This window comes from Corynebacterium sp. AOP40-9SA-29, from assembly GCF_052377405.1.
Classification (GTDB): domain Bacteria; phylum Actinomycetota; class Actinomycetes; order Mycobacteriales; family Mycobacteriaceae; genus Corynebacterium.
The window spans coordinates 905,619-963,289 of record NZ_JBQSWR010000001.1 but is presented as its reverse complement, the minus strand read 5'-3'; the positions used below and the strand labels follow the sequence as shown (position 1 = coordinate 963,289).

The 57,671-nt window shown below is 68.7% G+C and carries 43 protein-coding genes, 1 tRNA gene and 2 pseudogenes (2 of these 46 cut by a window edge); 24 read left to right on the top strand and 22 right to left on the bottom strand.

The features are described 5' to 3' along the window. The 5 genes from ACT3SZ_RS04485 to gltB form a co-directional block, all read right to left on the bottom strand. Window positions 1-55: the start of a VOC family protein gene (locus ACT3SZ_RS04485; RefSeq protein WP_301442265.1), read on the bottom strand. The gene continues 764 nt to the left of window position 1, outside the view; 55 of the gene's 819 nt are visible here — the first part of the coding sequence; it begins with the start codon at window positions 53-55; the stop codon falls past the left edge of the window. Further along, complete coding sequence (locus tag ACT3SZ_RS04480; protein ID WP_444616993.1) at window positions 55-408, bottom strand: RNA-binding S4 domain-containing protein; 354 nt, start codon at window positions 406-408, stop codon at window positions 55-57. The genes ACT3SZ_RS04485 and ACT3SZ_RS04480 overlap by 1 nt, the downstream gene beginning before the upstream one ends. Window positions 409-728: 320 nt before the next feature. Further along, on the bottom strand, window positions 729-1,415 hold the full coding sequence (locus ACT3SZ_RS04475) for a LysE family translocator (protein WP_444616992.1): 687 nt from the start codon (window positions 1,413-1,415) through the stop codon (window positions 729-731). 57 nt (window positions 1,416-1,472) lie between these two features. After that, window positions 1,473-3,050: a glutamate synthase subunit beta gene (locus ACT3SZ_RS04470; RefSeq protein WP_444616991.1), complete on the bottom strand. Its 1,578-nt coding sequence runs from the start codon at window positions 3,048-3,050 to the stop codon at window positions 1,473-1,475. Continuing rightward, entirely contained in the window at window positions 3,050-7,642 is a 4,593-nt protein-coding gene (gltB, locus tag ACT3SZ_RS04465; protein WP_444617058.1) for a glutamate synthase large subunit, read from the bottom strand. The genes ACT3SZ_RS04470 and gltB overlap by 1 nt, the downstream gene beginning before the upstream one ends. A 441-nt stretch (window positions 7,643-8,083) precedes the next feature. Here gltB and ACT3SZ_RS04460 point away from each other — a divergent pair, with 441 nt between their 5' ends. Continuing rightward, complete coding sequence (locus ACT3SZ_RS04460) at window positions 8,084-8,851, top strand: hypothetical protein (protein ID WP_444616990.1); 768 nt, start codon at window positions 8,084-8,086, stop codon at window positions 8,849-8,851. Window positions 8,852-8,929: 78 nt separating this feature from the next. Beyond that, window positions 8,930-9,532, top strand: coding sequence for a L,D-transpeptidase (locus ACT3SZ_RS04455; RefSeq protein ID WP_444616989.1), 603 nt, complete (start codon window positions 8,930-8,932; stop codon window positions 9,530-9,532). A 25-nt stretch (window positions 9,533-9,557) separates the two neighbouring features. Here the strand turns inward: ACT3SZ_RS04455 and ACT3SZ_RS04450 are convergent, their stop codons facing one another. Then, window positions 9,558-11,066 carry a GntP family permease gene (locus ACT3SZ_RS04450; protein WP_444616988.1) on the bottom strand — a complete coding sequence of 503 codons (1,509 nt, stop codon included), beginning with the start codon at window positions 11,064-11,066 and terminating at the stop codon, window positions 9,558-9,560. 166 nt (window positions 11,067-11,232) lie between these two features. Further along, window positions 11,233-11,320 (bottom strand) — tRNA-Ser (locus tag ACT3SZ_RS04445). A 120-nt stretch (window positions 11,321-11,440) separates the two neighbouring features. Here ACT3SZ_RS04445 and ACT3SZ_RS04440 point away from each other — a divergent pair. Next, window positions 11,441-12,427: an NAD(P)H-quinone oxidoreductase gene (locus tag ACT3SZ_RS04440; RefSeq protein ID WP_444617056.1), complete on the top strand. Its 987-nt coding sequence runs from the start codon at window positions 11,441-11,443 to the stop codon at window positions 12,425-12,427. Here ACT3SZ_RS04440 and ACT3SZ_RS04435 read toward each other — a convergent pair. Continuing rightward, window positions 12,424-13,731, bottom strand: a complete 1,308-nt coding sequence (locus tag ACT3SZ_RS04435) for an aminotransferase class V-fold PLP-dependent enzyme (protein ID WP_444616987.1) — start codon at window positions 13,729-13,731, stop codon at window positions 12,424-12,426. The genes ACT3SZ_RS04440 and ACT3SZ_RS04435 overlap by 4 nt on opposite strands. 188 nt (window positions 13,732-13,919) lie before the next feature. Here ACT3SZ_RS04435 and wzm point away from each other — a divergent pair, with 188 nt between their 5' ends. The 11 genes from wzm (at window position 13,920) to ACT3SZ_RS04380 (ending at window position 32,495) form a co-directional block, all read left to right on the top strand. Further along, complete coding sequence (gene wzm / locus ACT3SZ_RS04430) at window positions 13,920-14,825, top strand: galactan export ABC transporter permease subunit Wzm/RfbD (RefSeq protein ID WP_444616986.1); 906 nt, start codon at window positions 13,920-13,922, stop codon at window positions 14,823-14,825. 12 nt (window positions 14,826-14,837) lie between these two features. Continuing rightward, complete coding sequence (gene wzt / locus ACT3SZ_RS04425; protein ID WP_444616985.1) at window positions 14,838-15,629, top strand: galactan export ABC transporter ATP-binding subunit Wzt/RfbE; 792 nt, start codon at window positions 14,838-14,840, stop codon at window positions 15,627-15,629. A gap of 172 nt (window positions 15,630-15,801) precedes the next feature. Further along, window positions 15,802-16,269 carry an NINE protein gene (locus ACT3SZ_RS04420; RefSeq protein ID WP_444616984.1) on the top strand — a complete coding sequence of 156 codons (468 nt, stop codon included), beginning with the start codon at window positions 15,802-15,804 and terminating at the stop codon, window positions 16,267-16,269. A gap of 377 nt (window positions 16,270-16,646) precedes the next feature. Further along, window positions 16,647-17,177: a hypothetical protein gene (locus ACT3SZ_RS04415; RefSeq protein WP_444616983.1), complete on the top strand. Its 531-nt coding sequence runs from the start codon at window positions 16,647-16,649 to the stop codon at window positions 17,175-17,177. 3 nt (window positions 17,178-17,180) lie between these two features. Beyond that, window positions 17,181-19,889, top strand: coding sequence for a vWA domain-containing protein (locus ACT3SZ_RS04410; protein ID WP_444616982.1), 2,709 nt, complete (start codon window positions 17,181-17,183; stop codon window positions 19,887-19,889). A 67-nt stretch (window positions 19,890-19,956) separates the two neighbouring features. Beyond that, complete coding sequence (locus ACT3SZ_RS04405) at window positions 19,957-23,616, top strand: tubulin-like doman-containing protein (protein WP_444616981.1); 3,660 nt, start codon at window positions 19,957-19,959, stop codon at window positions 23,614-23,616. Then, the gene (locus ACT3SZ_RS04400; RefSeq protein WP_444616980.1) at window positions 23,616-26,438 is read left to right on the top strand and encodes a hypothetical protein; all 2,823 of its coding nucleotides are present in this window, start codon (window positions 23,616-23,618) and stop codon (window positions 26,436-26,438) included. The genes ACT3SZ_RS04405 and ACT3SZ_RS04400 overlap by 1 nt, the downstream gene beginning before the upstream one ends. Window positions 26,439-26,448: 10 nt before the next feature. Further along, complete coding sequence (locus ACT3SZ_RS04395) at window positions 26,449-28,767, top strand: cell surface glycoprotein (protein WP_444616979.1); 2,319 nt, start codon at window positions 26,449-26,451, stop codon at window positions 28,765-28,767. 1 nt (window position 28,768) lies between these two features. Further along, window positions 28,769-30,391 carry a GAP1-N2 domain-containing protein gene (locus ACT3SZ_RS04390; RefSeq protein ID WP_444616978.1) on the top strand — a complete coding sequence of 541 codons (1,623 nt, stop codon included), beginning with the start codon at window positions 28,769-28,771 and terminating at the stop codon, window positions 30,389-30,391. Between the two features lie 11 nt (window positions 30,392-30,402). After that, window positions 30,403-31,425 carry a hypothetical protein gene (locus ACT3SZ_RS04385; RefSeq protein ID WP_444616977.1) on the top strand — a complete coding sequence of 341 codons (1,023 nt, stop codon included), beginning with the start codon at window positions 30,403-30,405 and terminating at the stop codon, window positions 31,423-31,425. Then, window positions 31,422-32,495, top strand: coding sequence for a TRAFAC clade GTPase domain-containing protein (locus tag ACT3SZ_RS04380; RefSeq protein WP_444616976.1), 1,074 nt, complete (start codon window positions 31,422-31,424; stop codon window positions 32,493-32,495). The genes ACT3SZ_RS04385 and ACT3SZ_RS04380 overlap by 4 nt, the downstream gene beginning before the upstream one ends. A 4-nt stretch (window positions 32,496-32,499) precedes the next feature. Here ACT3SZ_RS04380 and ACT3SZ_RS04375 read toward each other — a convergent pair whose 3' ends face one another. After that, the gene (locus ACT3SZ_RS04375) at window positions 32,500-33,942 is read right to left on the bottom strand and encodes a hypothetical protein (RefSeq protein WP_444616975.1); all 1,443 of its coding nucleotides are present in this window, start codon (window positions 33,940-33,942) and stop codon (window positions 32,500-32,502) included. 244 nt (window positions 33,943-34,186) lie between these two features. On the opposite strand from ACT3SZ_RS04375, the gene ACT3SZ_RS04370 reads away from it, so the two are divergent. Genes ACT3SZ_RS04370 through ACT3SZ_RS04360 form a run of 3 tightly spaced genes read left to right on the top strand, consistent with a single transcriptional unit; the run spans window position 34,187 to window position 36,989 of the window. After that, window positions 34,187-35,545 carry a hypothetical protein gene (locus tag ACT3SZ_RS04370; protein ID WP_444616974.1) on the top strand — a complete coding sequence of 453 codons (1,359 nt, stop codon included), beginning with the start codon at window positions 34,187-34,189 and terminating at the stop codon, window positions 35,543-35,545. A gap of 21 nt (window positions 35,546-35,566) precedes the next feature. Continuing rightward, window positions 35,567-36,166 carry a sigma-70 family RNA polymerase sigma factor gene (locus ACT3SZ_RS04365; protein WP_444616973.1) on the top strand — a complete coding sequence of 200 codons (600 nt, stop codon included), beginning with the start codon at window positions 35,567-35,569 and terminating at the stop codon, window positions 36,164-36,166. 1 nt (window position 36,167) lies between these two features. Further along, window positions 36,168-36,989 carry an anti-sigma factor domain-containing protein gene (locus tag ACT3SZ_RS04360; protein WP_444616972.1) on the top strand — a complete coding sequence of 274 codons (822 nt, stop codon included), beginning with the start codon at window positions 36,168-36,170 and terminating at the stop codon, window positions 36,987-36,989. A gap of 4 nt (window positions 36,990-36,993) precedes the next feature. Here ACT3SZ_RS04360 and ACT3SZ_RS04355 read toward each other — a convergent pair whose 3' ends face one another. Further along, a complete protein-coding gene (locus ACT3SZ_RS04355) occupies window positions 36,994-38,829 on the bottom strand; it encodes an amino acid transporter (RefSeq protein ID WP_444617054.1) in 1,836 nt (611 codons plus the stop codon). A 196-nt stretch (window positions 38,830-39,025) separates the two neighbouring features. Next, window positions 39,026-39,397: a histone-like nucleoid-structuring protein Lsr2 gene (locus ACT3SZ_RS04350; RefSeq protein ID WP_444616971.1), complete on the bottom strand. Its 372-nt coding sequence runs from the start codon at window positions 39,395-39,397 to the stop codon at window positions 39,026-39,028. 282 nt (window positions 39,398-39,679) lie between these two features. Between ACT3SZ_RS04350 and ACT3SZ_RS04345 the strand changes: the two genes are divergently transcribed. Together ACT3SZ_RS04345 and ACT3SZ_RS04340 are read left to right on the top strand one after the other, a co-directional pair. After that, on the top strand, window positions 39,680-40,207 hold the full coding sequence (locus tag ACT3SZ_RS04345; RefSeq protein WP_444616970.1) for a helix-turn-helix domain-containing protein: 528 nt from the start codon (window positions 39,680-39,682) through the stop codon (window positions 40,205-40,207). A gap of 335 nt (window positions 40,208-40,542) precedes the next feature. After that, window positions 40,543-41,055, top strand: coding sequence for a MarR family winged helix-turn-helix transcriptional regulator (locus ACT3SZ_RS04340; RefSeq protein ID WP_444616969.1), 513 nt, complete (start codon window positions 40,543-40,545; stop codon window positions 41,053-41,055). Here the strand turns inward: ACT3SZ_RS04340 and ACT3SZ_RS04335 are convergent. From ACT3SZ_RS04335 to ACT3SZ_RS04315, 5 genes and pseudogenes are all read right to left on the bottom strand, one after another. After that, window positions 41,027-41,875 (bottom strand): DUF1295 domain-containing protein, encoded by an 849-nt coding sequence (locus tag ACT3SZ_RS04335; RefSeq protein WP_444616967.1) that lies wholly within the window; start codon window positions 41,873-41,875, stop codon window positions 41,027-41,029. The genes ACT3SZ_RS04340 and ACT3SZ_RS04335 overlap by 29 nt on opposite strands. After that, window positions 41,818-43,248 (bottom strand): class I SAM-dependent methyltransferase, encoded by a 1,431-nt coding sequence (locus ACT3SZ_RS04330; protein WP_444616966.1) that lies wholly within the window; start codon window positions 43,246-43,248, stop codon window positions 41,818-41,820. Before ACT3SZ_RS04330 ends, ACT3SZ_RS04335 begins: the two co-directional genes overlap by 58 nt. Beyond that, complete coding sequence (locus ACT3SZ_RS04325) at window positions 43,245-44,552, bottom strand: class I SAM-dependent methyltransferase (RefSeq protein ID WP_444616965.1); 1,308 nt, start codon at window positions 44,550-44,552, stop codon at window positions 43,245-43,247. The genes ACT3SZ_RS04330 and ACT3SZ_RS04325 overlap by 4 nt, the downstream gene beginning before the upstream one ends. 3 nt (window positions 44,553-44,555) lie before the next feature. Then, window positions 44,556-45,269 (bottom strand): annotated as a pseudogene (locus ACT3SZ_RS04320) (DUF1365 domain-containing protein); the annotation flags it as partial. A gap of 87 nt (window positions 45,270-45,356) precedes the next feature. Then, window positions 45,357-46,646 (bottom strand): annotated as a pseudogene (locus tag ACT3SZ_RS04315) (NAD(P)/FAD-dependent oxidoreductase); the annotation flags it as partial. 117 nt (window positions 46,647-46,763) lie between these two features. Between ACT3SZ_RS04315 and glfT1 the strand changes: the two are divergent. Together glfT1 and ACT3SZ_RS04305 are read left to right on the top strand one after the other, a co-directional pair. Further along, window positions 46,764-47,699 carry a galactofuranosyltransferase GlfT1 gene (gene glfT1, locus ACT3SZ_RS04310; protein ID WP_444616964.1) on the top strand — a complete coding sequence of 312 codons (936 nt, stop codon included), beginning with the start codon at window positions 46,764-46,766 and terminating at the stop codon, window positions 47,697-47,699. 178 nt (window positions 47,700-47,877) lie between these two features. Then, window positions 47,878-48,321, top strand: a complete 444-nt coding sequence (locus ACT3SZ_RS04305; RefSeq protein ID WP_444616962.1) for a hypothetical protein — start codon at window positions 47,878-47,880, stop codon at window positions 48,319-48,321. Window positions 48,322-48,390: 69 nt separating this feature from the next. Here the strand turns inward: ACT3SZ_RS04305 and ACT3SZ_RS04300 are convergent, their stop codons facing one another. The 5 genes from ACT3SZ_RS04300 to ACT3SZ_RS04280 form a co-directional block, all read right to left on the bottom strand. Continuing rightward, on the bottom strand, window positions 48,391-48,846 hold the full coding sequence (locus ACT3SZ_RS04300) for a GtrA family protein (RefSeq protein WP_444616961.1): 456 nt from the start codon (window positions 48,844-48,846) through the stop codon (window positions 48,391-48,393). Next, window positions 48,843-49,490 carry a GtrA family protein gene (locus tag ACT3SZ_RS04295; RefSeq protein WP_444616960.1) on the bottom strand — a complete coding sequence of 216 codons (648 nt, stop codon included), beginning with the start codon at window positions 49,488-49,490 and terminating at the stop codon, window positions 48,843-48,845. The genes ACT3SZ_RS04300 and ACT3SZ_RS04295 overlap by 4 nt, the downstream gene beginning before the upstream one ends. A 113-nt stretch (window positions 49,491-49,603) precedes the next feature. Then, complete coding sequence (locus tag ACT3SZ_RS04290) at window positions 49,604-50,773, bottom strand: hypothetical protein (protein WP_444616959.1); 1,170 nt, start codon at window positions 50,771-50,773, stop codon at window positions 49,604-49,606. Between the two features lie 51 nt (window positions 50,774-50,824). Beyond that, window positions 50,825-51,466: an N-acetylglucosamine-6-phosphate deacetylase gene (locus ACT3SZ_RS04285; protein ID WP_444616958.1), complete on the bottom strand. Its 642-nt coding sequence runs from the start codon at window positions 51,464-51,466 to the stop codon at window positions 50,825-50,827. Beyond that, window positions 51,463-51,936, bottom strand: a complete 474-nt coding sequence (locus ACT3SZ_RS04280) for a hypothetical protein (protein WP_444616957.1) — start codon at window positions 51,934-51,936, stop codon at window positions 51,463-51,465. Before ACT3SZ_RS04280 ends, ACT3SZ_RS04285 begins: the two co-directional genes overlap by 4 nt. A 125-nt stretch (window positions 51,937-52,061) precedes the next feature. Between ACT3SZ_RS04280 and ACT3SZ_RS04275 the strand changes: the two genes are divergently transcribed. After that, complete coding sequence (locus ACT3SZ_RS04275; protein WP_444616956.1) at window positions 52,062-52,382, top strand: hypothetical protein; 321 nt, start codon at window positions 52,062-52,064, stop codon at window positions 52,380-52,382. Here ACT3SZ_RS04275 and ACT3SZ_RS04270 read toward each other — a convergent pair. After that, window positions 52,379-55,498, bottom strand: a complete 3,120-nt coding sequence (locus ACT3SZ_RS04270; RefSeq protein ID WP_444616955.1) for a hypothetical protein — start codon at window positions 55,496-55,498, stop codon at window positions 52,379-52,381. The genes ACT3SZ_RS04275 and ACT3SZ_RS04270 overlap by 4 nt on opposite strands. A 49-nt stretch (window positions 55,499-55,547) precedes the next feature. On the opposite strand from ACT3SZ_RS04270, the gene ACT3SZ_RS04265 reads away from it, so the two are divergent. Together ACT3SZ_RS04265 and ACT3SZ_RS04260 are read left to right on the top strand one after the other, a co-directional pair. Next, complete coding sequence (locus ACT3SZ_RS04265) at window positions 55,548-56,963, top strand: FAD-binding protein (RefSeq protein ID WP_444616954.1); 1,416 nt, start codon at window positions 55,548-55,550, stop codon at window positions 56,961-56,963. Between the two features lie 9 nt (window positions 56,964-56,972). Next, a protein-coding gene (locus ACT3SZ_RS04260) for a decaprenylphospho-beta-D-erythro-pentofuranosid-2-ulose 2-reductase (RefSeq protein ID WP_444616953.1) crosses the window boundary here: on the top strand, window positions 56,973-57,671 show its 5' portion. The gene runs 60 nt beyond the window's last position; 699 of the gene's 759 nt are visible here — the first part of the coding sequence; the start codon lies at window positions 56,973-56,975; its stop codon lies beyond the right edge, outside the window.

Sequence of the window (57,671 nt, the reverse complement as noted above, 5' to 3'; positions counted from 1 at the left end):
TGGTAGCCAGGTCGATCCAGATCGGCATTCCTGGCTCCGCTACGAGAGCGGGCATCAGAGGTTCCTCCACTTGTCGGGGTCGAAATCGTCATCGGCAGTTGCTTCGTCGAAGTAGTCGTCATCGTCACTGGCACCGTCTGCACCGTCACCCTGGGTGACGACGCGTGCGGCGGCGACCGGGGTGGCATCCTCGTCAAGGACAGCCACCTCATCCCCGGAACGCAGATGACGTCCGCGGCGGGTGTCGGCCTCGCCGTTGACCGTCACCCGACCAGCGGCGATGACCTCCTTGGCCGCGCCGCCGGAATCGACCAGGTTCGCCAGTTTGATGAACTGGCCGAGCCGGATGTCGTCACCGCGGACGGAGACGTCCTGCGCCGGTACCTTGTGCTCTTCTCGCTCAGGCATGCCGACCATCCTACGACTCCGCGCGGTGCGTGGGAAGTCCAGCCGGAATATCCTTTTCATACCGGAGCGGGACGGGGTGTGCGCTGGGACTTTCAGCGAGGTCACGGACGGTGCTCATGGTGGTTTCTGGCTGCGTGAGGTGTGGGAGGTGGGCGTGAGGTGTGGGAGGTGGGCGGGAAGTGGTGCGCTACGACCTGCCAACATTCCCTGTGGCGACCTCGCGGATCAAAATAGTCGCCCTCCCAGGAAGGGTTTCGGGCCGAATGGCTACCTGGAAGGGTGATCCGGCTGCATGTGACAGCCAGGAGCGCAGGGGACGGTTAGCGCAGCAGCGCCAGGGTCTCCACTACGCCTTCGCCGACCAGGATCACTCCGAGGAGGAGGAAGACCGCACCAGCGACGATGTCGATCCACGGACCAGCGGCTTGCAGGCGTCTCGACAGCGCGGGCACCGACACCATCACGGCGACGAGGACGAACCAGGCCACCCCGGTAACGAGCATCATCAGCAGGACGACCAGGCGCATCCCCCACCCTGTGTCCGGCGGCACGAAGCCGGCGAACACAGCGCCGAAGAACACCAGCGCCTTCGGGTTCGCCAGGTTCGTCATCAGTCCGAGCCGCCACGCGGTAGCGGTGGACACCTGCGTGGCCAGCGCGGTACCCGCACCAGTCCCATCGGAACCGCCACCGGCAGGCACGGCGGTCCCAGCGGAGCGTCGTTCGGCCAGACCACCACGCAGAGCCCCCTGCCCCATCCACAGCAGGAATCCGCCGCCGACGAGGAACAGGACCGTCAGCACCCAGGGGAAGGCGTCCACCAGGGCGGACAGGCCGACCATGCTGGCGAGGATCCACAGGGTGTTGCCGCTCATGATGCCGAGGGCGCAGGCCACGCCGTTACGTCGGACGGCACCGAGGCGCAGGATCTGCACGAGGTCGGGCCCGGGCGACGCGATGGCGAGCAGCCACGCAACGAGAATGCTGAGAAGTGCGCCGCCGGTCATGGGGAGTAAATCTACCCGGGGACGAAGACGGGACCGGCCCCGCCCCCGGGGTCCGGACTACACGCCCAGCGGCATGTCGGACGGCGCGACGGGGCGCGGCAGGGCGCTCTCGCCCATCAGCGCGCGGTCCACGGCGGCGGCGCAGGCGCGTCCTTCGGAGATCGCCCAGACGATCAGGGAGGCACCGCGTCCGGCGTCACCGGTGGCGAACACCGGTGCGTCGAACCCGGTGTCGCGCACGGCGGAGGACTCCGCCCACCAGGTGCGGTAGTTGTCGTCGCGCTTCAGGCGTCCGCGGCCGTCGACGGGCAGGCCGAGCTCGGAGATGATGCCCTTGGTGTCCACGGAGGTGAAGCCGACGGCGAGCAGGACGAGGTCGGCGTCCATGTCAACCTCGGTGCCGGGCAGGTTGACGGTGCCCTCGGCGGTGCGGTCGCAGGTGGCGGCGCGCAGGCCGGTGACCCGTCCGTCCTCGCCGGTGAGCTCCACGGTGTTGATGCGGTGCTCGCGCTTGCCCAGCGGGGTGCCGACCTCGCGCTCGGCGAGGCCGAGGGCCACGATCTCGTCGGCGGATTCGTCGCCGCTGATGTGGTACTCGCCCTCCTCGTGGGCGGACGCCACACGCCAGATCTTCGGCCACACCGGCCACGGGTTATCCTCGGCGCGGTAGGGGTCCGGGGCGGGGTGGTAGTCGAACTGCCGGACGGAGGCCGCGCCCTGGCGCAGCGCGGTACCGAAGCAGTCGGTGCCGGTGTCGCCGCCGCCGATGATCACGACGTGCTTGCCCTTGGCGTCGATCTCGGGGGTGTCGATGTCGCCGGCGACCACACGGTTGGCCATCGGGAGGTACTCCATGGCCTGGTGGACGCCGTCGAGGTTGCGTCCGGGCAGGGAGACGTCGCGCGGGACGGTGGCGCCGACGGCCATGACCACGGCGTCGAAGCCGGCGAGGTCGGTGGTGGACGGCGAGACACCGGTGCGGAACGTGGTGCCCTCGGCCTCCATCTGGACCAGACGGCGGTCGATCCAGCGGTTCTCGAGCTTGTAGTCCGGGACACCGTAGCGCAGCAGGCCGCCGATGCGGTCGTCGCGCTCGAAGACGGTCACGTCGTGGCCGGCGCGGGTGAGCTGCTGGGCGGCGGCCAGGCCGGCGGGCCCGGAGCCCACGACGGCGACAGACTGCCCGGTGGAGAAGCTGGCCTTGACCGGGCGCACCCAGCCCTCCTCGAAGGCGTGCTCCACGATCTGCAGTTCCACGGTCTTGATCGCGACGGGGTCACCGACGCCGGCACCGTCGCCGATGCCCTCGATGCCGAGCACGCAGGCGCCCTCACAGGGGGCGGGGCAGATGCGTCCGGTGAACTCGGGGAAGTTGTTGGTGGCGTGCAGGCGGTCGTACGCCTCCTTCCACCGGCCCTGGCGGACCAGGTCATTCCACTCGGGGATGATGTTGCCGAGGGGGCAGCCGTCGTGGCAGAAGGGGATGCCGCAGTCCATGCAGCGGGATGCCTGGGTCTGCACCTTCGAGTCGGCGAAGGGTTCGTAGACCTCCTTCCAGTCCATCAGGCGCAGCGGGACGGGGCGGTGAGCCGCCTCTTCGCGGGGAAACTTCATGAAACCGTGCGGATCAGCCATTACTTGACTCCCTCCATGATGGCGGCGGCGATGCCGTCCGCGTCCAGGCCTGCGTCGCGGGCCTGTTCGATGGTCTGCAGGACGCGGCGGTAGTCGCGCGGCATGACCTTGATCAGTGACCGGGGGTCCACGTCCACGGTGGATCCGGTGAGGCGCCGGTGGCGCTCGATGGTGTCGACGAGCCAGTCGAGCTCGTCCTCGGCGACGGCCTCCACGTCCACGAGACCCGGGTTGATGTGCTTCGACATGCCTTCCACGCCGGTGCCGTCGTCCATGAGGTAGGCGATGCCGCCGGACATGCCGGCGCCGAAGTTCTCGCCGATGGGGCCGAGGTTGATGACCCGGCCGCCGGTCATGTACTCGCAACCGTGGTTGCCCATGCCCTCGACCACGGCGGTGACGCCGGAGTTACGCACGCAGAAGCGTTCGCCGACGGCGCCGCGGATGAACATCTCACCGGAGACGCCGCCGAAGCCCAGGACGTTGCCGGCGATGATCTGGTGCTCTCCGACTGCGCCGTCGCGGCCGTTGGGACGGATCGCGATGGTGCCGCCGGAGAGACCCTTGGCGACGTAGTCGTTGGCGTCGCCGACGAGGGTCAGCGTCATGCCGCGGGGCACGAAGGCGCCGAAGGAGTTGCCGGCCGAGCCGGTGAACGTGAGGTTCACGGTGCTCTCGGGCAGTCCCTCGCGTCCGGCGACGCGGCTGATCAGCGAGCCGGTCATGGTGCCCACGGAGCGGTTGACGTTGGTGATCGGGTACGCCAGCTCGATGGTGGTGCCCTCACCGGCGGCGGCGCGTCGGATGGTCTCCTCGGCGTCCTCGCGGATGCGGTTGTCCAGGGCGCCGTCCAGGCTGTGGTCCTGCTGCTTGGTCTTGTACAGGTCCTGGTGCATGTACGGGCTGTCCGGGCGGGCGAAGATCGGCGAGAGGTCCAGCGACCCGGCGGTCTTGTGGCTCGGATCAACAGCGCCGGAGCGCAGGCACTCGGAGTGGCCCACGGCCTCCTCCAGGGTGCGGAAGCCGAGTTCGGCGAGGTACTCGCGGACCTCCTGGGCGATGAAGGTGAAGAAGTTGACCACGTGCTCGGCCTGGCCGGTGAACTTCTTGCGCAGGTCGGGGTTCTGGGTGGCCACGCCGACGGGGCAGGTGTCCAGGTGGCAGACGCGCATCATGATGCAGCCCTCGACGACCAGGGGTGCGGTGGCGAAACCGAACTCCTCGGCGCCCAGCAGGGCGGCGATGATGACGTCGCGTCCGGTCTTCATCTGGCCGTCGCACTGCACGGTGATGCGGTCACGCAGACCGTTCATCAGCAGGGTCTGCTGGGTCTCGGCCAGGCCGAGCTCCCACGGGCCGCCGGCGTGCTTCAGCGAGTTCAGGGGGGACGCACCGGTGCCGCCGTCGTGCCCGGAGATCAGGACGACGTCCGCGTGTGCCTTCGACACACCCGCGGCGACGGTGCCGACGCCCTGCTCGGCGACGAGCTTGACGTGGATGCGGGCGTCCGGGTTGGCGTTCTTCAGGTCGTGGATCAGCTGGGCGAGATCCTCGATGGAGTAGATGTCGTGGTGCGGCGGCGGGGAGATCAGGCCCACGCCCGGGGTCGTGACGCGCACCTCGGCGATCCAGGGGTACACCTTGTGCGGGGGCAGCTGGCCGCCCTCGCCGGGCTTCGCGCCCTGCGCCATCTTGATCTGGATGTCGGTGCAGTTGTTCAGGTAGTGGCTGGTCACGCCGAAACGGCCGGACGCCACCTGCTTGATCGCCGAGCGGCGCCAGGTGCCGTCCGCCTCGGGTTCGAAGCGTCCCGGGTCCTCGCCGCCCTCACCGGAGTTCGACATGCCCTTGAGGCGGTTCATGGCGATGGCCAGGGTCTCGTGCGCCTCGGCGGAGATCGAGCCGTAGCTCATCGCGCCGGTGGAGAAACGCTGGACGATGGCGGAGACCGGCTCGACCTCGTCGACGGGGATGGACGGGCGGTCGCTGTGCATCTCGAACAGGCCGCGCAGCGTGGCCAGGCGCTTGGCCTGGTTGTCGACCTTCTCGGAGTACTCCTTGAAGATGCGGTACGCCCCGGTACGGGTGGCGTGCTGCAGCTTGAACACGGTCTCCGGGTTGAACAGGTGGTACTCACCCTCGCGGCGCCACTTGTACTCGCCGCCGATCTCGAGCTCGCGGTGGGCGGCCTCCTCCGGACGCGGCAGGAAGGCGAAACGGTGACGCACGGCGACGTCGGCGGCGACCTCGTCGAGGCCGATGCCGGAGATCGGGCTGTTGCAGCCCTCGAAGTAGTCGTCGAGCAGGTTCTGGTGCAGGCCGGTGACGTCGGCGAGCTGCGCGCCGCGGTAGGATGCCACGGTGGCGATGCCCATCTTCGACATGATCTTCTGCACGCTGGCGGTCGCGCCCTCGATGAAGTTCCGGCAGCCCTCGTCGGCGCTCAGCGAGCCGAGCTGACCGCGCTTGAAGAGTTCGTCGATGGTCTCGAAGGCAAGGTAGGGGTTGATCGCGTCGGCGCCGAAGGTGATCAGCATCGCCAGGTGGTGGACCTCGCGGGCGTCACCGGACTCGATGATCAGCGAGGCCTGCGTGCGGGTGCGCTCGGCGACGAGGTGCTGGTGCACCGCGCTGGTGAGCAGCAGGGACGGGATGGGCGCCATGCGCTCGTCGGACTCGCGGTCGGAGAGGATGATCAGCGTCGCGCCGTCCTCAATGGCCCGCGAGGTCTCGCGGCGGATGCGTTCGATGGCCTGGCGCATGCCGCGGCCGCCGTGGGCGACCGGGTAGAGCCCGGAGATCACCGCGGAGCGGAAGTCGCCGAAACCCTCGTGGTCGCCGGCCTGGCGCAGGGTGGCCAGGGTGGAGTTCAGCAGGACCGGGGTCTCCAGGTGGATGCGGTGCGCGGCCTCGGGCACCTCGGTGGTGACGTCGACCTGGCGTCCCAGCTGGGTGAACATGCTGGTCACCATCTTCTCGCGGATGGAGTCCAGCGGCGGGTTCGTGACCTGCGCGAAACGCTGCGCGAAGAAGTCGAAGAGCATGCGGGGACGATCCGACAGCGCCGCGATGGGCGTATCGGTGCCCATGGAGCCGAGCTGCTCGCCGCCGGTGACGGCGAGCGGCTGGATCAGGACGTCGACGTCCTCCTCAGTCATGCCGAAGACGCGCTGGCGCAGGACGACGCGCTCGTGGCTCATCGCCTCGTACTCGACCGGGGGCAGGTCGGCGAAGCGCACGATGTTGTCGTCGACCCACTGACGGTAGGGCTTGTCGGCGAGGCGGGTCTTGATCTCGTCGTCGGGGATGATGCGTCCCTCGGCGGTGTCGACCAGGAACATGCGGCCGGGCTCCACGCGGCGACGCTGCACGATGTCCTCCGGGGGAACGGGCAGCAGGCCGGCCTCGGAACCGCCGATGACCAGGCCGTCCTTCGTGACCCAGATGCGTCCGGGACGCAGGCCGTTGCGGTCGAGCACGGAGCCGATGACGGTGCCGTCGGTGAAGACCAGCGCCGCCGGGCCGTCCCACGCCTCCATCAGCGAGGAGTGGTACTCGTAGAAGGCGCGCACGTCCGGGTCCACGGCGGGGTTACGCTCCCACGCCTGCGGGACCATCATCATCACCGCGTGCGGCAGTGAGCGTCCGGCGAGGTGGAGCAGTTCCAGGGCCTCGTCGAAACGTCCGGTATCCGAGCCGGAGGGGTCGCAGACCGGCAGGATGCGCTCGATGTCACCGAGGGCCTCCGAGCGGATCTGGGACTCGCGGGCGCGCATCCAGTTCTCGTTGCCGCGCACGGTGTTGATCTCGCCGTTGTGCGCGAGCAGCCGGTAGGGGTGCGCCAGCGGCCAGGAGGGGAAGGTGTTGGTGGAGAAGCGGGAGTGCACGACCGCCAGCGCCGACTCGACACGCTCATCCTGCAGGTCAGGGTAGAAGTCGCGCAGCTGCGGGGTGGTCAGCATGCCCTTGAACACGATGGTGCGCGAGGACAGCGACGGGAAGTAGACCGTGTCGGCACCGGGGCCCTCGCCGGGGCCCTTGGAACCGAGTTCGCGCTCGGCGCGCTTGCGCACGAACCACACGCGGCGGTCCAGGTCGATGCCCGAGAGCTCATTGCCCTCGGCGTCCTGCCCGGAGATGAACAGTTGGTAGAAGATCGGCTCGGCGTCGCGCGCCATCGCGCCCAGCGCGGAGTCGTCGACGGGGACCTCGCGCCAGGCCAGGAGGGTGAGGTCCTCCTCGGCGATGATGGACTCCACGGCGCGCATCGCGTCCAACGCGGCCATGCGGGCGGCGGGGAGGAAGGCGATGCCGGTGGCGTAGGCGCCGGGTGCGGGCAGGTCGATACCCTGCTCGGCCAGCACCTCGCGGTAGAAGCGGTCCGGGACCTGCATGAGGATGCCCGCGCCGTCGCCGGTGTTCTTCTCGGCACCGGCGGCACCACGGTGGTCGAGGTTGACCAGCGCCTGGATGCCCTTCTCGACGATGTCGTGGGTGGCGCGTCCGTGCATGTCGGCGACGAAGGCGACGCCACACGCGTCGTGTTCGTGGGCGGGGTTGTAGAGCCCCTGGGGCGCCGGGTAGTTCTTCAGCTGGTTGTTCACGGGGTGGTCATCCTCCGGTCGTCGGGTCGGGCAGTGCGTTTCGCCGGTGGCCTGGGGTGGTGGCCCTTCCTCGGTATGGGTGCGTTTGCCCTACTGATACGGACCTGCGCAGGCGACACAAAATTAGGCTTGGCTTAGAGCCGCTGGTGCACTCGGCGAAATGTGATGCAGTACACATTTTTTCGTCGTGCCGGTGTCCGTCTCGATCTGTGGTTGTCTTTGTATCTTATCCCCCGCAGGGCGGCATATCGATACAGCAGCGTATTCCCACTTGGCGCGGACCCTAATCTCACAATTCGGGATGTTTGTTACAGGCCAGTTACATCGCGATTTCTTCGCTGTATATGCCCGGCGGTCACCGCAACGTGCCTGAAACGCGCCGCCGGACCGGCCGCATGCGTACACTGTCGCGCCGTTACCATGGGAGAGGTGAAGGACCCCCTGAGAATTCCCCGCGTCCTAGAGACCCTCTCGCAGGCATGGGAGCGGCAACCCGACCTCACGCTGCCGCAGCTTTACGGCGTGCTGGAGTCCCGCGGCATCGGCTGGAACTCCTCCGACGAGGAGGTCAGCGACGTGCTGGACGCCCTGGTCGCCGAGCGCCCGTCCCGCCTCACCGCCGAGGCACCGGGCCGCTACCTCGTGGAGACCGAGAACCCGCACCACCGCATCACCCTCGACCCCTGGTGGGCGGCGGTGCGTCCGGCCCGTGCCGGGCGTACCGGCCGTGCGCAGGACGCTACGGCGCTGGACGGCTCGGCGCGGGATGCGCGCGACGCGCCACAGCCGACGGTGTGGCGCCACGGCGGCATTCGCCGCTGCGCGACCGGCCAACCGCTGAGCGTGCTGGACGCCGACGGCACCGTGCACCGCTTCGGCCTTGTCACCCGGATCAGCGTCCTGAGCCCGGCAGTCTCCTCCCCCACCGATGCCCCCAACCTGGACGGACTCACCCACGACCGGCTGGACGGGCACGTATACCTGCTGCGACTCGCCGGCGACGAGTTCGCCGGAACGACCGTGCTGGTCGACCGCTCGTTGTGGATCTTCGATGTCTCCCGGCGCGAAGTACACCGCGACAAGGTGCGCTGGTCACGACTGGTTTCCGCCACGGTGGGCGCGGAGCTGGTCGTGGAGCGCGTCGGCGGCGAACTGCTGCGCCTGCCGGCCGTGGAGCAGGTCACCGTGCTGGAGTAGCTGCGCCGCACTACGTAGGGGAGCTAAGGTTGACCGAACACGTTTCAGGTACAAACTATCTTTACGGAGGTGCGTCCGATGAAGAGAATCGGTCGAGTCCTGTCGTTGTTCGCCGGCACCGCTGCCCTGGCCTTCAGCTTCGCCGCCCCAGCGAACGCCGCGCCGGCATTCCAGATGCCGGACCTCCCCCAACTGCCGTCCTGGGCGTCCGACCTGCTGCCGGACGGATCGACGCCCGCTCCGGATCCCGCGCCTGTACCTGCGCCGGCACCTGCGCCGTCCCCCGCGCCGTCCCCTGCACCCGTGAACGCCCCGTGTGCCGTGGAGGCCAAGGCCTGCATCAGCCTGGGCGACCAGACCGCCTGGCTGCAGGACGGCGCGGGCACCATCACCCGTGGCCCCGTCGCGGCGAGCACCGGGCGCGCCGGCTTCGAGACTCCGGTCGGTACCACGCAGGTCACCCGCAAGGATGCCGACTGGTGGTCGACCCCCTACAACGCCCCGATGCCGTTCTCGGTGTTCTTCTCCGCCGGGTCGACGTACCCCAGTGACATCGGCATCGCCTTCCACGAGGGCGATCCGGGCGTGCTCTCCCACGGCTGCATCCACCTGCTGCACGACGACGCCGTCGCCTTCTTCAACTCCCTGCAGGTCGGCGATGTCGTGGACGTGGTCGCCTGACGCTGGCTCGTCTGCCTCCGTCCGTCTAGGCGATCAGGTAGATCACAGTTCCGAGTGCAGCGGCGACGCAGCCGATGAGGGTCTTGATGACCGTCCAGGTCTTGAACGTCTGCGGCACACTCATGCCCAGCAGTCGGCCGATGAGCCAGAAGCTGGCGTCGTTGACGTGGGACAGGACGGAGGACCCGCCGGCGAGCACGATGGTCAGCGCCGCGGTCTGCAGCGGACTCAGCCCGGCCGCCGCCACCGAGGCGCCCAGCAGGCCCGCGGCCGTGGTGATCGCCACCGTCGCCGTGCCGAGCGCGACGCGGACGATCGCGGCGACGACGAATACCGCGGCGACGAGCGGCAGGCCGGTGTCCTGCAGCGTCCCGGAGAGCGCGTCGCCGATGCCGCTGGCGAGCAGGACGCCGCCGAACATGCCGCCGGCACCGGTGATCAACATGACCGGGGCGATGGGTTTGAGGGCATTGTCGAGCATGTCCTCGATCACCTCGGGGGCATTGCCCCTGCGGACACCAATGACCCAGCAGGAGACGAGCACGGTGATCAGCAGGGCAATCGGCGTGGATCCGAGCAGGACCAGGCCGGCGGCCCAGGTGGCGTCCGGATTGATCGTGTCCGTGCGTCCCAACGTGGTGACCAGGGTGTTCATGAAGATCAGTACCAGGGGCAGGGCGAGCAGGCCGACCAGCACCCGGACGCGCGGCGGTTCGACATCGTCGACCTGCGGCCCGCCGGTCACGAGCTCGGGGACGGGCAGCTCGATCCGCTTGCCGATCCACATGCCGTAGAGGTAACCGGAGATGTACCAGGAGGGGATCGCGACGACGAGGCCGACGAGGACCACCAGGCCGACGTCCGCGCCGAGCAGCACCGTGGCCGCGACGACCCCCGGGTGCGGCGGCAGCAGGACGTGCATGGTGGACAGCGCCGCGGCGGCGGGGAGCACGTAGATCAGGACGCTGCCGCCGAGGCGGCGTGCAGTGGCCAGCAGGATCGGCAGCATCACCATGAAGGCGGCATCGAAGAAGATGGGGAACCCGAACATCAGCGAGGCGACACCCAGGGCGAAGGGGGCACGCTTCTCCCCCAGGCGGCCGATCATCGCCGAAGACAGGGCCGCGGCTCCGCCGCTGGTCTCGAAGAGCCGGGCGAACATCACGCCGAAGGCGAGCAGCAGCCCGACCTCGCCGAGGGTGCTGCCGAAGCCGTCGAGCAGGACGTCGAGCACCTCGGTCATGGTGATGCCGGTGGCCAGGGCGGTTCCGAGGCTCACCAGCACCAGCGCGATCACCGGGTGCAGCTTCATCTTCATGATGAGCAGGAGTAGGACGGCCACGGCAGCTGCGGCGATGGTCAGCAGCAGGCCGGAGCCGTAGTTCTCGGGTTTCGGGACCAGCGCGACGGCGAGGAGCCCGAGGGCGATGAGGACGAGGCCGATCCCGAAGGACGCTCCCGTCGTGGGGCCGGGTGTGGGGCCCGTCTTCTGCGAGGAGGACGGGCGCGGTGCCGACTGTTGCGTAGGGGGCATCGTGACTTCCGGTCGATATGTGATCACCGCCCGCCGAGGGGCTGGCGTGTGAGGGACCCCGCCGAACCTACACGAGTGTTTAGGTTGGTGTTACAAACCCCTTGCGTCCAGCGACAGCCACAGAGCAGCCCCCGCCGCGCCCCTCCCGCGGGCACCCCAATCACGTTGGCGGAGACGAGGGGATTTGAACCCCTGGACGATCGCTCGTCGCTGGTTTTCAAGACCAGTGCATTCGGCCGCTCTGCCACGTCTCCCTGACCGTGCGCACACGTAGTGCGTCCGGCGCGTCCTGATTCTAACCCACCGCGACCCTCCTGTCGGTGTCCGCCCCTCGTAGCCGCAGGATGACTAGGCTGGCGGCCATGAACGGGAACATGAAGGCCATCATCCAGACTGACCCCGACGACCCCCAGGCCCTGCACTGGCAGGACACCCACATCCCCACCCCGCAGGACGGCGAGGTGTTGCTGCAGGTCACCGCCGCCGGGCTGAACCGTGCCGATACCCTCCAGGCCAAGGGCAACTACCCGCCGCCGAAGGGGGTGTCGGAGATCATGGGGCTCGAGGCCGCGGGCATCATCGTCGACCCGAATGGCTGCGAGCGTCCGGACGGAACCCCCTACCGGGAGGGTGACGAGGTCGGCGCTTTACTCTCCGGCGGCGGATACGCGCAGTACACGGTCGTCCCGGTGGGCCAGCTCGTGCCGGTGCCGGACGGCTTCGGCCTCGCCGAGACCGCCAGCGTGATCGAGGCGGCCTGCACCGTCTGGTCGAACCTGATGATGACCGCGCGCCTGCACGAAGGCGATACCCTGCTCATCCACGGCGGTGGCGGCGGTATCGGCATCTTCGCCATCCAGATGGCACATGCCCTGGGTGTGCGAGTCGCAGTCACCGCGGGCAGTTCCGAGAAACTGGACGTGTGCCGTCGCTATGGCGCGGACGTGCTGATCAACTACCGCGAAGAAGACTTCGTCAAGGTCATCAAGGAACTTGGTGGCGCGGACGTGGTTCTCGACATCATCGGCGCGAAGTACCTGGACGGCAATATCTCCGCGCTGGCACCGGATGGTCACCTGGTGATCATCGGCATGCAGGGCGGGGTGAAGGGCGAGCTCAACATCGGCAAGCTGCTCGCCAAGCGCGGCAATATTTCCGCCACCGGGCTGCGCTACCGTGACCGCGAGGACAAGGCGCGCGTGGTGGCGGACACGGTGAAGAACGTCTGGCCGATGCTGGAGGACGGGCGGATCAGCCACCACGTGGACCGGGTCTTCTCGGTGCAGGACGCCGCCCACGCCCACCAGCAGCTCTTGGACGGCCGGATCACCGGCAAGGCGATCCTCGAGGTGACCGACTAGACGATCCCGCCGATCACCCGGACGAGGTGGTCGATGTCCATCTGCGTGTTGTGGGGGGCCAGGGCCACGCAGACCGCGCCGCCCATTTCCGCCACGCCCATCTGGTCGAACAGGGCGCTCTCCTCCAGACCGACGGTCTGTGCAACCACTCCGTTGCTGAGCAGCCGCTCACCCACCGTGGACGCCTCGATGCCCTGGACCAGGAAACTCACCCGCGGCAGGCGGTCGACCGGGCCGAAGTGGCGGCCACTGTCGTCCGGGACCGAGCCCCAGCTGTTGTGGTCGTGCTCGGTATCGACGTCGATCTCCCCGTCCACGCCCACCACATGCACGTTCTCCAGGTCCCGCAACCCGTCGACGAGGTAGCCGGCGAGCCGTCCGAGATAGTCCTCGGTGGACTGCAGGGACGTGCGCAGACGTTCGCGACGCGGGCCGGTGGCCTCCTCGTCCATTCCGGCGAGGTGGTCCACCGCGGCGGGGACGCCGCCGAACATGCCGGGGGCGTTGCCGTCCCGCTCAAGTTCGGCGACGCGGCGGGCGGTGAGCTCCTGCGCATCCGGCGCGGCGTGGCGTCCACGGCGCAGCTCCACCAGGTGCAGCTCCGCCAGCAGCGCGGGGTCACGGAAGACAAGGGCACCGACCTCCGGGCCGCCGAGCGGGGCGAGGTCGAGGGCGACGACGTCCGCGTCCCACTCGTCCATGTCGATCAGACGGTACGGCGCATAAGCACCCGCGTCCACGACGAGCCATGCCCGCGACTTCGCCCGCATGATGTCGGCGATCGCGCGCACATCGGTGACGGTACCCAGGTGGGCGTTCGCTGCCGGTACCGCGACGATGGAGGTGTCCAGGCTGATGAGGCTGGTGAACTGCCAGGCCGGCAGCGCGCCGGTGGTCAGGTCGGCCTCCGCCCACCGCACCGAAGCACCGTAGAGGTCCGCGGCGAGTTTCCACGGGGTGATATTGGACGGCTCGTCCACCCGGCTGAGCACGACCTCGCGGCCCATGCGCAGCTTCGCCGGCACGGCCGTGGCCAAGATACTGAGCAGGGTGGCGCGGCTAGGCCCCAGCACCACGCACTCGGGGGACGCGCCAACAAGGTCGGCGACGGCCTCGCGGGCCGCCGACACATACCGGTCGCCGCGCGGGCCACCGTCCTGCCCCTGCAACGGGGACGCACGGAACGCCCGTGAGACGGCCGAACTGACCTTCTCCGGCACCTGCGCGCGCCGTCCTGCATTGAGGTAGGTCCAGCCCTCCGACAGGGATTCGTAGAGGCCTCGCACCCTCGCGATGTCGAACACTTCCGACTGCCCCTTTCCGCATCTCGCCACACCGGCAAACCGAGAATATTCCTGCAGGTCATGATACTTGAGCGCAGTGAACCACCGCGCCGCCGCGTCAACGTCACCGATACTACATCGGCCCACGGACATGAGTGGTACCGGCGTTGATTACCGCACACCAGCCCGTTCCGGAGTACCGTAACCACGTGTCAGATTCAGAAAACCCCCGGCCGGTGGCCACCGCACCGCAGTACGAGCGCTTCGTCGCCGCCACAGCGGACGGTGAGGCACCCACCTCCCGTTCCCAGACATTCGGTGCTGCGTGGCAGGACCTGAAGAGCGGGTTCGGCCAGCGCGAGCTCTGGCTCGCCCTGGGTTGGCAGGACATCAAGCAGCGTTACCGGCGCAGCCTGCTGGGCCCGCTGTGGATCACCCTGGCGACCGGTGTGATGGCCCTGGCCCTCGGCCTGCTCTACTCGATGCTCTTCCAGATGGACCTCAAGGAGTTCCTCCCCCACGTCGCCGTGGGCCTGATCATGTGGGGATTCATCTCCGGGTGCATCATCGAGGGCTCGCAGGTCTTCATCGCCAACGAAGGACTGATCAAGCAGCTGCCCAGCGCGCTGAGCGTGCACGTCTACCGACTGGTCTGGAAGCAGTTCCTGATCCTGTGCCACAACCTGGTCATCTGGGTGATCCTGCTGGCGGTCTTCCAGATCCCCGTGGGCTGGGAGGTCCTGCTGGCCGTTCCGGGCCTGGCGTTGCTGGTCGCCAACGGCGTGTGGGTGTCGATGTTCTTCGGCATCATCGCCACCCGTTACCGCGACGTCGCCCCGCTGCTGGAATCGCTGGTACAGCTGCTCTTCTACATGACCCCGATCGTGTGGACGACCAAAACACTGCTCGAACAGGGCGGTGCCGTCGCCGAGCGCGCACGGATCGCCGAGATCAACCCCCTCTTCCACTACCTCAGCGTGGTCCGCGGACCGATGATCGACGAGCCGGTCGAGATGCACTCTTGGCTCATCGTCATCGGCCTCACCGTCCTCGGCACCCTGTTCGCCATGGTGTTCATGCGCCAGTGGCGCTCCCGCGTGAGCTACTGGGTTTAAAGGAGAACAATCATGGTTTCCATCGATACCTACGACGCCTGCGTCGACTTCCCCATCTTCGACGCCAAGTCCCGCTCCTTGAAGAAGGCCTTCCTCGGCGCGGCCGGCGGCGCGATCGGACGCAACTCCGACAACACCGTGGTCGTCGAGGCGCTGCGGGACGTGAACCTGCACCTCGAAGAGGGCGACCGCATCGGCCTGGTCGGCCACAACGGCGCCGGCAAGTCCACGCTGCTGCGCCTGCTATCGGGCATCTACGAGCCCACGCGCGGTTCCGCCGCGGTGAAGGGACGTGTGGCACCGGTCTTCGACCTGGGTGTGGGCATGGACCCGGAGATCAGCGGCTTCGAGAACATCATCATCCGTGGCCTCTTCCTCGGCGAAAGCCGGCGGTCCATGGAGAAGAAGATGGACGAGATCGCCGAGTTCACCGAACTCGGCGACTACCTGGCCATGCCGTTGCGCACCTACTCCACCGGCATGCGCGTGCGCGTGGCGCTGGGCGTGGTGACCTCGATCGAGCCGGAGATCCTGCTGCTGGACGAGGGCATCGGCGCGGTGGACGCCGCCTTCATGGAGAAGGCGCGGATCCGCCTGCAGGCCCTGGTGGAGAAGTCCGGCATCCTGGTGTTCGCCTCGCACTCCAATGAGTTCCTGGCGCAGCTGTGCGACTCCGCACTGTGGGTCGACCACGGCCAGATCCGGTCCTGCGGCCCGGTGGACGAGATCGTCGGCGAGTACGAAGGGCCGGGGGCGGCCGAGCACGTGCGCAACGTGCTGCGTGACCTGGGGCGGTTGGACTAGCGGCGCCTCCCGCGGGGCGGACCGCCAGGCGAGAGGCGGTCCATGCTCTTGCCAAGAGCAACCTGAATAGAAGAGGTTAAATAAACGCTTCTTATCTGGTAGGTTATCCTCTACTTGCCGACGTGGCCCCTGACACCACGTCGAGTAGCCAGTAGATCGAGGAGAGCCTTCAGTGACCAACCCCTTCAACACCCCCCAGGACAGCGGCAATCCCGGAAACCCGGCGCCGCAGGGCAACTCCTACGGTGCGGCGCAGTATCCGTCCCAGCCGCAGCAGTACCAGCAGCCCCACCAGCAGCAGTACCAGCAGCAGGCCGCCCAGCACTACCCGCAGGGGAACATGCCGCAGCACCCCGGCTACGGCGCCCCCATGTACACCGGCCCCCAGAAGTCGAAGCTCGCCGCTGCTCTGCTGGCGTTCTTCCTGGGCGCCCTGGGCATCCACAACTTCTACCTCGGTTACACCGGCAAGGCCGTGTGCCAGCTGGTTCTCACCATCTTCGGTTACCTCACGGCCATCTTCGCCATCGGTTTCCTGTTCATCTTCGCCGTCGGCATTTGGGCGTTCATCGAGTTCATCATGATCCTCATCGGCGGCGGGAAGTACGACCGCGACGCCCGCGGAATCCCGCTGAGCTAGCAGCGAATACCCGACCGGGCACCACCCCGCTCGCCGCCTCACCGTCAGCACTCCCAGAGCCCCGCTCCGCCACCCTCACCACGCCTCCACACCGGGCCTTTTCTGGCCCCACCCGGCCGGCATCCGCACAGGCACGGAATACCTGAATCAACCATGAGATGGTTCTGATACGGTCAGGGTATTAATTTTCTGGTCAGGTAACTACCTGTCCTCATGAGGTCCTCTCCAAGCCCCTGCCAGGGGACTGCACATCCGAAGCTCAGCCGTGGGCGTCGGACCGTCAGTCCCCGGCGCGAACCCGCCCTCATCTACCCACGCTCTTCGCGGTCCTTCAGCCGTCCACCACGTCGCCCTTCAGCATCAAGTAGGTCCTCCCCATGACAAGTCCCTTCGGCAGTAGCCGTGCCTCCGACGGCCCCACCTGGTCTTCACCCGGGGCGCCTTCTCCCGGGTCCCCGTTCGGATCCCCGTCACCCTCCCCCGGCTTCGCATCGTCTCCGGGCGGTTTCACCCCGGGCGGCGCGCCTACCGCCCCCGCCTCGTCGGACGCCCCGTCCTCCGGTCCGGTCTCGGGCCCCGTCACGGGCCCCTGGGCCTTCGTCGGAACGGCGACGGCAACGGCCTTCCTCGGCGTGATCTTCGCCGTGATCGCCGTGGTGACCGGTTCGCCCACCGACTTCGTCTTCCGGGTCTTCGCCCTTGTCGGCTGGGCGCTGGCGGGCATCGTGACTTTCATCCTGCTCGGCGTGCACACCGCGAAGGACACCCGCCGCCGCGCCGAGAACTTCTACGTGGAGACCTCCTCGCAGGCCGTCCTCTACAAGGTCGCCATCGGCGTGGCCTGCGTGGGCGTCATCGCCACCGCCATCGAAATCGCACTGTGGATCAGCAAGACCGTGGGAGCCTGACGAATGACCGACAACACCATCCTGCGCCCCCGGGGCCGCCGTGCCGTAACTGCCGTCGGTGCCGCGGCGCTGCTGTCCACGGCCACCATGTTCGGCCTTCCCGCCGCGACGGCCCAGCCCGGCGGGGAGACCGGCCTGTCGCAGACCGGCCAGGACAATATCGCCGACCTGGGTAGCTGCATCGCCGCCACAAAGTCTGCCGACATCCTGCTGATCATCGACCAGTCGGAGTCGCTGAAGGGCTTCGGCGGCGAGCCCCCGACAGATCCCCGCAACGTGAGGGTTGACGCCACCCGCGATCTGGTCAACCAGCTCGGCATCCACGCCGGCGACCTGAACGCCGACATTAACGTGAAGCTCGCCGGCTTCGGCGACGGCTACCACAACAACACCTCCGACTACGGCGGATGGGTGAACGTGCGCGACGGCGTCGACGAACTCGACGACCCCATCGACGGCTTCACCGACCGCAACGAGGACGGCTACACCTCCTACCGCGACGCCCTCAACGGTGCGCTCACCGAGTTCGCCTCCGCCCCCACCGGCGAGGACGGACAGGCCAGTGACTGCCAGTCCGTCCTCTTCTTCACCGACGGTGCCGTCACCGACAAGGAGCTGAGCGGCGAGGTCGCCGCCGAGGAGGTCTGCCTGCCAGGCAGCCCGCTGGCCTCACTGCGCAACTCTGGGGTGCGCTTCTTCAGCGTCGGCCTCATTCCGCAGAGCACCGCCAACCCGCGCGAGCTGCTCACCCGGATGGCCGAGGAAGACTGCGGCGGTGCCGCACCCAACGGCGCGTTCTTCGACGCCGGCACGGACCCCGCCGGCCTGCTGGCGTCCTTCCGCAACTTCATCCCCACCGCAAACAGCATCGACTCCACCCTGTCGATGAACGAGCCGCAGCCGTTCACCCTGGACAACTCCATCACCACCGTCCGCCTCTCCGCCCAGCCCACCACGTCCATCGGCGAGGGCATCATCCCGGTACTGACCTCCCCGGACGGTGACGAGCTGGAACTCACCGAGGGCGAGCACACCGTCGGCGGTGCCGAGGTGAACGTGACCACCACTGATGCCGTCGACGGCATGGTCGACGCCGACTTGACGCTCGCCGACGGCGAGAGCTGGGAGGGCGAGTGGTCCTTCGGTTACGACACCTCCGGCGCCGATGCTCCCGACACCGCCCGCTACAACGCCAAGGTCGTGCTCGAACCGGGCCTGACCGTGAGGGTTGACGAGCTCGACGACGGTATCCCGAGCGGCATGAAGTCAGACGAGGTCCTCACCGCCTCGCTCGTCGACCGCGACGGCGCGAGCGTGACCCTCGAGGGCGAGGCCATAATGACCGCCCACTTCATCGACCGGGACGGACGCAGCACCGACCTCGGGGAGCCGACGTCCGTCAGCGACGGCGACGCCGTCGAGTTCCCGCTCGACGCGATCACCGAACCCACCGCGGGTGACGTGGTCGTGCAGACCAACATCACCACCAAGGCCTCCGGCTCGGCACCGGGCACGGCACTGAGCCCGATCGTCGTGGGCTTCCCCGTCACGGTCACCCCGGTCAACATGCCGACCCTGGGGTCGGCCGACCTGACCATCGACTCGCGGGAGACCGAGGTCGGCGTGCCGGTCACCGGCCCCGGCAAGGTGTGGGTCGCCGACGCTTCCTACTCCGCCGGCGACGGCCCCACCGTGCTGCCCGAGGGTGTGGACCAGGTGTCGGTGTCCTCGCCGCACAACAGCGCCGACAACGCCCTGGAGCTCGCCGAAGGTGAGACCGCCGAGCTGCCGTTGACCGTGAGCACCGAGGACCTCGCCGACGGCCGGGTCTCGGTGACCCCCACGGTCAACCTGGTCTCCGCCGAGGGCGACTCCACCGCGGAGATCGATGTGGAACTCACCGGGTCGATGTCCGCCCCGGTCAATACAGCCGTGTTCATCGCGACGCTGATCGGCGTGCTGCTGGCAGCGATCCTCATCCCGCTGGGCGTGCTCTACCTGATGAAGTGGTTCACCGGGCGTATCCCGGGCTCGCCCGGCATCCACGCCCTGCGTATCCCGGTGAGTGTGGACAACGGACGCCTCGTGCGCGCGGACACCGGCGGCCCCTTCACCGTGGGCTTCGACGAGATCGTCTCCGGCGCCCCGCGGGTGACCTCCACCGGACGCGAGGTCAACCTCGCCGGAATCCAGGTCAGGGTAAAGCTCGGCGCGAACCCGTTGTCGGCACCGTACGCGGTGGTCGACGCCACCCCGTCGATCAGCGACGAGGGCCTGCAGGCCAAGGACTCCGCGCGCCTGCCGCTGGCCGTCCACAACCACTGGTTTGTGATCGGCACCCCGGGCGACCCCTCGCGCGGCGAGGTCGTACTCGCCGTCGACGACCGCGTCACCGACGGTCGGCTCGAAGATCTCGTCAGGAAGATCGAAGCGAATACCCCCGAACTGCTCAACCGAGTATCGACCACGCTGACGGACACCGGATCCGGTAGCGGGGACAACAGTTTCACCGCCAACGGAGCCTCCGACCCCTCGACTGCATCACCGTTCTCCCCGGAAGCAGGCAACACCACGTTCGGCGGTCCGCCCGCCGGATGGGGCGGCCCGACCAACGGAGGTAACCCCGGCTCCCAGCCTGGCGACCAGTCCGGTCCCGACTTCGGTGGCAACCCCTTCGGATCACACGGTCCCAGCCCATTCGGTCCCCGCTGACCTCCAGCGCATCAAGCTCCCCAGTAACACCCCTGCAAGACCCAAGAATCACTCCTAAGGAGACAGTGTGAAGAAGTTCCTCGTCGTCGGCTGCGGTGGCTCCGGAGCCAAGACCCAGGCCTACATGATCGACCAGCTCAAGGCGCACCTGCGGTCCTTCGACCCCACGCTGACCTCGCTGCCGAAGGCGTGGCAGTTCGTCAGCATCGACGTGCCGATCGACCCGGAAAAGGGGCCGGGCGGGCTCGGCAACGTCCCGGAGAACGGTGGACGTTACGTCGGCATCGGCTCCAAGCAGCAGTACCGCACCTTCGACTCGGGACTCTCTAAGTATCTGGGCCGCCGCGGCGCCCTGGGTGACATCGCCACCTGGGCACCGCGTGCACCGGAGACGAACACCACCCCGGTCTCCGACGGCGCCGGCCAGTTCCGCGCGGTGGGCCGCATGCTCACCCTGCAGTCGATCGCGAAAATGCGCGAGGAACTCAAGTCCGCGATGGACGTTCTCGAGGAAGCGTCGACCATTGCCGAACTCAACGACCTAAACCACCGCATCACCGGCCACCAGAGCAGTGCCGCGGACGCCTCCCCGGTGATCCTCGTGGTCTCCTCCATGGCCGGCGGTGCCGGTGCCTCGATGTTCCTGGACGTCTGCCGAATCCTGTCGACCCTGCCGAACGCTAAGCCGGAGCACACCGGTGTGTTCATGTACACCCCGGAGGTCTTCGAGAACCTCCCGTCGGACGCCATGGTCGGCGCCTGGCCGAATGCCCTGGCCATGTTCGGCGAGGCTGTGGCCACCCAGACCGGGGCCTCCACCAAGGCGGACGTGGACCTGTTCAAGGCGCTCGGTGTGGAAGCCGGTGCCTCGCGCAACACCTTCGCCCGCCTGTTCCCCATCGGCGGTCGTATGGGCGCCACCGGTGCCCGCTTCGGCGACGGCGACCCGAACACGATCTTCCGTGGCCTCGGCCGCTCGCTGGCAGCACTGATGTCCTCGGAGAAGTCCGCGGACAGCTTCGTGCAGTATTCCCTGGGCAACCCGCCGGCCAACCAGCCCGACCGCAACATCCTGGGCTGGGCCAACGCCGACCGCGTGCCGTGGAGCGCCATGCCCTGGGGTTCCATGGGGTACGCGCAGCTCAGCATGGGGCGCGACCGCTACGCGGAGTATTCCGCCCAGCGTCTAGCCCATACGTCGTTCGACCGCATCCTAAACGGCCACAAGGACCCGCTGAGCTCGGACACCGGTGAGGAGCAGTTGCAGAAGCGACTCAACGAGCGCTACCCGCGAATCCTCGACCGAGTGCACGTCTACAAGGAAATCCTGCAGGCCCAGCCTGGTCAGCAGTTCATCGCCAGCTGGGTCGGGCACTCCTTCGGAAACTACGCCCATAGCGCCGCTCAGCAGTCGGGGGAGACGCTTCGTCGTCGCCTGCCGGAGGCCGACGGCCGAAAGGCCTCTGAGTGGGGAAGCGACGTCCGCTTCCGTCTCACCGAAGCCGCCTTCACCGGGCCCGGCGGTATGCTCCACCAGGAACTGGATGCCTCGGCCTACGCTGCAGTGCACGACTTCGCCGACCGGTTCTGCGACCTGGTGATCGAGATGGCCGAGGAGGAACTCGCCACGGCGGGCCTGCCCTTCGTGGAGAAGGTGCTCGACAAGCTCGCCGACGACATCCGTCAGCGCCTCATCAACCCGATGGAGAACTACGTGGCCGCCACCCGGGGCAGGAGCCCCGCGGTGGTCACACCGCCGATCGACCAGCTGCTGCAGCCGCTCACCGGCAACGGCGCTGTCACCGGCTCCGGCCAGATCCTCGACAACATCGCCATGCAGTACCGTGGCCAGTTCACCGAGTACTTCGGCATTCGCGTGGCTGCATACCTCGCACCGGTCCTGGAGGACTTCCTCAACAACGCGCTGAGCCGGCTGACCCGTGAACTCAACGACGCCCACGCCGACCTCGAGTACGCCGCCAAGCAGAAGAAGGTCAACGTCAACCTCGCCGACGTGGCCACCAACGACCCGGTCGCCTGGCCCCGCAACGGCGACGAGATGATCAACGACCGCTTCCGCGGCTCTGCCAACGAGATCCTCATCAGCGACGTCGACAGCTTCCCCGCCGACTTCGAGGCCCATGTCCTGCAGGACGTACGTGTCGCTGAGCCGTCCGTCTTCGACGCGGCCGACGCCACGCGGCTCGCCTCCCAGTCGGTCGTGCTGGGCACGTGGGAGACCAACGGTTCGGAGAAGGCACCGAACAACACCCTCTCCGCCCCACCCCGCCACGGCGGCAACCGTGCCAGCGGCAACCGCGCCGGCTGGGTCAGCCGTCACCTGGTCTCCTCCCCGTCCGGTCACGAGGAGCGCGAGTCGCGCCACGGTTCCTTCACCGCGCGGATCCGCCCCGCCCAGCTGCTGGAGCGGTCCCGGCTGTGGATCCAGCGTCCCGACTACCACTTCTCGAAGTTCATCGGGACCGACCTGCGCAGTTACATGACGCAGGACGAGGCCACGAACGACGCCACCTTCGCCCGCCGCATCGCCCGCCTGCGCGAGGCCTTCAGCACGGCACTGGCGCAGGCCCGTCCCCTGGCCGCCGTGGACTCCACGATGGTCAGCCAGGTGCACGGCACCGACGAAAGCTACCGCTACACCTTCTCCGAGATCCCACTGAAGGCGAACTCCGCCACCGACCAGCTGGTCTCCGTACTCAACGAGACCACCAACCTGGACCCCTCCACCGAGAGCGTGCTGACCGGGGCACTGTCGACGGACACGAAGATCCGCCACATCGACGTCTTCGGCTCGTACCCGAACTACTCGCCGGTGGTCTACAGCTCGCTGTTCCCGCACGTGGCCAAGGAGTGGAGCACCGGACGCAACAACGCCGGATTCTGGAAGGACCGCCGCAGCCGCACGATCGCCGGCTCCGTCCCGCTGTCCGACGACGAGCGCAAGGCGATGGTCGCCGGCTGGATCGTGGGCACCGCGACCGGCCGGATCTACATCCAGGACGATGGCCTGCCGACCGCACGTGCTCACGTCTACGACGACGTCCGCTCCGAGTGGGTGCCCTTCCCGCACCCGCTGCTCACCCCGCCGAAGGAGATGCGCCACAAGATCGACTGGATGCCGGCAGTGATCGAGTCGGTCCTGTTGGCCTACGCCAACATCCAGACACGCAACGACAAGGGCCAGCCCGCCTGGTCGCTGCGCCCGTACCAGCTACTGCGCGGCCTGTACGACAACGCCACCGAAGGCCCCACGCCGGACGGCACGAACATCATCCACCCCGTCGTGGAACGCCTGAGCACTTTCCTGGGCTCCGGTGAGCGTCCCGACCAGGCCCCGCAGGGCGCCGATATCGAGGAGCGCCACGGCATCGTGACCCGCTACCTCACGTCCTACGCCACCAACGCCGACGCCTTCATCCCCGGCCAGGGCTCCGGACTGCCCGGTGCACAGACTCAGGAGAAGCCGTGGGCCACGGTGCGGGATCGCGCCTACGCCTCGAACATGCCGCTGTTCCACGACCTCGCCCCGGATGTAGTCGAGATGACTGCGAAACTGCGGCCCAGGCTCGACGAGGCGAAGCAGCGCGCCGAGGCACCCGCAGCGCCGTCCGGGATGCCCGGTGGTCTACCCGGCGGTCCGCCGGCCAGCCAGCCCGCCCCGACATCCGGCCCGACCTTCACAGGGTTCGGGGGTGACCTGTTCTGATGAGCACCGCCGACACCACACCGACCGTCATCTTCTTCGGCCACGGCAGCGTGGCCGACCAGGTGCGCCGCAACCTGACCGACCTGTCCTCGCTCGGCATGGTCAAGCCGTTCTACTGGGTGGATCCCCGACTGCCGGACTCGGCGGTAGTCGCTCCATCCGTGCGCATGGTCAGCGGGAGCGGCCAGCGCATCCTGTCCCTCGACCAGGCATTGCGCACGATCTCCGGGGCCATCCTCTTCCTCGCCCTCGATGTGGAGAGCGCCACGGGCACCTTGGACAACAGCGCCGGGCTCGACATGGGTGCCGTCGACCGGTGGACCAACGCGGTCGAATCGCGTCTGTCGACGGCTCCGGGCCGCGTGCGGGTGCTGCTGCCCCGCGTGCCGCGCGGCAACTGGAGCCCGACCAGCTACCAGTCGTGGCCGACCACCGTGGCCATCGCCCCGGAAGACTCCGAGAGCCCGCACACCCCGCTGGAGCCGGTGCTCAAGGCCGGTGACCCCACGGACATCGCCCGGGTCGCCGCTCCCACGCTGTGCGGTCTGACCGGCCTGTGGTCCAGCGCCACCGGCTGCGCGCTGACCGAGGACAACGGCGCACCGATCTCCACCGGCGGCGAGTACCGCGTACGCCTAGCACGCTCGTACCACCGCACCATCGATGCCTCCACGGTCGAGGACCAGCTGCGCCGCCAGGCGTCCGACGTCCGTGACCGGCTACCGCAGCCGATCACCCCGGACGGACGCCAGGTCAGCTACCTGGGGCAGGACGAGGGCGTGCCCGAGGCCCTGGCCCAGCGCCTGCTCGCCGAACACGGCCCGTCACTGACCACTCCCATGCAGCCGGAGGACAGCGGACAAGTTGTGCGCAAGAAGTGGTGGAAGGCATTGTTCTCCTTCCTCGGCGACTACTTCCGCATGGGTCTGGGCAGTCCGAAGAGCTGGGCGCAGAAGGCCGGGCAGGCCACGCTGCGCGCCGCGGAGAACCGGACCCAGACCTTCCTCTACGGTGAGGACTCCCCGGTCCGGGTGGTCTCGAACTCGGCGTCGTCCCCCGCGCAGTCGATGTCGCTGGACGACATGTCCGCCACCGCCGCCTGGTACCGCCGCCAGGCGCTGCAGTCCGGCGTGCGCGTCGGCGAGGTCCCCCAGCTCTCCGAGATGTGGGACTCCTACAAGGACATCTCGCTGACCCTGGTGGACGGCACCGAACGCCAGCAGGGCAACCTGCAGTCCCCGAAGGACGCCTGGGGCAACCGCGCCATCGTCCGCCAGGGCTGGCAGGCCGTCCCGGACGTCGACGACTCCTTCTACGGTTTCCACCCGCTGCTCGGCCAGCGCCTCGGCATCTCCGAGGAGGACGCCACCATCCGGCCCTTCGACGCGCGCAAGGCCGCCGCCTACGCGGAGGGCATCGCCTTCGTCGCCGGGCAGACCCGCGAGCCGGAGATCCGGCAGCTCCAAGCGGACTTTGCCGCGTGGAGGCAGACCGCATCCCGCAGCTTCGCCTGGCAAACCGGCGAAGGCCTGACCCTGCTGATCGACCAGTCCCGCCACAACGTCCACGACCAGCTGGAGAGGTACGACCGGCACAAGCAGAACCTGGACGACCTCGACCACCGAGACACCGCCGGAAAGAACTCGGCGTACACGAGGACCACTTTCGGCCTCCTGGGGCTCGAGTTCCTGCTTCTCCTGTTCATCGCCTACTCGACGACCATCCACTACAAGTCGGAGTGGCAGCTGAGCTTCTACTCCGGCTTCGACTGGTGCTGGGCGCTGGGCTGGTTCCTGCTGGGCTCCTTCGTACTGATGGTTATTCACATGGGGGCCTACGCTCGTGCCCGGCGCGGGGTGGAACGCTACCTCGAGAGCCTCCGGTTGTTCAGGGCGAACGTGCAGATCACCGGTACGAACGTGAATACGGCGATGGAAAACTACAACCGTCAGATCGCCGCCTACAGGCAGCTGTTGAGCTGGTCGACGGTGCTGGGCCGGGCGATCTCGCGCCCGCTGGGCCGCGATCTGTCCACCGGTGAGGGGCTGGCATCGCCGTCGGCCGGGCTGCCGCTGTCCACTCGCATCGGGCAAGCCGCTGTCCCCGACGAGAAGCTTGTCCCCCTGGTCAATTCCATCCGCGAGAAGCTCTTCCCCTCGCAGTGGGCGTCCAACGCCCTGGACTCCCTCATGGAGGACGCGGCCGCCAGCCTGTCGCACAACACCGGCGAGCAGACCCCGCCGGAGGGGCAGCTGCGCGGCCAGTCCGGTGCCGGCACCGGATCGCCGCTCGACCGGTTGACCGCCTGGTCGGTCGCCCCGCAGCTGGAGGACCGCGACCACACCCGCCAGCACTGGGCGCGGATCATCGGCTCCCCCGAGGCGTCGAAGAACTTCGGACGCGAACTGGCCGAGACGATCGACACGGTTCTCTACTTCGAGAACGGTGCGCCGATGTCCACCACCAAGGAGCAGTTCCTCAGCACCCTGCACACCGACAACCGGGTCGCCGGCAACTTCCTGCAGGACGTGGTGTCGACCGTCGCGCTAAACGACGGCGCCACGTCGATGGACCCAAACGTGTGCCACCTCGACCGCACGCGCAGCGACGCATCCCACACGTTGACCCGCTCTGCCACCCTGGTGCAGTTCGGACGCACCACCGCCCTGTCCAACCTCGGCGGCGAGCCCGAGTCCGACGCCGACGTGCCGGTCACCTCCACGGAGATGCCCGTGTTCGAGGCCGCCCCCTTCGAGACACCGACGTTCGAGGCACCGTCCTTCGATGCGCCCACCTTTGACGGCCCCAGGTTCGGGGAGTGACGAACAAGACATGACCTCCCACATCCAAGACCTGCCCCTCGACGTCTGCCGGCGGATCGCCACCCTCACCGACCCCACGCAGGACGCGGTCCGCGTCCTGCTGCCATCGGGAAAGGACGACCTGGCGAAAGACGTCCGCGGTCTCTTCGAGGGCCGCACCCCTGAGCCAGCCCCCGAGCCAGCCCCCGAGCCTGTACCAGTGCCCGAGCCCGAACCAGTGCCCGAACCTGAGCCCGAACCCGAGCCCGCGAAGTCCCCCGCCCCGTCCTCGAAAAACAAGAAGAAGGAACCGAAGGCGCCCATGTCTCTCGCCGACCAGATGAAGCTGCTCCTCGACGGCGACGCCGCCACGAACGCCGTGGACAAGTCCGACTTCGAGAGCGACCCGATCTTCACCCAGATCTTCCAGCGCTCCGACGAGACATTCGCCTACAGCACGCCGGAGGGCTACACCTCCCCCGGCCCGATCAAGGTCACCTACTCGGTGGAGGACCCCGCCCCACAGGACCCGCAAGCCTCTCAGGACCCGGACGTCACCGGCAAAGAGTCTGTGCTGGTCACCTGGCCGAAGCTGCCGAACCGCCCTAAGGAGACCACCCTCTACCGCGTCATCGCCGCCGACCACGAGACCGAGTGCGCCCCGGGCGCCGGCACCGAACTGGTCATCACCCACGGCACCGCCTTCCGCGACGAGCGCCCGAACTCCACCGGCCTGCGCCACTACATGGTCTGGGCCTACACCTGGGACGGCGGCCCCGCCGGGCTGCTCGAAGCCGCTGCCCGGTTCATCGGTGAGGACGTGGCGATCTACCCGCCGCGCGAGGTAAAGCTCGTCGAGTCCAACGGCACCGTCAACGGCTCCTGGGACGCCATGCCCGGACACGACGAGGTGCGCGTCTACCACGCCAAGCAGGGCTACGCCGGACGCCTCACCGACCCCGGCAACATGTTGGTCAGCGGTGTGGAGCAGTCCGGTTTCAGCTACCGCGTCAGCACTCGCGGGCTGAATTACGACTTCACTCTGGCCCCGGTCGTCTCCTTCCGCGGCCGCGCCCACACCGGCCCGGCAATCCCCGCGCAGAAGATACTGGTCAGTGCAGAGATCCAGAAGGTCTCCCTCATCACCGCCGGCTACCTGCCGGACCACAACAACGAGGATCAGATCATCCTGGAGTGGGAGGCCCCGCCGACCGGTCAGGTCCGGGTCTTCCTCACCGACTCCGCCCCGGACCCGGAGCTCCCCCTCGACCAGGTCGACCGCAGCTACCTCGACGACGACGACGCCTTGGGCTCCACCAAGTGGACCACCGACGACAACTCCGTGCCCGGCGAGCACGTGACCCGCACGCTGGTGTGGCCAGCCGATTGGCACGAGGTCCACATCACTCCGGTCAACATCGTGGAGCAGCGGGCGTGGGTCGGTGACAGCCGGGTGCTGCAGCGGGTGGAGAACATCACCGACCCGCAGCTGGTGGAACGGGTGTCAGGCCAGCTCATCACCTTCGACTGGCCGGCCGGCGCCACGCACATCAACGTGCGCACCACCCAGGACCAGCTGAGTCTGGAGGAGGATGCCTACCGCCGCCAGGGCGGGGTGCGCCTGAACCTGCTGAACACCGGCGACAAGGTCACGCTGACCCCCGCAGCGATCTGGGCGGGCAAGGACAAGGAAGCCGACACCCCCACGGAAATCACCTATCCGGGGCTGCGCGCGTACTCCTACGACCTAACCGATTCGCCGAAGGGCTTCCCGCAGCTGCAGATCTGGTCGGTCGGCAACCCGGACGCGAATGCCCCGCACTTCCGCCTGGTGCACAACTCGTCCAGGCTCCCGCTGCACATCGGCGACGGCTCCGCGGTGACGTGCGTGAAGGATGGTGCGTCGGCCGGGCCCGCCGGGCAGCCGCAGCCGACGACGGACCTCTACCAGTCCGCCCTGCCGTCAGGGTCACTTTCCGGTCCGGAGCAGGGGTCGCAGTCCACCCCGGGGTGGGGAGTGACCTCGGCATCGTCGCAGGATGCGACCTGGTGGATCGACTACACCACCATCGACGGCGGCTACCTGCGCCTCTTCGTCGACGAACCGGAGACCCCAACCACACCTACTTCCTCTGCCACCCCGGCACCGGCCGCCAGCCCGACCCCGCGCGCTGGTTTCAGCGCCGGCGCATTCGGCGGCAGCCTCGGCAACCCCAACGCTGCCGGTACCGGAGCCTCCACCGGCAGCACCCCGACGTCGTGGAATGCCGCGACCATCCCGGCCATCGTGGTGGAGTCCGTCGTCACCACCAAGCTCGCCTACCCGTCGCGTCGGAAGGTGCACCCCTGACATGTCCGGTTCCTTCACTTACGCTTCGTTCTCACCGTCCGACCAGCGTTCCGGCGGATGGGGCGTCGGCCACCGCACCGGGGAGCTAGCCCCCTTCCAGGTCGACGAGGTTATCCCGCTGATCCCCACTCACCTGTCCGACCCGGTCGCGCTGCCGACCTTCCCCGACCGCGAGGAGCTCGCCCGGCGGATCCGCAGGTTCGCCTGGCTGCCCGCCCCATGGGAGCCGGTGGAGTCCGCCGACACCGGCGTGTTCCTCGCCTCCGTTCCCGCCGGCCAGGACGCGACGGGACGACCGGGCAACGTCTTCACCTACGTCTTCGTCAGTGACCCCGGCCAACTGCCGCAGCGCGACGCGGTGAAGCTAATGTTCTCCGCGTCCGTCCCATCGCCCTATGGCAAGCGCAAGGTCGACGCCGCGGAGGGGCCCGGCAATGCCCAGATGACCGAGACCACCGTGCTGTCCGAGAAGGTCATCGAGGGTTTTCTCGACGGGAACTCCACCGCCGACGAGTTGTCCTGGCCTCAGGAGCTGGGCCGGGTCCGACCACATGCGGGCCCGGTTCCGCGCCGCGAGATCCTGAACTTCCTCGTCGCCCGGATCGCCGATGGCACCCCGGTGGTGCTGCTCACCGACGTCGCGGAAGGGCCCCTGTGGATCACTGCCCTGGCCGACCAGCTCCCACCGACGCTGCCCGCGGACCGTTCCTTCACCTGGTCGACCTACGAGAAGGCCGCCACGGTCACCGATACCCTCGCCGCCGGAGTGTCCTTCGCCGTGGTGCCGTCCACCGAGGCCGAGAAGATGCAGGACGCCCCGGGCGTTCTCGTCGTGAACACCGCAGCGGTGCTACCCGTCGTGCCGGACCCCTCGGCGAAGCAGGACACCACGACAACCACACCGTCGGCCACGTCCAGCTGGCGCGGAGCGACCTGGGCACCGGTGACGGCGCCGGTAGCCGCATCACAGGAGCCACAGGCACCAGAGGAGCTGGAGGAGCCGGAGACCACGTCGCACACCGCGAACCCCTTCGACACCGGTGCCATAGCGGAACCCGTACAGCCGACCCAGCCCCAGGCTTCCCCGGCTGCCCAGGCCGCGCCGGCAGCACCGGCACAAGCACGGCCTACCCCCGAGGGCACGTTGCCGGCCATCGCCTTCACTTCCGACATCGACACCGAGTTCATCATGGAGGCGTCATTGCAGGAGTGGGCCGACGCCTGTTTCGAACCCGAGTCTCGCCACGGAATCACCCGGCAGATCTCCCAGTACCTGCTTCTCGACCCTGCCGACGATCTCGGCTGGACCACGCGGATTCGCATGCTCGCGCTGGCGTCCTACGGGCACTTCCCTCAACTGCGGCGAGCCGGCAGGGACCGCAATGAGGACGCACTCTGCGCCATCGACGATGCCGACCGGACGCGGCTGGTGAAGGACACTGTCGCCTACACCGTCCGCCACGGATCCGACCACCAGTTCCCCGGCACCGGCCAGCCGGACCTGGACTCACTGATCAATCCCAGCGTCCGCAGGCTCGTCGAGGCCGTGTATCGCGGTCGACAACGTTCACTGGCGAAGGCACAGCCCGACCACTTCCCGCTCAACGGCAACCCCCGACGATAAGGACACCATCCATGCACACCATTTCACTCAACGACGGCGAGTCCCACGCCGTCGACGACGGTGGCCTGCTGAAGGTCCAGGTCTTTCCCGTGGGGGGAAGCCCGTCTGACCTACGCATCAGCGTCACCGGCGAGGACGTCCGGGCAACCACCCCGAACAACACCCTGGCCATCGTCACCGCCGTGCCTGCCTCGGCGACGATCACCATCGCCCCCACCACCGGCGGCGACTTCGGCATCGACCAGGCCGTGCGGCTCACCGTCACCGGCACCGACCGCACCACCGTGGAGTTCCCCGTGGTGCGCGTCGGCGGGGTCCCGGAGAAGAAGCTCGGACGCATCGACCACACCGGCTCCTCCTACAACCTCACGGCCTACGGCTCCTCCGTGTCCACCGACCTGCCGCGGGCGGTGATGGCGGTGTCCTCCGCCGTGCGCACCCACCTGACCTCAACCTCCGGTGCCTCCGGCGTCTCCTCGCTGCGGGTCTTCGCCGACACCGGGGCGACCCTGTCGGCCGCCACCGAGCAGGACACCCTCACCGCCGCGGTCACCGCGGTGCGTGGCCTGGCCACCACCTTCTCTCTCGACACCGTGGAACTGTTCACCGGTGCCGGACGCCGCGGCGAGGTCTCCGTCCCCGAGCTCGACGACCTGGTACTGCAAGCCGCGGCTGCGGACGTCACCCGCGTCGGCGCGTCCGTCCTGCCCGGGACCCCGGCGGCTGGGCAGGGAGGGACCGCCCCCGGAACCCTGACCGTGCACCTCACCTCCACCCCGGTGACCGGCATGGTCGCCGATACTGTCGCTGGCGGTGCCGAGCGTTCTACCTCCCTGATCCTCGTCCTCGGCGACGGGTCCGTGGAGGAGGCGTCCCTGTTCTCCTCCTCCCCCGACCTCACCGCCGCCACCGGCGTGCTGCCGGTCGACGCCCGCCTCGCCGCCGGCCTACTCGCCGGCGACCCGGGGGCCTTCAACCACGGCGCCGCCATCGTCGCCTCCATCCTCGACTCCGTGAAGGAGGTCTCCGCGTGACATCCGCCCACCAGGCCCCCAACCAAGCCCCCAACCAGGCCGGCTCGCTCTCCCGCGACCCGTACACCTTCGAGCCCCTCCACCCGGGCGCCTCCGTCTCCGGACACCAGGACCTGCCGTCCGACTGGGACCACGCGCACGTGCACTGCGTGGCCATGGCCGGTGCCCGGGCATCCGGCAAGAGCCTGTACACCGCGGTGCTGATCAAGCAGCTCGAGGAGATCGCCAGCCGCTACAACTGCGTGGTCGAGGCGGCGGACGGCTCTACCCGGGAACGCTTCCACACCTACTATGAGACCCCGCTCTACCGGGAGATGAAGCACATGCCGGCCACCCCGCCGGCGTCCAGCTCGGACGCGTACCAGCGCGACCCGCTGATCTTTTCCCTTGGCCGGTGGACGGATGCCCAGGGCACGTTGCGTCCCCACTACCTGGTCTTCCGCGATGTCGCCGGCGAGGACCTGGAGACCCTGCCGTCCGACCCGTCGGAACTGTCGTTCTTCCGCCACGCCGACCTGATCATCTTCCTGTTCGACCCGCTACGTGTCCCCGCGATCCGCACCTACCTGCAGGGCATCATCCCGCCGCAGAAACTCACCGGCGGTGCCCCGGAGGACGTGCTGCGCAACCTCATCCGCCTGCTGGACGGCAGCCGCCCGAAACTGGCAGTCACGATCTCGAAGTTCGACACGCTGCAGCAGCTCGCCCACACCGGCGACAACGAGTGGGCGCGCATCATGGGCAACGATGGTGCGGCGTTCCGCCGAGACACCGGCTGGGACTACGACGTCAACGACCAACGGCTGCTCCACCTGGAGATCGAGAGCCTGCTGCGCTACATGTCGGCGGACAAACTGGTCAACCTCATTGGCCAGGATTACGGCTGGACGTACGATGCCGGCACACAGTCCTCCGGCCACGTGCGCCCGGATCTGTGGCAGTACTGCGCGGTCTCCGCGCTCGGCGAGTCACCGAATGGCGAAAAGCTGAACCGCCGCGGCATCGCCCCCTACCGGGTGCTGGACCCGGTGCTCTCCGTGCTCACCCCGCACGGTGTGTTCACCAACTAGCCGACTACTGCCCGGAATTCTGCCGGCACTCCCACTCTCGGCCGTCGTTGCCGATCGACTGGAAGATGTCTGCGGCCTCCCCGTAGTAGCGCTGGGAGCCGTCCTGTGCACCGGCGTGGGCGAAGAGGTTGGCCAGCGCGACCTTCGCCTCGGCGTAGGCTTCGCGCTCATCGACCCCGCTGACCTCGTCCTCGGTGAGCCGCTCATCCATGTCCAGTAGGAGCTGTGTTGCGGTGCGGGGGTCCTTGGCCAGAAAGTGCGCGTAGGACAGGCGGATCGTGGACCAGATGACCCCGCTGGTCAGCCCGTAGCGCCGCGAGAGGTTCAGCGACTGCTCGTAGACGTCGTACATGTCGGCCAACCGGCCCGCCTTCTCCAGGCACGCGCCCTTCTCCAGGAAGGCCATGATCTCGCCATTGTGGTCGTTCTTGCGTTGGTAGAGCTCCGCGAGCTGCGAGGCGTACCCGCTGCGCGCCTCCGGGTCGTGCCCGGTGACCTCGGCGGGGAGGTTGAGGTGCAGGCGGATGATGAGGATCCTGTCGTCCAGTGGCACCGAGCTCGGGAGCTCGCGGTTCACCCGCGACAGCACGGCCTCGAAGAACCTGTTGCGGTCCTGGCGTGCACGGATGGAGTCCCCGAGGGCCTCCATGACCGACTGCTGCAGGCGGTACACGCCCACGGCGCGGGTGATCACCTCGGGCCGCAAGTGCGGGGACTCCAACGACGGCGAACCAGTGATGACGTCCATCAGCTCCCCCAACCGGTGCCGCAGGGCAGACAGGTCGCCGGTACCGCGGGAAGCCTCCAGGCTGTGCCGGCATTCGGCGAGCAGTTCGTCCCACCGGGCATCGTTGTCCTCGATGAACGGCTCGGCGGCGAGCTCGCGGACACGGTCGTCCCAGGTCATCGAGGCCGTGACGGTCTGGGGCAGGACGAACTCGGGCTCGGGCTCCGGCTCGGGTACTGGTTCCGGCTCCGGCTCGGGCCGGCGGATGCGTTCCAGGAGGTCCCCGGCCACCGGCGTGGCATCGATCTCGCCCTCGGCCATGCGCACGCTGAGCGCCAGGTTCTCCGCGTCCTCCTTCCGCCCCTGGAGCAGGGCGGCCTCGGCGAGGTGCAGCCGGGCGGTCGCGAGCATCACCGGGTCGCCCGCCGACAGTGACAGGGCGGCGAGCAGGGAGGCCGCGGCCTCGAGCTCCTCACCGAGCTGGCACGCCTGCGCGGCGACGCAGCGGGCAAAGGCGAGGTCCCGCACACTGCGCAGCCTCGGGTCGTCGACGGAGAGCTCACCAACGCGCAGCGACACCGTGTCCAGTTCCGCGGTCTGGGCCAGGAAGGCCGCAGCGTGGCCGGCGGAGGTCAGCGCGTCCCAGTTCTCGTCGGCCAGGTCCCGGAGCTGGTCGAGGTCCTTCATGACGGTCAACGTGTCCAGCGATGCTGCGACCATGGTGGGCTCCTGTGGTGACGAAGAAAAAGATGAAGGGTAACGACTGCAAACACTGTGTCGTCGCCCATCATTCTAAGGAACACCCGGTGGACGGGTCGCGCAACACCCCGGTTGACGGCGACCGGAAAACTTTCCCGAAACTTTTTCCCCACCCGACCAATCCGCGGTGCGTCTGGCTCCGAACTCAGGGGTGACACCATCCCCCGGGCTTCACGTCAGGCCCACACACCGAGGAGTGCCCACCATGTCCACGAAGTACACCAAGCGCACCACCTACACCGCCAAGACGGTCGCCATCGGCTCTGCCGCCGCCCTGATCCTGGCCCTCGCCGCCTGTTCGGACGACTCGGACGGCTCCGACGGCTCGACTGGCTCGATGACCTCAGGAAGTTCCAGCACCTCAAGCACCTCCGACATGGACGACATGACCGACTCCACCATGGACGAGCATTCCGACCACGGCTCCGGCGGCGACATCACCCCGGTGAGCACCGGCGACCCCTTCGCCGACGCGATGACCGCGGCGTCCCACATGCCGATGACCGGCCAGACCCTCGCCGACGGCATCGTCGCCGCCGCCGGCATCGACGGCGACCCGGACTCCGACGCCGCCACCCTGCACGCCGACCTGGCGTCCAACCTGCAGGAACACGTCTACCTCGCGGGCATGGCCGTGGCCACCGCCTACACCGAGGGCGCGGACTCCGACGCCTTCGCCGCCGCGTCCGACGCCCTGGACGCCAACGCCGTGGCGTTGGCCGACATGGTCGCCACGATCGACCCGGACCAGCGCGACGCCGTGCTGGAGCTCTGGCGTGACCACATCGGCTACTTCGTGGACTACGCCACCGCCGCCAAGGAAGGTGACGAGGCTGCGAAGGCCGCCGCCCAGGATGACCTGACGCAGTACACGATGGATGCCGGCGAGGCGTTCTCCGGACTGTCCCAGGGCGTCATCGATGCCGGTGAGGCCACCGAGGGCCTGCAGCACCACGTCGACAGTCTCTCGCAGGCCATCGACGCCCTCGCCGCCGGCGACACCGCCGCCTACGGGGACCTGCACTCCGCGGCGTCCCACGGTGGCGACTTCATCGCCACGCTGGCCTCGGGACTCGCCGAGGGCAACGACATCGAGGGAGATGCCACCGACGACGCCGCGACCCTGCGCGTCACCCTGGCCACCGGGCTGCAGGAGCACGTGTACCTCGCCGGGGTCGCCGTGTTCACCGCCTACACCACCGAGGGCGGCACCGACTCCGAGGCGTTCGCCGCAGCAGCCGACACCCTGGACCACAACTCCATGGCCCTGTCGGAGGCGGTCGGCTCCGTCGCCGGCGAGGAGAAGGGCGAGGAGTTCCTGGCGCTGTGGCGCGAGCACATCGGCTACTTCGTGGACTACGCCAACGCGCTGGCCACCGACGACACCGCCGCAGCGGATGAGGCGCTGGAGAACCTCGACGGCTACCGTCCGCAGGCCGGCGAGTTCTTCGCCGAGATCACCAACGGCGAACTCAACGCCGACGAGTTGGCCGAGGGCCTGGCCGGACACATCTCCACCGTGGCCGGGACGATCCAGTCGCTCAAGGGTGCTCTTGTCGACTGAACCATCTCTATGATCGACCTCATGACCCAGCAGACCCCCGACCCCGGGCGACGGGACCAGACGCAGCTGACCGCACTGGTCGAGCGTGCCGCCGCCGGCGACCGGGGGTCCTTTGGCCTTCTCTACGACGAGGTATCCCCCGTGGTCCACGGCATTTGCCGTCGTGTCCTGCGCAATGAGGGCATCGCCGCCGAGACGACCCAGGAGGTGATGCTGGAGTTGTGGACGAGGTCGTCGTCCTACGATCCCGCCCGCGGCACCGTGTACGCCTGGGCGGCGATGATCGCGCACCGTCGTGCCGTCGACGGGGTGCGCTCGGAGTCCTCCCGCCGGGACCGCGAGCACCGTACCCACCACGAGTTCCGGGACGTCGACGTGCCGGACGCTGCCGGCGGCTCGGGCGGGGTGGACACCGACCTGCTCCGGCGCGAGGAGTCCGATCGGGTGCGTCACTGCCTGGGCGAGCTCACGGACCTGGAGAACGAGTCGCTGGTCGCCGCCTATTTCGGTGGACGGACCTACTCCGAGGTGGCACGCCACCTCACCGCCCCGCTGGCCACGGTGAAGAGCCGTATCCGCTCGGCCTTGTCGCGCATGCGCACCTGTTTGGAGATGAGTTGAGATGACCGGACCGGACCGTGATCGTGATGTTGACCGTGACCGAACCGAGGAACTTCTCGTCGGGCTGGCGCTCGACGCCCTGGACTCCGCGCAGGACGTGCGGGAGGCCGAGGCGCTGGCGGCGTCCGACCCGGACGCGGCGGCCGCGCTGCGCCGCTACCGGGAGGTCGCCGCGCAGCTGGCGGCGGTGCACGAGACCGCCCCGCCGCCGGAGGTGAAGGAGGCGGTCATGCGCCGCCTCGCCGAGGACGGTGCCGATACCCCTGATGCGCCGGCGGCGCCGGACGCACAGGTCGCGCCGGTCACCCAGTTGGACGGCTACCGCCGCTCCCGCAGGACGGCCTGGGTGATGACGGCGGTCGCCGCGGTCTCCCTCGCCGTCGCCGTGCCGTCGCTGACGGTGGCGATCTCCCAGCACAACACCTCGGTGCAGGCCGAGGACACCACCCGGGAGATCACCCGGTTGCTCACCTCCCCCGATGCGACGGTGACCTCGGAAGGTGTCGGCGACGGTACTCAGGGGTCCGTGGCCGTCGTCGCCGCCGGTGGGGAGATGACCGTTATCGCCCGCGACCTGCCCGGGGTCGCCGACGACCGCGTCTACCAGTTGTGGGCCCTCGACGATGCCGGCGAGCCGGCCTCGGCGGGCCTGTTCGACGGTTCCGACGGGATCATCAGCGTGAACGCCGACGGGGTCGTTTCGGGCGGGGTCGGGCCCGCCGCGATGGCCGTCACCGAGGAACCGGCCGGCGGTTCACCGGCACCGACGAGCGACCCCGTGGTCGTGCTCGCGCTCGGCGGCGAAGGGGACACAGCCGGCTGAGCCGTCACCCCACGTGCACACGCGGGCGGCGGGCCTCGTCGGGTTCCACCCGGCGCAGCACTTCGCGGGTGACCGCGGCATTGTGGCCACGGCCCACCGCGAGGTAGCGCAGCATCTCGCGCACAGGCGTCCCCGTCCCCCACTCGAAGTAGAGGTCGGGCACCACACCAACGTGCTCCCGGGCGTCCAGGGCGACCGCGGCGATGGCATTGGGCATGGTCGTGGCCGTGACGTTCAGTACCGGCACCCCGTCGACGGCCCGGCCGGTAACTTCGAGCACGGAAGTGAAGTCGCTGGCATCAGTCACGCTGACCTCGAGGAACACCAAGGCCCGGTCGGCCGGCAGGTGGTTGGCGCGGCGCACGCCGCGCTCCCGCGCCGCCACGTCACCCGCACCGTCCCCCGCGGCGTCCTGCGCGCAGGACGCGACGAGGTGCAGTTCCCCGGTACCGGCGGCAGCGGCCTGCAGGATGTGCTGTGCCGCGGCGTCGTACCGGATCTCGGTGCCGCGCAGCTCCAGCGAGCGGCGGGTGCGCGACACCGCCGAGACCACGATGATGCCCATGATGAACCACGCCGCCACCCGCAGCCCTTCGGGACGCTCCACGATATTGGCCACCAGGGTGTAGCCCAGCACCACCGTGACCAGTGCGAACAGGATTGCGCGGCGACTACTGCTGTGGCGCGTGTGCAGCGTCACCGCCAGCGCCCCAGAGAACAGCAGCACCAGCACACCGGTGGCATAGGCGCCGGACTGGGCGTCCACGTTGGCGCGGAAGAGAAGCACCAGCAGCACCGCCACACCGGTCAGCACGACCACCATCGGACGTGAGCGTCGCGCCCACCGCGGTGCCATGCCATAGGCGGGCAGGTAGCGCGGGATCAGCGCGAGCATCCCCGCCATCGCCGAGGCACCGGCGAACCACAGCACCGCGATGGTGGAGGCGTCGTAGAGGTTGCCGACAATCGGCCCGAACTGCTCGTGCGCCAGCCACGCCAGGGCGCGGCCGTTGGCCTCGCCGCCGGACGCCAGCTGCCCGGCGGGCACCAGCATCGTCACACACAGGGAGGACGCCACGAGGAAGGCGCTCATCACCAGCGCGCTGACCAGCACGAGGCGGCGTCCCCCGCGGATGCGAGAGTCACGCGCCGCGGTGCCTGGTTCCGTTGCTGGGTCGGCTCTGGGGTCCGTTTCGGGGCCCGGGCGGATCAGCGGCATCACCGACACCCCGGTCTCGAAGCCCGACAGTCCAAGCGCCAGCTTCGGGAAGACCAGCACGGCCACCGCTGCCATGGCCCATACGCTGTTGTGCTGGGCGGACAGCGCGGCCGTCCAGTCGGCCACGTAGCCCGGCTCGGTGAGGATGCGCCACAGTCCGGCGACGACCACCGCGGTGGTCAGGGCCAGGTAAGTGCCCACGAGTACTACGGAGACCCGCACGGCCTCGGTGAAACCCTTGAGGAACACCGCGGCGAGCAGGCCGACGAGCATCAGCGTGACCGGCATCAACCAGGGGCTGGTCGAGGAGCTGAGCAGGTGGGTCGCCGCGTCCGAGGCGGACAGCGTGACCGTGATCATGAAGTCACAGGCGGCGAAGCCGAGCAGCACGAGGACCAGGAGTTTCCCGCGCCATCCGCGGACCATGGCGGCGAGCATGCCGACCGAGCCCAGACCGTCCGGCGACTCGGCGGCGATGCGCCGGTAGACCGGCACCGCACCGAGAAGCGTCACGGCCACCAGGACCAGGGTTGCCACGGGAGCCAGTGCTCCGGCCGCGGCGACGGCGATGCCCGGCTGGTAGCCGAGGGTGGAGAAGTAGTCGACACCGGACAGGCACATGACCTCCCACCAGGGGTGGCGGGCGTCGTGTCCAGTGTTGTGGCTGGTGTTGTGACTGGTGTTGTAGCCGGGGGTTCGGAGGGGACGCGGCACCTGAGCGGTGAAGGCGTCCCGGCGGACCGGTGGGTGGTCCTGCGCTCTACGCATAGCAAAAAGCTACGCCTGCGCACCCCCGGCGACAAGAGGTATTAGCAGGTCAGATGTCTTGCGGGTTCGCGACCTCATAGGCCGTGATGACCTCGTCGGAGAGCTTGCCCCGGGAGGAGACCACGAAGCCGTTGTCATTGGCCCAGTCACGGATGCGCTGGTTGCGCTTGGCGCGCTGCACGCGGGCAGCATTGGCCGACAGGGTGCCCTTCGCCTGGCGCGGCCCGGAGGACGCACGGACCTTGCGGGCCACCTTGAGGTAGGGCTCGAGCTCCTCGGCGAAGATCTCGGCGTTGAGCTCGGAGAGGTCCAGGACATAGTCGGTGCCGCGGAAGCCGAAGTTCACGTTCCGCACCTCGTCGGGTGCCAGTTCCTCACGGTCAATGTCGTCTACGTAGGTAATTACTGTTCGTCGTCCCATTCGGTTCAGCCTACCACTGACCCCTCCTTTTCCCCGGAGTCCAGTGCGTCCCCATAGCACCGCCCCCAAACGTCACACGCTTTCTTACCTAAAGCATTTTTGCTGTCGCATTAATTTTCCGGACCGTCGATGACACCTCAGGAAACCGTACGTCGCGGCGACAGTGGAAGGGAAAGGACATTTATCGTTCGCCCATCGAGGATCATTACCCCCATTCCGTCATTCCGTTTCCTAAAACTCGAAAAGTGGCACAGGTCGCACCTTGCTAGCTAGGCTAGCGATATGACCGACAATCCCGGCCTCCGGAACTCACGCCCGCCAGGGCGCCCGAAGACGACGCTGACACTGTCCCCCGAGGAACGGGAGACACTGACCGAGTGGGCAAAATCCGCGCCGGATGCACCATCGACGACCGCAGAGGCCGCAGGGGCAGGAGACCCCAGCGAGCCCAGCGAGCCCGGACAGCTAGCCCTTCGCTCCCGGATTATCCTGGCCTGCGCTACCGGAGCGCCGAATACCCGCGTCGCCGAACATCTGGGAGTGTCACGCCCGACCGTTGGCAAGTGGCGCAGCAGGTTCGTCGAACGCCGACTCGATGGCCTAGCCGACGACCCCCGCCCGGGGCGGCCGCCGTCGATGAGCATCGAGGAGATCCGCGCAGTGCTGAAGGCACATCATCCCGGACGCCACCACAGCCGGGCGACCACGACGGGCTGGACCCGTCGGGAGCTTGCCCGCCGTACCGGACTGTCGGTCTCTACGATCGGGAGGATTTGGGGCCATCTCGACATTCCGAATCCGGAGACTTAATACGACTAATATCGCGATGGCGTTTAATATCCTCGGCTAAAAATAAACGTAGTTACGCTCGTTGGTGACCGTCTTCCTCACCCTGGTTTTGGGGCGAGTTATCGACTCCGTGACACGCCGACATCCCCTCTGCCCAGACGCTGACTTAGCGGGGATATTCCCACGACGGACCTGCACTGATTCCCCATACGCCCTGGGGTGTCCCCTCCGGTTCAACACCAACAACACCCGGTGCCCGCCCTCCAGATGCCGCTACCATGAATACCCCTCGATACCCGCTTACCTCGCCAGTCTAGCTATATGAGTTAGTTGTGCCGACCGGTTATGCTGGATACATGTCAACGGACTACTGGTACGACGCGACGGACCCCGCAGTGGCTCTGTTGCACGCTGTCCGCCGCTTCCGCCGCGCCGACCAGGAGATGCGGCGTCATCTCGGGGTGGACATGGGCATCAACGCCACCGACACCGAGGCCGTCCGGCACATCATCGCCTGCGAACGCGCCGGCACGCCCGTGACCGCCCGCGGCCTGGCGGACGCACTGCACATCTCGACCGCCGCCACCGCGAAGCTGCTCAACCGGCTTACCGAGTCCGGGCACGTGCGCCGCGCCCCGCACCCCCACGACCGGCGTTCCGTCGTGATCGTCGCCACCGAACACTCCCACGAGGAGGTGGACGACTGGCTGTCCCCGATGCACGAGAAGATGCTGCAGGCCGCCCACGCGGTGCCGTCCGGCGACCGGCAGGCCATCATCAGGTTCCTCGACGCGCTCACCGACTCCGTCGAACCCGAGACCCCCGAGTCCCCCGAGACCGCTACGTCTCCGGAGTCCCCCGGGGCGTAGCACCCCGCGGCGGCAGCGGGATGAACATCGAGGTCCGCCGCCGATAGTCCTCCCACCCGGCGCGCCCCTCCATCCGCTTCTCCAGCAGGCGGGCCCCGGTACCCCACACCAGCGTCACGGTCATCGCCACCGGGGACACCAGCGCCAGGAGTGCTGTCAGGGCAGCCGGCCATGCACCGAGCCCCGGAGCGGTCACGGCACCGACGGCGGCGATCCAGATCCCCCACCACACCACTGCTTCGCCGAAGTAGTTCGGGTGGCGGCTCCAGGACCACAGTCCACGGCCCATCACCCGACCGGACGTCCCCTGCGCCCGGAAGGCGTCGAGCTGCCGGTCAGCGATGGTCTCCACCACCAGCCCCGCCAACGCCACCACCAGACCGACGATAACCAGCACCCACTGTGCCTCCGCGGCACCTGTGCCTCCTGGAGCTCCAGCCGCCGCCGCGACCTGCAGCGGCACCGACACCAGCCACGCCACCGCACCCTGCGGTAGCAGTACGGAGGTCAGCAGGGAGGACGCCGGCTTCTCCATCAGGTCCGCGTACCGGGGGTCCTCGACATCGTGGCCGACGCGGGTGACCAGGTGGCGGGAGAGCCGCGCGGCCCAGAGGGCCACCACCGCGAGCATCAGCCACGCCCCCGCGCCGGACCCACCGATCAGCACCGCCGTCACCGAGTTCAGCAGGATCAGCGGACCCCACAGCACGTCCATCACCGCGACCCGGCCCGTCCGGCGCACCACCACCGCCACGACCACCATCACCACCACGGTCGTCGCGGCGCAGGCCAGCGCGACGCCCAGCCAGTCAGTAAACATGCTCGTCCCCTGTGCCGTGAACCGCGTCCCCCCCCCGGGCGGGTGGCCAGGATCTGGTCGACTCCCATGCGCCCCTGCCGGAACGCCATGCCGCCGCCGACGAGGTAGAGGTGCCAGACGCGGAAGACCTCCTCGCCGACGAGTTCCACGATGCGCTCCCGGTTACCGAGGAAACGGTCAATCCAGTGGTCCACGGTCCGGGCGTAGTCCTCGCGCATCCCCCGCACGGCGCGAACCTCCAGGCCGCCGTCCTCCAGCATCGCCACGGTCTCCCCCAGGGGGCGCATGTGCATGTCCGGGGCGATGAACGCCTCGATGAACGGCCCGCCGCCGGGGTGACGGCCCCGGCGCGACATCTGCTGGAGCAGTATCCGCCCGCCGGGACGTACCCGGTCGCGCAGCGTGCGGATGAACGTCGGGTAGTTGCGCTGGCCCACGTGCTCCCCCATCTCCACCGACGAGACTGCGTCGTAGACACCCCGCACGTCGCGATAGTCCTGCAGCAGCACAGTGACCCGGTCCTCCAGCCCGCGCTCACGCACGAGCCGCTCAACCCAGTCGCGCTGCGCGGATGAGATCGTCACCGCGGTGACACGCACCCCATAATTCTCCGCGGCGTGCACCGCGGTCGACCCCCAACCGCAGCCCACGTCCAGCAGGTGTTGACCTTCGCTGAGCTGCAGGGCGGTGCACAGCAGGTCCAGCTTCGCGCGCTGGGCGTCCGCCAGTGTACGTGCCGGTGCCGCACCGGCGTCTGCACCGGAATCTTCACCGAAGTAGGCGCAGGAGTACGACATCGTCTCGTCGAGGATCTGCGCGTAGAACTCATTGGACAGGTCGTAGTGGTGGGCGATGACCGAACGGTCCCGGTCACGGGTGTGCAGCCGGCCGCGCAGGTGCGCCTGGGACGCCGGTGGTGCCGGACGCCGCCGCACCACACCCAGCTCGCGCACCGTGCGCAGCACGTCAGCGACCCCGGCAAGACCTACGAGCCCGGCAGAACCCGGGGAGGACGCCGGCATCCGCAGGCGGACGTCCGGACGCCGGGCCAGCGCGGTGAGGCGGGCGAACCCCTCGGCGAGCGGGTCGCCGGCTCCGGCCCCGTCCCCGTCCCCGGCTTCCGCGTCGATCTCCCCGGTGACATAGGCCTGCGCCAGGCCCAGCTCACCTGGCGACCACAACAACCGGGTCAGCGCCTGCGGGTCGTTGATCACCAGCGTCGGCACATCCGCCGCGGCGTCCGGCCCTGCCACGCTGCCGTCCCAGGCGCGCAACCGCACCGGCAGTTCCTCCGGGGCCACCCCGGCGAGCTGCGTGACCACCGACGCCAGGCGTCCGGCGACGCCCTCATCCTCATTCCGCGTCCCGGTCATGACCGTTCCTCCCGTTCTGTCGTGGAGTCCACCGGCCGGTGGAACTCCAGTTGGCCGACGTCGATGTAGCCGGCGGTGAATCCCGCCCGGCAGTACGCCAGGTAGAAGTGCCAGAGTCGCCGGAACTGAACGTCGAATCCGAGCTCCCCGATGCGTCCGGCTTGTTGCTCACACGCCTCGTCCCACAGGGCCAGCGTCGTGGCGTAGTCCGCGCCGAAGAAGCGACGGGCCCCGGGACGCAGGCCCGCCCGCCGCGCCGCGGCGTCCAGCGCAGGCACCGACGGGATGCACCCGCCGGGGAAGATGTAGGTGGTGATCCACGTGGCGTTGTCCCGCGAGGCCAGCATGCGGTCGTGGTCCATGGTGATCGCCTGGACGACCGCGGTGCCCCCGGGTGCAAGGCGTTCCCGGATGCCCGCCATGTAGTCGTCCCAGTACTCGTGGCCGACGGCCTCGACCATCTCCACGGAAACGACCGCGTCGTAGGTGCCGGTGACCTCCCGGTAGTCGCGGATCTCCACGTTCACCAGGTCGCCCACCCCGGCGCTCGCCGCGCGCTCCCGGGCCAGGGCCGCCTGCTCGGCGGAGAGCGTGACCGTGTGCACCCGCGCGCCACGCCCGGCGGCGCGGATCGCCAGCTCGCCCCAGCCGGTGCCGATCTCCAGCAACCGGGTGCCCGCGCCGACGCCTGCACGGTCCAGGGCGCGGTCCATCTTGGCGTCCTGCGCCGCACGCAGGTCCAACCCCGGCTGCTCGAACAGGGCCGAGGAGTAGCTCATGCCCGGGTCGAGGAAGGCGGCGAAGAAGTCATTGGACAGGTCATAGTGGTGGCTGATGTTCGCCCGCGCCCCGTCCACCGTATTGCGCTGGGAACGTGGTCGTCGCCGCAGGTAGACAGCCCGGAACCGTTGCATCCAGCCAGGTACCAGGGTGGTGAACCTGCGGCACAGGGCGGTGAGTGTGCCGGCGAGGTCGTCGGCCTCCCAGTCCCCGGCGGTGTAGGACTCGCCAAAGCCGGTGAGACCGCGGGCGCCCAACCGGGCGTAGAACGCCTCGGGACGCAGGACGCGCAGGTCGGCGTCCTGCAATGCCTGTGCAGGGTCGCCGGCGTGCGCGACGGTGATACCCGCGGTGCGTGCCGCGCGCACCAGCAGCCGGCGGGTGACGCGGGCGGCCATCCGCGCCTGCGGCGGTGCCGGCACGAGACCGGACGGGTGCGCCGGGGCTTGTACCAGGGCGGGCACGGGCGGGGTGAGGGGTGTGCGTGCGGTGGTGTCTGCGGTGGTGTCAACGGGGGAGTTCACTGGTCAGGCTCCGTTCTGGGTGGTGTATTGGGTGGCTTTTGAGGGGCTGTCTGGTCGTGGCTGCACCGGGAGGCGACGGGCCCACAGCCACACGCCGTGCACCCGGATGAGCACCGCGGTGAGCAGTGCCGCCGGTGCCGCTCGCACGGTGTCGGACCAGCGGGGTCGGCCGTCGTGGGCGGGACGCCCGTGTACCGAGGCGGTGAAGGAGTAGCCCGGCGTCTCCAACGTGATCCCCACCTGCACCCGGCCGTCGACCGGCTGCGGGGCCCGGATCCGGTAACTCCCGTCGGTGCCGTGGAACGGGGAGACGTAGAGCTCCTTGTCCGCCCGCGCCCGGCCCGCCGCATCCGGACGCACCACGTAGGCGTGGCGTCCGCCGTAGGTATTGCGGACCTCCAGGACCGTGGCCAGCGGCGAACCGTCCTCGGCGTCGCACCAGAACACGGACAGCGGGTTGAAGCCATTGCCCCACGCCCGCGGCATCGCCGCCATGACCACGCGCCCCACCGGGACGTGTACCCCACGCTCGACGAGCAGGTCGACGATGTTGTCTCGGATGCTGCGCCCCGGGTCGCCCAGGTGGTCGCCGGCGACGAACGCGCCACGCCACCACGACGCCGCCCCGTGGTCCGGCAGGTGGTCCAGGTCCACCAGCCACATCCACGAACGGTTGGTGAACCGGTGCACCAGCGGGGAGGTGCGCGCGTGGCGCACCGTGGTCCGCAGCACGCGGTTCACCGGACGCTGGGACGGTGCCTGCTGTGCCGGCTGTGCTTCCGGGGCCAACTCCGGGGCCGGCAGCAGCCGCGCCGCGGCATCGTGCCCCGACCGCGCACCGTCCTCGTGGAACCCCCAGCCCTGCCAGGCTCCGGCGAAGACGATGCGTCCGGTATCGAGTTCACGCGCCCGGCGCGACGCCGCCACCGAGGCCGGCGTGTACACCGGGTGCCCGTAGCGGCGGGTGGCCAGCACCGTCGCCGGGTCGACCAGGTCCGCGGCGTTCAGCGTGACCAGGTAGCGGGTCCCGTCGGCGTGCGGTAACCGCATCAGCCGGGTCATGTCGTAGGTGACCACCACGCCCCCGCCGTCGCGTTCCAGGTGGTTCCACGACGCCCGCGCTCCCGCCGCCCGCGGCAGCAGTGAGGTGTCGGTGTGCAGCTGAACCTCATTGCGCGAGTACGGGATCGCCGACAGGATCTCACGCTGCACCGCCGACGGTTCCTCCAGCAGGTCCAGAGCCTGCTCCGGATGGGTGGCCACGACGACCCCGTCGAAACGTCGGGACGTGCCGTCGGCGACGGTGACGACGACCGACCCAGCGTCCTGCCGCAGACCGATGACGGGCGTGCCCGTGAGCACCTCCCCGCCGCGTCCGGCAATCGCCGCGGTGACGCGCCGGACGTACTCGCGTGACCCGCCGACGACCGTGCGCCACTGCGGCGAGCCGAACACCTGCAGCATGCCGTGGTGGTCGAGGAAGGTGAACAGGTACCGCGCCGGGTAGCTGCCCGCAGTGTCCGGTTCGCAGGACCACACCGTGGCCACCAGCGGCGTCATGAAATGCTTCACGAAGTAGTCGGAGAACCCGCCCTCGTGCAGGAACTGCGCCAGCGTCTGTTCCTCTGGGGTGCCCGTATCCACCGCCAGCAGCTGGCGGGCGCGGCGGTGGAAGCGCAGGATCTCCCCGAGCATCCGGAGGTACGCCGGACGCAACAGGTTGCGTCGGTCACCGAAGAGCCCGGCGGCACCGCGCGCGCCGGCGTACTCCAGCCCCGCGCCGCCGTGCGCGTCGTCGGCCCGCACCGACAGGGACATCTCCGCCGGCTGGGTGCGCACCCCCAGTTCGTCGAAGAGCCTGGTCAGCACCGGGTAGGTGCGGTCGTTGTGGACGATAAAACCGGTGTCCACGTTCGCCTCGCCACCGGTGGTGGTGACCGTGGTCGTGTCGGCGTGGCCGCCGGCCCGATCATCGGCGTCGTACAGGGTGACCTGCGCGCGTGTGGACAGTTCATACGCGGCGGTCAATCCGCTGACGCCCGCGCCGACTACGGCGATACGCGGTCGCGTCGCAGTGGGGTCCAGCGTGTCCATCGGATCGATGTGTTCCATGGCGTCACTTCCCATCCTAGTTAGTTCAACCAGGTTAGCGATTTTCCCGAGAGCGCGCCGACCCTGGTCTGCAGCCGACCGCGTGGCACAATGACATCCATGCAGTCACCCAGGCAGTCACCCGCGCAGTCAGCAGCGCAGCTCCACCGCGACGGGACCACCGCCGCGGTCATCGTCACCCACCGACGCGTCGCGCTCCTGCGCAACTCCCTCGCCATCGTCTGCGACCAGACCCACCCGGTCGACAAGGTCATCGTCGTCGACAACGGCGACCAGGACGAGGTGCGCGTCCTGCTCGAGGAACTCGCCGGCGACCGCGCCGTGTACGTCCCCTCAAAGACGAACCTCGGCGGTGCCGGCGGCTTCGCCCTGGGCTTCCTCACCGCCCTCTCCCTCGGCGTGGACGCCGTGTGGTGCGCCGACGACGACGGACGTCCCGCCGACGACCACGTCCTGGAGAACCTCTACGACGTCGCCGAGTCCCACGGACTGGCCGAGGTCTCCCCCGCCGTGTGCAACATCGACGAGCCGGAACGACTGGCCTTCCCCCTGCGCCAAGGCGTGGTGTGGCGACGCTACCTGCACGAACTGCAGGGCGACTTCCTCCCCGGCATCGCCAGCCTCTTCAACGGTGCCCTGGTCAGCGCCGAGACCATGAAGGTCATCGGCGTGCCCGACTACCGCCTGTTCATCCGCGGCGACGAGGTCGAGTACCACCGTCGGCTGGTGCGCTCCGGCCTGCCGTTCGGCACCTGCCTGACGACGTCCTACCTGCACCCCGACGGTGCCGATGAGTTCAAGCCGATCCTCGGCGGCCGGATGCACACCCAGTACCCGGACAACGACACGAAGCGCTACTTCACCTACCGCAACCGCGGTTTCCTGATGAACCAGCCCGGTATGCGCCGCCTGCTGCCGCAGGAGTACGCACGCTTCGGCTGGTTCTTCCTGGTGCAGCGACGCGACGTGAAGGGCTTCCGTGACTGGCTGGCACTGCAGGCGAAGGGGCGCGGGGAGAAGTTCTTCCGGCCGTAGCCTGCCCGCCACAGTCTCGCCGCCACGCGGCGTTCGACACCGTACGCTCGACAGAAACAGTGTCAACCCGAATCAAGGATGATCACCCGTGTACCGCAGGAAACTCCTCCTTCCCACGCTTGCGCTTCTCCCGCTGGCAGCATGCGGCCAACCGACCTTCGTTGGGGATTCCGGGACGATGGAGGACGAATCCGGGCGGCTGACCGTCTTCGTCAATACCTGCGGCGAGGAGATCGAGGGGGTCACCGTAGCGTCGGACGGCACCACCATCGCCGAGTACACACCTGCGGAACCAGCCTCCGGCGCATTCACTTTCGTCCTCGGGGACCCGGCACCGACCGAGCCTGTTTCCTGGGAGGTCTCCGGGGATGTCTCAGAGGTCGGCACAGCGACCACCGACCCGGACTCAAAGATCACGGTCACACCAGAACTCAGCGATGCAGACTCCAACACTCAATTCCGGAATGCCGAGTCCACCCGGTCCAGGATCAGTGACTCCGCCGGCCAAATTGTGGTCGGCAAACCCCATAAGAGCGGCGACCAGACGCTCGCTTATCCCCAAGACTGGGAAGAGATCTGCCGTACGACAGAACCTCCGTCCTCGTCAGCACCCCCGTCCTGACCGAGCACGGCGTCCGCGACGCCGTCCGCTGGTGACGATCCATCACGCCCGCCGAAGCCGATCGTCCCCTCAACTACGGAAGATCACCCAGCGCTGGATGATGAAGTTCAGCACCGTGGCGGTGCCCTGTGCGATCACAAAGCTGATCGCACGTACCCAGAACTGGTCCAGGTCCATGTCCTCCAGCCACGGAATGCTCAACGTGTACAGGCTGACCTGCACCGCGTAGGTCGCGAGATAAGCGATCATCGTGACCACGAACCGCTTCACCGACGGCTCTGCCTGGAAGGTCCACCGGCGGTTGATCAGGTACGCGGTGAGCGTGCCCAGCACGAAACCGATGGTCTTCGAGGTGCCGTCCCCCAGCCCCAGCAGGTAGAGCAGGTAGGTGCTGCCGAAGTCGACGACCGCGCCGACCACACCGGTCATGATGAACCGGAACAACTGGGTCTTCAACGTCAAACGCTCGACCTCCCCAGGCACCGAATCCACCTGCGCCACCGGGGTCTCCTGCTTCTCCGTCACTTCTCGTCCTTCCCCGGCAACGGCGTCACCTGCGTCGGTATGTAGTGCTCACGCGCGGCACGGAACGTCCACAACTTGTTGACCAGGAAGTTCACCGGGATGGCGAAGCACACGCCCAGCAGGTTGCCCCAGTAGATCGGGTCACGCAGCCCGGTGGAGCCGTCCCAGATCTCCCGCGACAGCGCCACCGGCGACTCCGGGTTGACCAGCGCCGTCTGCACCAGCAGAGTCACCAGCAGCCCGCCCACGCCGACGAGCATGAACGGCACCATCTCCCGGAACCAGTTCGACTTGCCGGACGTGCGGAACGTCCACCGACGGTTCAGGTTGAAGTTCCACAAGTTGGCGACGATAAACGCCAGCACCGAAAATACGTGGTACCAGCGAATGTGGAATTGGGTGCCAAAGAGGTTGGCGAAGGCGTGGTGGCCGTCGAAGTCCCACAACCACTGGGTGGTCTTGTTCGCCACCACCATCACCGCCGAGTTCACCGCGACGCCGGACGCCCCGACGATGCCGAACTTCAGAAACTGCCGGATCAGCCGGCGGTAGCGCTCGGCGGTGGACAGCCGGACGGCGCCGTTACCCGGCTCACCCGGCTCGTCCGCGGCGGAGCCCGGCTGTTCAGCGATCGCGTCGGTCACGACGGGCGTCCTCTCTGTTCAGGTGTCAGGTCAAGTGTCCGGAGACTTATCGGACATACGCTACTGGCACTCGGGGAAATTGCGAAACCTCACCGACACCCCGCCGTGTCGGCTCAGCCCTCGTGTCGCTGCAGGAGGTAGCGGTACATCTCGAGACGTTCCAGCAGGCTGCGGCGTGGCACCAGCGGTGTCACCACCGCGCGCGCGTCCTCTCCGGTACCCGCTCCGCAGGACGCCAACGCCCATCCCGTCGCCGCGGACAGCGACCTGATCTCCGCCGCATTCAGCGGGTCGGTGGACAGCCGGCCACCGCCTGGGGCGATGTCTGCATCGGCACGGGTGAACCCCAGGGCCGCCATGAGCATCTCGGAGATCTCGCCGGCGGTCGCCCGATCAGACAACGTCGACAGCGCCACGATCCTGGCCCACGCCGCGGCCCGCCCTACGGGAGTCGATTCGGCGGGCACTCCGTCCAACGCGGTCCTGGCGAAGTCCGGCACCTGCGCCGGACGTCCCAGGTCCAGCGCCTGCAGCAGGGGTGTGAACTCGTACAGGTCCCCCGCCAACAGCAGCTCACGCAACTCCGGGGCGAGTCCGTCGAGGATCTCCTCCACGGTCTCCTCCCCGGTCAGTGCGACGTTCACCGCGGCCAGATCCACATCGCGTGGGAACCCCGGCCCCTCCGCCGACTCGGCGGTGGTGTCGAAGACCAGTGCGTCCGGCGCGACGGTGCGCCCCACCCCGCCCGGGTCGCCACGCGACTCGGGCACGAAGTCCCCGGCGAGGCAGACCGCGTCCGGAGTGTGCTCGTCACGGGTCATCGCCCCGGCGGTGGTGAGGGTAAGGACCACGTCGTCGACAAGCAGGGTGGCCGTCCCATCGCGTCCCAGCGCTTCGCCCAGTGGCGTGCCGATCGGCCCGGCGGTGCGGCTGTAGACCCGCAGCCGGTCACTGCGACGTGCCTGCAATGACCAGGTCGGCCCGGCATCCGTGTCGTCCAGCATCGTGGTGGCACCCGGCCAGTCGAAAGCGACGAGCACGGCACGCACGGTCTCGGCAACGGACAGCCGGTCGTTCAGGCCCAACGCCCGGGTGTGGAAACCCGCCGACGGGCGGTGGTACTCCGCCAGGATGAGCAACGTGGTCGGTTCGGCGGGAACGGCGGGCTCAGCCGGCGCATCGTCCAGCAGCGGGAGGGTCGGCAGACGCAGGACCGCGGCAAGACCGTCACCAGCCGCCGGGCCGCGTGTGCGGTCCGTCCGGGGAGCATGCCGTGCGTTCATGCCACCCAAGGGTAGCGACGTTGCCGACGCTCTGCCGCCGGAGTAATGGGGTCAATTCAGCACGAGCGGCAGGGCGCGCAACTCCCCGCCAAGACGCTGCACACGCAGCTTCTCCACACTGTTCCAGCTGCGGACGAGCCCGCGCACCGCACGGGCAGTGGCCATGCAGCGCACGACCGCGGTGGCGGCGTCGCCGTCGAGGCCCTGCGGCAGGCTCGCCCCGGGGACCGCGTGCGACTCGGCGACCTCGAAGACGATGTCGTCGGGGTCGCCCCAGGACGGCTGACGCTTGCCCGGGTTCGCCTCGGCGAAGTCCGCACGGTTGCGCTCCACCCCAGCGCGCGCGGCCTGCACGGTCGCCTCGACATCCACGGTGCGCACACCGTTCGCGCCGTCCGGCCCGGTTCCCTCGGCGAGGAACACCGGGTGACGCAGCAGCAGGGAGAGCACCGTGTCCCGGTCATCGCGGCCCTCGATCCAGTCGGCGTCCGCGGCGAAACCGTGCACTCCGTCGGAGTCCACCAGCCACGCGCCGCTGAAGTCGCCGAGCAGTACCCGGGCGTCGACCTCCACCTGCCACACTGCGGTGACCTCGCCGACCGTGGCGGCGACCATCACCGGCGGATCCTGCGCGCGGGTGCCGCCAGCCTGGCCCGACTGTGACGTCCCCGACGTCCCCGTCGCGGCCGTCATCCGCGTGCCCGCTCGTTCAGGACGTACAGGACGCCGACCTGCGCGGCACCGAAGGTCGTCGACGGCAAGGCACGGAACACCCTGCCCACCAGCGGGATCCGTCCGCCCACGGCGGTGACCACCGCCGCACCCGCGGCGTCCAACTTGCCGTTCACCCAGGCACCCACGCCGAGGGCCACGGTGGTACCCGCCACCAACGTGACGGTACCGGGGACCGGGCCGGCGTCCAACGACTCGCGCAGGTCAGCAATACCGGTGGAGATCTGCTCGCGCTCGGCATCCGACAGGGCCTCCCACTCCCCGGCCATAATCAGGCCGGCACCGGTGGCCACGACCGCCGTCTGGCCGATCCGGCGAGGCCACGTGCGCTTCACCAGGTCGCGCACCAGGCAGTCGCCCAGTGTGGTGGCGGCGACGATCCGGAATTCCCTCGACGACAATGGCGCTAATGGCCGTGCTGACCTGCCCATGGTGCTCCTTCGCTCTAACGCGCTCTACTTTTCGCGGATACGTTCCTGGCACCGAGTGTAGAACAGCACCCGGACATGAACGCCACACTCAGGGCCAGCGGCGGTCGGCGCGGTACGCTGGCCCCATGTTCGGAAGAGACCGCGCGAAGACACAGATGCGGCGCAACATCGCCAAAGCCAACGACGGCCAGCCCGCCGGGACGAAGGGGTCGCGCGCCCAGACCAGCGTGGTCGGCGGTACCGCTGCCGACGACAGCTACGAGGCCGCCAGCCACACCGAGGCCCCGCTGAACGAGTTCATGGTGCGACTGCTCGCCCAGGAGATGCCCGTGCTCGACTCGACTAGTCGGCGCATCATCAACCAGGAGCTGCGCGACTACGACGGGCCGACGATCACCTGCGTCGCCGAGCTGCCCGAGACCGTGCGCGAGGTCATGGAACTCTAGTTACTTGTGACGTCGGCGAGCAGCGCGGCGTAGCGTTCGCGCACCCCGGTGTCCCCGCCGTAGTGAGCGGCCGCCTCGAGCCGGTGGGTGACCGCGGCGAGCAGCCAGTCCGCACCCGCCCGGCGCGCCTGCTGCGCCACGGACTCGAAGACCAGCAGTGCCTCATCGTCGCGTTCGGCGACGTGCAAGAGCAGCGCCTCCTCGGTCAACGCCTCCAACCGTGCGGACTCCACCGCACTGTCCGAATGCGCCTGCACCTGTGCCGACGCCCGGGCACGCACGAACGTCCCCTCCGCGTCCTTGGCCTCGCTGGCGGCCCACGCGGTGAGCGCCAGCGCTTCATCCACCCGGTCGGTGTGCACCAACCCCCGGTTGACGGCCAGGACCTGGTCAACGAGGTCGCCGGCGGCGCGCAGGCCCAGTTCCTGGGCCGACATCTCCGGCCCGTCCGAACCCACCGGCCCGCCGGACGCCCCGGCACCGCCGACACTCGCCGCGGCGTGGAAGGTGCGGTAGGCGTCCTTCAGACGCTCGACCTGGCCCGCCCAGTCGCGGGCGAAGTTCTCCCCGACCAGCGCACTGGCCAGCCGGGTGGCCTCGACCTCGCGGCGGAAGGAGGCGTGGGGGAAGAGCATCCAGTCCAGGCCTTCAATGTCGTCGACGCTTTCCAGCACGAAGGCCGCGCGCGGGTAGTCATGGTCGTCGAGCAGGGAGGACACGCAGTTGACCTGGTACTCCGCGGCAGCCTCCCACTGCTGCAGGTGCTGGGCACTGTCGGACGCCTCGGCGAAGGCCCCGGCCGCGCCCCGGTGGTTGCCGAGCTTGGCGAGCGTCTCCCCGCGGGCGGCGAGGAGGTGGATGCGCATCGTCGCAGCGTCCTCGGGAGCCACGCCAAGCTCACCACCGGTGAGGGTGCGCAGGCACCGCTCGTATACGGCCAGCGCCTCGTGGAAGGCACCGTGCGAGGACAAAGCGACGCCGAGGGACAGCAGTTCGTCGAGTAGCTCCGGGGCCTCCTCCCCGGCGAGCATCGCCGTAGGACCCGTAGGTGGGGACGGCAGACTCAGCGCCACCCCGGCAACGTAGTGCGACAGCTGCGCGATCAGGTCCGTCACACCGGGGTCTCCCGGATCCGCCTGCTCGGCGATACCGGCGAGCAGCGCGGAACCGACCTCCGGCACAGACCGCGGCACCAGGAGCGTGACCTGCCGGACGGCGCGCAAGGCCAGACGCAGCGCCACCTGGTCGGGGTACACCCCGCCCATCAGGACGTCCTGCTCGATCACGCGGCGCACCAGCGGGCCGGAGCCCTGCCACATGCCGGCGACGGTGCCCACCCGGGCGGCGAGGATAGTCACCGGGTCGGCACCGGAATCTTCGACCTCGTCCTGGGTGCGCTGGCGCGCGCGCAGCAGCTCGTCCAGCTCCTGGAGCGCCGCGGGGGCGTCGGACGCATCGGACGCGCCGTCGTCGTCCTCGTCGAACGCGTCGTCCCCGTACTCGTCATCGTCTCCGAACTCGTCGTCGTCCCCGTACTCCTCGAGCGCCCGGGCATCGTAGCGACGCAGCAGCTCCTCCACCAGGTCCCGGTGAGTGCCCAGGTCAAAGCGCGGGTCCAGCCCGTTGGCGAGTTCCGCCAACCGGTCGACTGCGGTCTGCACCGCCTCCTCCAGACCCAGCATCGAGTACAGCATCAACGCCGCGACCGTATCGCCGGCACCTAGGGAATCGAGGTCCACCGGGCCGGCGACGGCGATCTCCGGGGAGAACACCCCACTGACCTCGCCGCGCCAGTCGGCGACCTCGCGTGGCAGGTGCAGCCAGGCGTCCTCCACCCACGACGGCAACTCCGCCTCCTGCGAGGGGACCACCGCCGGGGTCACCGACAGGGCGGCGGACGCTGGCAGCGGGTGGGGCTGGGCCGCGGCACCGTCCGGCAGTCGGTGCAGGCCGAGGCCCACCGTCATCTCCACATCATTGCCATTGCGGGTGTCCAGGGCGGCCGCCGCGCGGCGTGCCCGCTCCCCCGTCCACCGCGCCAGGCCCGCGACCGTGCCACCGCCGGCGCGCTCGCCGGCCACCGCCAACCAGTCCGCCACCGCCGGCAAACCGGCGAATTGAGGACGCACCGACCCGTGTCCCGCAGCCGCCGCGGCGGCGTACACCGTGTGCAGTCCCTCCAGCAGGTGCACGTCAGCATCCGGGTCCCGACGGTGCAGCGCCAGCGTGGGCAACATGCGGTCCAGCAGACCCAGGGCGTGGGCCTCGTGACCGGTCACCGCGAGATACTCGGCGACCTGCAGCAGCGCGTCCGACAATTCGGGGGAACCCACCGACCGGTCGGCGACGAACGCCGCACGCGCGGCGGTGACCTCCGGGGAGACGACCCCGGACAGGGGGATCAGCGACTCCGCCAGCATCACCGTGGGCTGCACGTGCGCCTCGGGGGCGTTCTCCATCGCCTCGACGATCGCCGCGGCGACGTCCAACTCACCGCGCTGCAAGGCCACCATGCCGCGCACATCCAGGTCACGCTGGTGCCGGTGTGCCTGCGCCCACGTCGGCTCGGCGGGGAGCTGAGGTTCCGGCAGATCGTCGAGCAATGCCTGCGCCTCGTCCAGCCGGCCGAGGGAAAGCAGGACGCGCACCGACGCCTCGGCGACGTCTTCCGGCGAACTTCCCAGTTCACGCAGGGCCTCCACCGCCAGCCCGGCGAGATGATCAAGGTGGTCCCGGTCGACGGTAGGACGCTGCGCGGCGCTGAGCACCACCTCCTGCCAGAGCAGCTCGAAGAGGTTCGGTAGATCGTCTGTGTCTGCCGTCGCGTCCGGGTGGGCGGGGAAGCGCGCGGGATCGTTGCGGTGCATCGCCCACAACGCCGGGAGCAGGTCCACGGTGTCGCGCCGATCCAGCGCCTCCCCCTCCAGACAACGCAGCAGGTCGATCCGATAGCGCAGCTCCTCATCTTCACGGGAACTTCCCAGGGAATCCGACAGTTCCCCACACCTGCGCAGGTAGGGCTCTTCCCCCAGTTCACCGCGGGAATGCATACCGCGCACAGACTCCCATTCCTGTGCGACCCACACCACACCCTGCGTACCTTCGAGCCGATCCATGCCCCAACTATGGCATGAATTGGCCTCCCCCGGCGGTAGAGTGGTGTGCATGGAACTGAAGACGCACACCCGGACGCTCACCGGGTGGGGACGAACCGCGCCCACCTCGGCCGAGGTCCTCGCCACCCCTGATGTCGATATCATCTCCGCAGCCGTCGCGCAGGTCGCCGACGACAACGCCGATAAGCCCGACCACCTCAAGCGCGGCGTCATCGCCCGTGGCATGGGCCGGTCCTACGGCGACCCCGCCATGAACGGCGGTGGGCTGGTCATCGACATGCAGCAGCTCAACCGCATCCACTCCATCGACCCGGACACCGCCCTGGTCGATGTGGACGCCGGCGTGACCCTCGACCAGCTGATGAAGGCGGCCCTGCCGTCCGGCCTGTGGGTCCCGGTCCTGCCCGGCACCCGCCAGGTCACCATCGGCGGCGCCATCGGCCCGGACATCCACGGAAAGAACCACCACTCCGCCGGCTCCTTCGGCGACCACGTGGTGTCCATGGAACTGCTCGTCGCCGACGGTCGCGTGCTGCACATCGAGCCCGAGGGCTCCGCGGACGACCCGGACGGCACCCTGTTCTGGGCCACCGTGGGTGGCATGGGTCTGACCGGCATCATCCTGCGCGCCACCATCCGGATGACCAAGACCGAGACCGCCTACTTCCTGGCGGACACCGACCGGACGGACACCCTCGACGAGACCATCGCCGCGCACTCCGACGGCTCCGAGGTCAACTACACCTACTCCTCGGCGTGGTTCGACTGCATCTCCCCGGCCCCGAAGCTGGGCCGCGCCACGATCTCCCGTGGCTCCCTGGCCACCCTGGACCAGCTCAAGGAGTACGCCCCGAAGCTGGCGGCGGACCCGCTGAAGTTCAACGCCCCGCAGCTGATGACCGTGCCGGACGTCTTCCCGTCCTTCACCCTGAACAAGCTGACCCTGTCGGCCGTGGGCCTGGCGTACTACACCATGGGCGCACCGGCGAAGAACCAGGTCAAGAACCTCACGCAGTTCTACCAGCCGCTGGACCTCATCGGCGAGTGGAACCGTGGCTACGGCCCGAAGGGCTTCCTGCAGTACCAGTTCGTGGTGCCGACCGAGGCCGTGGAACCGTTCAAGGACATCATCCGCGACATCCAGAAGTCCGGCCACTACTCGGCACTGAACGTGTTCAAGCTCTTCGGCGAGGGCAACCGTGCGCCGCTGAGCTACCCGATGCCGGGCTGGAATGTGTGCGTGGACTTCCCGATCCGTCCGGGCCTGGGTGACTTCCTGGACAAGCTCGACCAGCGGGTCATGGAGTTCGGTGGCCGGCTGTACCTGGCCAAGGAGTCCCGCACGTCCGCGGAGAACTTCCACAAGATGTACCCCGGCCTGTCCGGCTGGCTGAAGACGCGTCGGGACATCGACCCGACCGGTGTCTTCGCCTCCGACATGTCCCGCCGCCTCGAGCTGAACTAGGAGTTTTTAATGATCAACGCTGTGGGTAAACCCCAGTCCATCCTGCTGCTCGGCGGCGCGTCCGACATGGGCTTGGCCGTGGTCGAGGAGTTCCTCACCCGCGGTCCGGCACGCGTGGTGCTGGCCGCACGTCCCGGTGCGGAGCTGTCTTCCGCCATCGGACGTATGGAGGCCGCCGGCGCGTCCTCCGTGGAGACCGTCGACTTCGACGCCACCGACTTCGATTCCCACCCGGGAGTCTTCGACGAGATCTGGGCCGGCGGCGACATCGACCTGGCCGTGGTGGCCTTCGGTGTGCTCGGCGACAACGAGGTGCAGTGGACCGACCAGGAGCAGGCTGTGCTGGCCGCACAGGTCAACTACACCGGCGCGGTGTCGGTGGGTGTGCTGCTGTCCAACCGGATGAAGGCGCAGGGCCACGGTCAGATCGTGGTGTTCTCCTCCGTCGCCGGTGAGATGGTGCGCCGGTCGAACTTCGTCTACGGCTCCACCAAGGCCGGTGTGGACGGTTTCTACCGCATGCTCGGCGAGGCGCTGCGTGGCACCGGGGTGAAGGTGCTGACCGTGCGCCCCGGCCAGGTGCGCACGAACATGACCGCCGCTTTGGACGACGCCCCACTGACGGTGGACAAGACCGACGCCGCCAAGGCCGTCGCCGCAGGTGTGGACGGTGGCAAGCCGGTGATCTGGATCCACCCGCTGTTCCGT

Excerpts from the sequence above, each read along its gene's own strand:
- ACT3SZ_RS04370 (WP_444616974.1), top strand. The coding sequence starts at position 34,187 with ATGTCCACGAAGTACACCAAGCGCACCACCTACACCGCCAAGACGGTC.
- ACT3SZ_RS04345 (WP_444616970.1), top strand. The coding sequence starts at position 39,680 with ATGACCGACAATCCCGGCCTCCGGAACTCACGCCCGCCAGGGCGCCCG.
- ACT3SZ_RS04335 (WP_444616967.1), bottom strand. The coding sequence starts at position 41,875 with ATGTTTACTGACTGGCTGGGCGTCGCGCTGGCCTGCGCCGCGACGACC.
- ACT3SZ_RS04280 (WP_444616957.1), bottom strand. The coding sequence starts at position 51,936 with ATGGGCAGGTCAGCACGGCCATTAGCGCCATTGTCGTCGAGGGAATTC.
- ACT3SZ_RS04480 (WP_444616993.1), bottom strand. The coding sequence starts at position 408 with ATGCCTGAGCGAGAAGAGCACAAGGTACCGGCGCAGGACGTCTCCGTC.
- ACT3SZ_RS04455 (WP_444616989.1), top strand. The coding sequence starts at position 8,930 with ATGAAGAGAATCGGTCGAGTCCTGTCGTTGTTCGCCGGCACCGCTGCC.
- ACT3SZ_RS04440 (WP_444617056.1), top strand. The coding sequence starts at position 11,441 with ATGAAGGCCATCATCCAGACTGACCCCGACGACCCCCAGGCCCTGCAC.
- ACT3SZ_RS04415 (WP_444616983.1), top strand. The coding sequence starts at position 16,647 with ATGACAAGTCCCTTCGGCAGTAGCCGTGCCTCCGACGGCCCCACCTGG.
- ACT3SZ_RS04365 (WP_444616973.1), top strand. The coding sequence starts at position 35,567 with ATGACCCAGCAGACCCCCGACCCCGGGCGACGGGACCAGACGCAGCTG.
- ACT3SZ_RS04340 (WP_444616969.1), top strand. The coding sequence starts at position 40,543 with ATGTCAACGGACTACTGGTACGACGCGACGGACCCCGCAGTGGCTCTG.
- ACT3SZ_RS04360 (WP_444616972.1), top strand. The coding sequence starts at position 36,168 with ATGACCGGACCGGACCGTGATCGTGATGTTGACCGTGACCGAACCGAG.
- ACT3SZ_RS04270 (WP_444616955.1), bottom strand. The coding sequence starts at position 55,498 with ATGGATCGGCTCGAAGGTACGCAGGGTGTGGTGTGGGTCGCACAGGAA.
- ACT3SZ_RS04475 (WP_444616992.1), bottom strand. The coding sequence starts at position 1,415 with ATGACCGGCGGCGCACTTCTCAGCATTCTCGTTGCGTGGCTGCTCGCC.
- ACT3SZ_RS04355 (WP_444617054.1), bottom strand. The coding sequence starts at position 38,829 with ATGTGCCTGTCCGGTGTCGACTACTTCTCCACCCTCGGCTACCAGCCG.
- ACT3SZ_RS04400 (WP_444616980.1), top strand. The coding sequence starts at position 23,616 with ATGAGCACCGCCGACACCACACCGACCGTCATCTTCTTCGGCCACGGC.
- ACT3SZ_RS04285 (WP_444616958.1), bottom strand. The coding sequence starts at position 51,466 with ATGACGGCCGCGACGGGGACGTCGGGGACGTCACAGTCGGGCCAGGCT.
- ACT3SZ_RS04410 (WP_444616982.1), top strand. The coding sequence starts at position 17,181 with ATGACCGACAACACCATCCTGCGCCCCCGGGGCCGCCGTGCCGTAACT.
- ACT3SZ_RS04450 (WP_444616988.1), bottom strand. The coding sequence starts at position 11,066 with ATGCCCCCTACGCAACAGTCGGCACCGCGCCCGTCCTCCTCGCAGAAG.
- ACT3SZ_RS04385 (WP_444616977.1), top strand. The coding sequence starts at position 30,403 with ATGCACACCATTTCACTCAACGACGGCGAGTCCCACGCCGTCGACGAC.
- ACT3SZ_RS04330 (WP_444616966.1), bottom strand. The coding sequence starts at position 43,248 with ATGACCGGGACGCGGAATGAGGATGAGGGCGTCGCCGGACGCCTGGCG.
- ACT3SZ_RS04350 (WP_444616971.1), bottom strand. The coding sequence starts at position 39,397 with ATGGGACGACGAACAGTAATTACCTACGTAGACGACATTGACCGTGAG.
- glfT1 (WP_444616964.1), top strand. The coding sequence starts at position 46,764 with ATGCAGTCACCCAGGCAGTCACCCGCGCAGTCAGCAGCGCAGCTCCAC.
- wzt (WP_444616985.1), top strand. The coding sequence starts at position 14,838 with ATGGTTTCCATCGATACCTACGACGCCTGCGTCGACTTCCCCATCTTC.
- ACT3SZ_RS04290 (WP_444616959.1), bottom strand. The coding sequence starts at position 50,773 with ATGAACGCACGGCATGCTCCCCGGACGGACCGCACACGCGGCCCGGCG.
- ACT3SZ_RS04470 (WP_444616991.1), bottom strand. The coding sequence starts at position 3,050 with ATGGCTGATCCGCACGGTTTCATGAAGTTTCCCCGCGAAGAGGCGGCT.
- ACT3SZ_RS04390 (WP_444616978.1), top strand. The coding sequence starts at position 28,769 with ATGTCCGGTTCCTTCACTTACGCTTCGTTCTCACCGTCCGACCAGCGT.
- ACT3SZ_RS04305 (WP_444616962.1), top strand. The coding sequence starts at position 47,878 with ATGGAGGACGAATCCGGGCGGCTGACCGTCTTCGTCAATACCTGCGGC.
- ACT3SZ_RS04275 (WP_444616956.1), top strand. The coding sequence starts at position 52,062 with ATGTTCGGAAGAGACCGCGCGAAGACACAGATGCGGCGCAACATCGCC.
- ACT3SZ_RS04375 (WP_444616975.1), bottom strand. The coding sequence starts at position 33,942 with ATGGTCGCAGCATCGCTGGACACGTTGACCGTCATGAAGGACCTCGAC.
- ACT3SZ_RS04395 (WP_444616979.1), top strand. The coding sequence starts at position 26,449 with ATGACCTCCCACATCCAAGACCTGCCCCTCGACGTCTGCCGGCGGATC.
- ACT3SZ_RS04265 (WP_444616954.1), top strand. The coding sequence starts at position 55,548 with ATGGAACTGAAGACGCACACCCGGACGCTCACCGGGTGGGGACGAACC.